Origin of the sequence: Pseudomonas sp. NPDC087626 (assembly GCF_044743405.1) — a bacterium.
GTDB lineage: Bacteria > Pseudomonadota > Gammaproteobacteria > Pseudomonadales > Pseudomonadaceae > Aquipseudomonas.
The window spans coordinates 55,253-110,165 of record NZ_JBIUWJ010000007.1; the positions used below are offsets into that span (position 1 = coordinate 55,253).

56 protein-coding genes and 1 pseudogene (2 of these 57 cut by a window edge) are annotated in these 54,913 nt (G+C 61.8%); 30 read left to right on the plus strand and 27 right to left on the minus strand.

All coding sequences use genetic code 11. The features are described from left to right. Positions 1-93: the 5' end (the start) of a YkgJ family cysteine cluster protein gene (locus ACIOVD_RS08055; RefSeq protein ID WP_095164853.1), read on the minus strand. The gene continues 261 nt to the left of window position 1, outside the view; 93 of the gene's 354 nt are visible here — the first part of the coding sequence; its start codon is at positions 91-93; the stop codon falls past the left edge of the window. A gap of 149 nt (positions 94-242) precedes the next feature. On the opposite strand from ACIOVD_RS08055, the gene ACIOVD_RS08060 reads away from it, so the two are divergent. Then, on the plus strand, positions 243-1,553 hold the full coding sequence (locus ACIOVD_RS08060) for an FAD-binding oxidoreductase (RefSeq protein WP_095164855.1): 1,311 nt from the start codon (positions 243-245) through the stop codon (positions 1,551-1,553). A gap of 13 nt (positions 1,554-1,566) precedes the next feature. Here ACIOVD_RS08060 and ACIOVD_RS08065 read toward each other — a convergent pair whose 3' ends face one another. Beyond that, positions 1,567-1,809 (minus strand): DUF1127 domain-containing protein, encoded by a 243-nt coding sequence (locus ACIOVD_RS08065; protein ID WP_095164856.1) that lies wholly within the window; start codon positions 1,807-1,809, stop codon positions 1,567-1,569. A gap of 175 nt (positions 1,810-1,984) precedes the next feature. On the opposite strand from ACIOVD_RS08065, the gene ACIOVD_RS08070 reads away from it, so the two are divergent. Continuing rightward, a complete protein-coding gene (locus tag ACIOVD_RS08070; RefSeq protein WP_159998572.1) occupies positions 1,985-3,406 on the plus strand; it encodes a PLP-dependent aminotransferase family protein in 1,422 nt (473 codons plus the stop codon). 140 nt (positions 3,407-3,546) lie between these two features. Next, a complete protein-coding gene (locus ACIOVD_RS08075; RefSeq protein ID WP_159998932.1) occupies positions 3,547-5,082 on the plus strand; it encodes a phospholipase D family protein in 1,536 nt (511 codons plus the stop codon). A 9-nt stretch (positions 5,083-5,091) separates the two neighbouring features. Here the strand turns inward: ACIOVD_RS08075 and ACIOVD_RS08080 are convergent, their stop codons facing one another. Further along, the gene (locus ACIOVD_RS08080) at positions 5,092-6,237 is read right to left on the minus strand and encodes an MFS transporter (protein ID WP_401127052.1); all 1,146 of its coding nucleotides are present in this window, start codon (positions 6,235-6,237) and stop codon (positions 5,092-5,094) included. Between the two features lie 173 nt (positions 6,238-6,410). After that, the gene (locus ACIOVD_RS08085) at positions 6,411-7,904 is read right to left on the minus strand and encodes an aldehyde dehydrogenase (RefSeq protein WP_095164864.1); all 1,494 of its coding nucleotides are present in this window, start codon (positions 7,902-7,904) and stop codon (positions 6,411-6,413) included. 225 nt (positions 7,905-8,129) lie between these two features. On the opposite strand from ACIOVD_RS08085, the gene ACIOVD_RS08090 reads away from it, so the two are divergent. Together ACIOVD_RS08090 and ACIOVD_RS08095 are read left to right on the plus strand one after the other, a co-directional pair. After that, positions 8,130-8,492 carry a cupin domain-containing protein gene (locus ACIOVD_RS08090; RefSeq protein WP_159998574.1) on the plus strand — a complete coding sequence of 121 codons (363 nt, stop codon included), beginning with the start codon at positions 8,130-8,132 and terminating at the stop codon, positions 8,490-8,492. 148 nt (positions 8,493-8,640) lie between these two features. After that, complete coding sequence (locus ACIOVD_RS08095; protein ID WP_095164869.1) at positions 8,641-8,859, plus strand: peptidase inhibitor; 219 nt, start codon at positions 8,641-8,643, stop codon at positions 8,857-8,859. Between the two features lie 80 nt (positions 8,860-8,939). Here the strand turns inward: ACIOVD_RS08095 and rpmG are convergent, their stop codons facing one another. Together rpmG and rpmB are read right to left on the minus strand one after the other, a co-directional pair. Next, complete coding sequence (rpmG, locus tag ACIOVD_RS08100) at positions 8,940-9,095, minus strand: 50S ribosomal protein L33 (RefSeq protein ID WP_007894709.1); 156 nt, start codon at positions 9,093-9,095, stop codon at positions 8,940-8,942. Positions 9,096-9,106: 11 nt separating this feature from the next. Then, entirely contained in the window at positions 9,107-9,340 is a 234-nt protein-coding gene (rpmB, locus tag ACIOVD_RS08105) for a 50S ribosomal protein L28 (protein ID WP_007894701.1), read from the minus strand. Positions 9,341-9,820: 480 nt separating this feature from the next. Here rpmB and ACIOVD_RS08110 point away from each other — a divergent pair, with 480 nt between their 5' ends. Next, positions 9,821-11,410, plus strand: coding sequence for an ABC transporter substrate-binding protein (locus ACIOVD_RS08110; protein WP_401127055.1), 1,590 nt, complete (start codon positions 9,821-9,823; stop codon positions 11,408-11,410). Positions 11,411-11,478: 68 nt separating this feature from the next. Here ACIOVD_RS08110 and radC read toward each other — a convergent pair whose 3' ends face one another. Beyond that, a complete protein-coding gene (radC, locus tag ACIOVD_RS08115) occupies positions 11,479-12,153 on the minus strand; it encodes a DNA repair protein RadC (protein ID WP_095164874.1) in 675 nt (224 codons plus the stop codon). Positions 12,154-12,288: 135 nt separating this feature from the next. On the opposite strand from radC, the gene coaBC reads away from it, so the two are divergent. From coaBC to argB, 4 genes and pseudogenes are all read left to right on the plus strand, one after another. Then, positions 12,289-13,497, plus strand: coding sequence for a bifunctional phosphopantothenoylcysteine decarboxylase/phosphopantothenate--cysteine ligase CoaBC (gene coaBC, locus ACIOVD_RS08120; protein ID WP_159998582.1), 1,209 nt, complete (start codon positions 12,289-12,291; stop codon positions 13,495-13,497). A gap of 5 nt (positions 13,498-13,502) precedes the next feature. Beyond that, positions 13,503-13,958 (plus strand): dUTP diphosphatase, encoded by a 456-nt coding sequence (gene dut / locus ACIOVD_RS08125; protein WP_401127058.1) that lies wholly within the window; start codon positions 13,503-13,505, stop codon positions 13,956-13,958. 255 nt (positions 13,959-14,213) lie between these two features. Beyond that, positions 14,214-15,620 (plus strand): annotated as a pseudogene (locus ACIOVD_RS08130) (phosphomannomutase/phosphoglucomutase); the annotation flags it as partial. A gap of 39 nt (positions 15,621-15,659) precedes the next feature. Then, positions 15,660-16,565, plus strand: a complete 906-nt coding sequence (gene argB, locus ACIOVD_RS08135; RefSeq protein ID WP_095164880.1) for an acetylglutamate kinase — start codon at positions 15,660-15,662, stop codon at positions 16,563-16,565. A 190-nt stretch (positions 16,566-16,755) separates the two neighbouring features. Here the strand turns inward: argB and pyrE are convergent, their stop codons facing one another. Then, entirely contained in the window at positions 16,756-17,400 is a 645-nt protein-coding gene (gene pyrE, locus ACIOVD_RS08140) for an orotate phosphoribosyltransferase (RefSeq protein ID WP_159998584.1), read from the minus strand. A gap of 82 nt (positions 17,401-17,482) precedes the next feature. Here pyrE and ACIOVD_RS08145 point away from each other — a divergent pair, with 82 nt between their 5' ends. Further along, entirely contained in the window at positions 17,483-18,262 is a 780-nt protein-coding gene (locus ACIOVD_RS08145; RefSeq protein ID WP_003176915.1) for an exodeoxyribonuclease III, read from the plus strand. A 155-nt stretch (positions 18,263-18,417) separates the two neighbouring features. On the opposite strand, the gene ACIOVD_RS08150 is transcribed toward ACIOVD_RS08145, so the two are convergent. Both ACIOVD_RS08150 and rph read right to left on the minus strand, forming a co-directional pair. Beyond that, positions 18,418-18,786 (minus strand): DUF4870 domain-containing protein, encoded by a 369-nt coding sequence (locus ACIOVD_RS08150; protein WP_095164884.1) that lies wholly within the window; start codon positions 18,784-18,786, stop codon positions 18,418-18,420. Positions 18,787-18,815: 29 nt separating this feature from the next. Next, positions 18,816-19,538 carry a ribonuclease PH gene (gene rph, locus ACIOVD_RS08155; protein WP_095164885.1) on the minus strand — a complete coding sequence of 241 codons (723 nt, stop codon included), beginning with the start codon at positions 19,536-19,538 and terminating at the stop codon, positions 18,816-18,818. Positions 19,539-19,806: 268 nt separating this feature from the next. Between rph and ACIOVD_RS08160 the strand changes: the two genes are divergently transcribed. From ACIOVD_RS08160 to ACIOVD_RS08185, 6 genes are all read left to right on the plus strand, one after another. Further along, entirely contained in the window at positions 19,807-20,670 is an 864-nt protein-coding gene (locus ACIOVD_RS08160) for a YicC/YloC family endoribonuclease (RefSeq protein ID WP_095164887.1), read from the plus strand. Positions 20,671-20,682: 12 nt separating this feature from the next. Next, entirely contained in the window at positions 20,683-21,303 is a 621-nt protein-coding gene (gmk, locus tag ACIOVD_RS08165; protein WP_401127061.1) for a guanylate kinase, read from the plus strand. A gap of 167 nt (positions 21,304-21,470) precedes the next feature. Then, entirely contained in the window at positions 21,471-21,734 is a 264-nt protein-coding gene (gene rpoZ, locus ACIOVD_RS08170) for a DNA-directed RNA polymerase subunit omega (RefSeq protein WP_401127063.1), read from the plus strand. 57 nt (positions 21,735-21,791) lie between these two features. Further along, positions 21,792-23,897: a bifunctional GTP diphosphokinase/guanosine-3',5'-bis pyrophosphate 3'-pyrophosphohydrolase gene (gene spoT, locus ACIOVD_RS08175; protein ID WP_095164892.1), complete on the plus strand. Its 2,106-nt coding sequence runs from the start codon at positions 21,792-21,794 to the stop codon at positions 23,895-23,897. Between the two features lie 37 nt (positions 23,898-23,934). Further along, positions 23,935-24,315 carry a RidA family protein gene (locus ACIOVD_RS08180; RefSeq protein WP_003229509.1) on the plus strand — a complete coding sequence of 127 codons (381 nt, stop codon included), beginning with the start codon at positions 23,935-23,937 and terminating at the stop codon, positions 24,313-24,315. Between the two features lie 55 nt (positions 24,316-24,370). Next, the gene (locus ACIOVD_RS08185; RefSeq protein WP_095164894.1) at positions 24,371-25,111 is read left to right on the plus strand and encodes a hypothetical protein; all 741 of its coding nucleotides are present in this window, start codon (positions 24,371-24,373) and stop codon (positions 25,109-25,111) included. 128 nt (positions 25,112-25,239) lie between these two features. On the opposite strand, the gene ACIOVD_RS08190 is transcribed toward ACIOVD_RS08185, so the two are convergent. Continuing rightward, the gene (locus tag ACIOVD_RS08190; RefSeq protein WP_401127066.1) at positions 25,240-26,097 is read right to left on the minus strand and encodes an SDR family oxidoreductase; all 858 of its coding nucleotides are present in this window, start codon (positions 26,095-26,097) and stop codon (positions 25,240-25,242) included. Between the two features lie 188 nt (positions 26,098-26,285). Here ACIOVD_RS08190 and exbB point away from each other — a divergent pair, with 188 nt between their 5' ends. The 6 genes from exbB to ACIOVD_RS08220 all read left to right on the plus strand — a co-directional run bounded on the left by exbB (position 26,286) and on the right by ACIOVD_RS08220 (position 33,125). Then, complete coding sequence (gene exbB / locus ACIOVD_RS08195; RefSeq protein WP_159998589.1) at positions 26,286-27,293, plus strand: tonB-system energizer ExbB; 1,008 nt, start codon at positions 26,286-26,288, stop codon at positions 27,291-27,293. 6 nt (positions 27,294-27,299) lie between these two features. Continuing rightward, a complete protein-coding gene (exbD, locus tag ACIOVD_RS08200; RefSeq protein ID WP_095164900.1) occupies positions 27,300-27,728 on the plus strand; it encodes a TonB system transport protein ExbD in 429 nt (142 codons plus the stop codon). Continuing rightward, positions 27,725-28,477, plus strand: coding sequence for an energy transducer TonB (locus ACIOVD_RS08205; RefSeq protein ID WP_401127069.1), 753 nt, complete (start codon positions 27,725-27,727; stop codon positions 28,475-28,477). Before exbD ends, ACIOVD_RS08205 begins: the two co-directional genes overlap by 4 nt. Before the next feature lie 161 nt (positions 28,478-28,638). Beyond that, entirely contained in the window at positions 28,639-29,562 is a 924-nt protein-coding gene (locus ACIOVD_RS08210; RefSeq protein ID WP_095164903.1) for a hydrogen peroxide-inducible genes activator, read from the plus strand. 9 nt (positions 29,563-29,571) lie between these two features. After that, positions 29,572-31,647 carry an ATP-dependent DNA helicase RecG gene (recG, locus tag ACIOVD_RS08215; protein WP_095164905.1) on the plus strand — a complete coding sequence of 692 codons (2,076 nt, stop codon included), beginning with the start codon at positions 29,572-29,574 and terminating at the stop codon, positions 31,645-31,647. 77 nt (positions 31,648-31,724) lie between these two features. Continuing rightward, on the plus strand, positions 31,725-33,125 hold the full coding sequence (locus ACIOVD_RS08220) for an HDOD domain-containing protein (protein WP_401127071.1): 1,401 nt from the start codon (positions 31,725-31,727) through the stop codon (positions 33,123-33,125). A gap of 30 nt (positions 33,126-33,155) precedes the next feature. On the opposite strand, the gene ACIOVD_RS08225 is transcribed toward ACIOVD_RS08220, so the two are convergent. The 4 genes from ACIOVD_RS08225 to ACIOVD_RS08240 all read right to left on the minus strand — a co-directional run bounded on the left by ACIOVD_RS08225 (position 33,156) and on the right by ACIOVD_RS08240 (position 35,612). Further along, a complete protein-coding gene (locus ACIOVD_RS08225) occupies positions 33,156-33,539 on the minus strand; it encodes an SCP2 sterol-binding domain-containing protein (protein ID WP_095164909.1) in 384 nt (127 codons plus the stop codon). Between the two features lie 272 nt (positions 33,540-33,811). Continuing rightward, positions 33,812-34,087 carry an HU family DNA-binding protein gene (locus tag ACIOVD_RS08230; RefSeq protein WP_003213368.1) on the minus strand — a complete coding sequence of 92 codons (276 nt, stop codon included), beginning with the start codon at positions 34,085-34,087 and terminating at the stop codon, positions 33,812-33,814. A gap of 189 nt (positions 34,088-34,276) precedes the next feature. Next, positions 34,277-35,425: an NAD(P)/FAD-dependent oxidoreductase gene (locus tag ACIOVD_RS08235; RefSeq protein WP_095164911.1), complete on the minus strand. Its 1,149-nt coding sequence runs from the start codon at positions 35,423-35,425 to the stop codon at positions 34,277-34,279. 19 nt (positions 35,426-35,444) lie between these two features. Further along, positions 35,445-35,612 carry a rubredoxin gene (locus ACIOVD_RS08240; RefSeq protein WP_007954349.1) on the minus strand — a complete coding sequence of 56 codons (168 nt, stop codon included), beginning with the start codon at positions 35,610-35,612 and terminating at the stop codon, positions 35,445-35,447. A gap of 201 nt (positions 35,613-35,813) precedes the next feature. On the opposite strand from ACIOVD_RS08240, the gene ACIOVD_RS08245 reads away from it, so the two are divergent. Then, positions 35,814-36,377 carry a chorismate lyase gene (locus ACIOVD_RS08245; RefSeq protein ID WP_095164913.1) on the plus strand — a complete coding sequence of 188 codons (564 nt, stop codon included), beginning with the start codon at positions 35,814-35,816 and terminating at the stop codon, positions 36,375-36,377. Then, entirely contained in the window at positions 36,377-37,267 is an 891-nt protein-coding gene (gene ubiA / locus ACIOVD_RS08250; protein ID WP_401127074.1) for a 4-hydroxybenzoate octaprenyltransferase, read from the plus strand. Before ACIOVD_RS08245 ends, ubiA begins: the two co-directional genes overlap by 1 nt. 70 nt (positions 37,268-37,337) lie before the next feature. Here the strand turns inward: ubiA and ACIOVD_RS08255 are convergent, their stop codons facing one another. Then, on the minus strand, positions 37,338-37,724 hold the full coding sequence (locus tag ACIOVD_RS08255; RefSeq protein WP_401127076.1) for a hypothetical protein: 387 nt from the start codon (positions 37,722-37,724) through the stop codon (positions 37,338-37,340). 152 nt (positions 37,725-37,876) lie between these two features. Here ACIOVD_RS08255 and phoB point away from each other — a divergent pair, with 152 nt between their 5' ends. From phoB to ACIOVD_RS08270, 3 genes are all read left to right on the plus strand, one after another. After that, positions 37,877-38,566 carry a phosphate regulon transcriptional regulator PhoB gene (gene phoB / locus ACIOVD_RS08260; protein ID WP_095164918.1) on the plus strand — a complete coding sequence of 230 codons (690 nt, stop codon included), beginning with the start codon at positions 37,877-37,879 and terminating at the stop codon, positions 38,564-38,566. An 81-nt stretch (positions 38,567-38,647) separates the two neighbouring features. Then, positions 38,648-39,934, plus strand: coding sequence for a phosphate regulon sensor histidine kinase PhoR (gene phoR, locus ACIOVD_RS08265; protein ID WP_256585382.1), 1,287 nt, complete (start codon positions 38,648-38,650; stop codon positions 39,932-39,934). Positions 39,935-40,058: 124 nt separating this feature from the next. Then, entirely contained in the window at positions 40,059-41,399 is a 1,341-nt protein-coding gene (locus ACIOVD_RS08270) for a hemolysin family protein (RefSeq protein WP_095164922.1), read from the plus strand. Between the two features lie 52 nt (positions 41,400-41,451). Here ACIOVD_RS08270 and ACIOVD_RS08275 read toward each other — a convergent pair whose 3' ends face one another. The 8 genes from ACIOVD_RS08275 to ACIOVD_RS08310 all read right to left on the minus strand — a co-directional run bounded on the left by ACIOVD_RS08275 (position 41,452) and on the right by ACIOVD_RS08310 (position 51,975). After that, the gene (locus ACIOVD_RS08275) at positions 41,452-42,345 is read right to left on the minus strand and encodes a peptidoglycan DD-metalloendopeptidase family protein (protein WP_159998597.1); all 894 of its coding nucleotides are present in this window, start codon (positions 42,343-42,345) and stop codon (positions 41,452-41,454) included. Positions 42,346-42,429: 84 nt separating this feature from the next. Continuing rightward, positions 42,430-43,350: a response regulator gene (locus tag ACIOVD_RS08280; RefSeq protein ID WP_095164926.1), complete on the minus strand. Its 921-nt coding sequence runs from the start codon at positions 43,348-43,350 to the stop codon at positions 42,430-42,432. Between the two features lie 73 nt (positions 43,351-43,423). After that, positions 43,424-44,185, minus strand: coding sequence for a phosphate signaling complex protein PhoU (gene phoU, locus ACIOVD_RS08285; RefSeq protein ID WP_008064514.1), 762 nt, complete (start codon positions 44,183-44,185; stop codon positions 43,424-43,426). Positions 44,186-44,296: 111 nt separating this feature from the next. Further along, a complete protein-coding gene (gene pstB / locus ACIOVD_RS08290) occupies positions 44,297-45,130 on the minus strand; it encodes a phosphate ABC transporter ATP-binding protein PstB (protein ID WP_033042681.1) in 834 nt (277 codons plus the stop codon). A gap of 184 nt (positions 45,131-45,314) precedes the next feature. Continuing rightward, on the minus strand, positions 45,315-46,985 hold the full coding sequence (gene pstA / locus ACIOVD_RS08295) for a phosphate ABC transporter permease PstA (protein ID WP_095164929.1): 1,671 nt from the start codon (positions 46,983-46,985) through the stop codon (positions 45,315-45,317). Positions 46,986-47,000: 15 nt separating this feature from the next. Then, entirely contained in the window at positions 47,001-49,034 is a 2,034-nt protein-coding gene (locus ACIOVD_RS08300; protein ID WP_401127159.1) for an ABC transporter permease subunit, read from the minus strand. A gap of 427 nt (positions 49,035-49,461) precedes the next feature. After that, a complete protein-coding gene (locus tag ACIOVD_RS08305) occupies positions 49,462-50,463 on the minus strand; it encodes a phosphate ABC transporter substrate-binding protein PstS (RefSeq protein ID WP_095164933.1) in 1,002 nt (333 codons plus the stop codon). 213 nt (positions 50,464-50,676) lie between these two features. Next, positions 50,677-51,975: an MFS transporter gene (locus ACIOVD_RS08310; RefSeq protein ID WP_095164934.1), complete on the minus strand. Its 1,299-nt coding sequence runs from the start codon at positions 51,973-51,975 to the stop codon at positions 50,677-50,679. Positions 51,976-52,336: 361 nt separating this feature from the next. Here ACIOVD_RS08310 and ACIOVD_RS08315 point away from each other — a divergent pair, with 361 nt between their 5' ends. Further along, entirely contained in the window at positions 52,337-52,741 is a 405-nt protein-coding gene (locus tag ACIOVD_RS08315; RefSeq protein ID WP_095164936.1) for an acyl-CoA thioesterase, read from the plus strand. 31 nt (positions 52,742-52,772) lie between these two features. After that, positions 52,773-53,672, plus strand: a complete 900-nt coding sequence (locus ACIOVD_RS08320; protein WP_401127081.1) for a D-hexose-6-phosphate mutarotase — start codon at positions 52,773-52,775, stop codon at positions 53,670-53,672. A 29-nt stretch (positions 53,673-53,701) separates the two neighbouring features. Here ACIOVD_RS08320 and ACIOVD_RS08325 read toward each other — a convergent pair whose 3' ends face one another. From ACIOVD_RS08325 to ACIOVD_RS08335, 3 genes are all read right to left on the minus strand, one after another. Beyond that, positions 53,702-54,238: a DUF3299 domain-containing protein gene (locus ACIOVD_RS08325; protein WP_095165198.1), complete on the minus strand. Its 537-nt coding sequence runs from the start codon at positions 54,236-54,238 to the stop codon at positions 53,702-53,704. An 87-nt stretch (positions 54,239-54,325) separates the two neighbouring features. Next, complete coding sequence (locus ACIOVD_RS08330; RefSeq protein ID WP_095164940.1) at positions 54,326-54,571, minus strand: GlsB/YeaQ/YmgE family stress response membrane protein; 246 nt, start codon at positions 54,569-54,571, stop codon at positions 54,326-54,328. A gap of 104 nt (positions 54,572-54,675) precedes the next feature. Next, positions 54,676-54,913, minus strand: the end of a protein-coding gene (locus ACIOVD_RS08335) for a 5-(carboxyamino)imidazole ribonucleotide synthase (protein WP_095164942.1). Its footprint extends 848 nt past the window's final position; the window shows 238 of its 1,086 coding nt (coding positions 849-1,086); the start codon falls outside the window, past its right edge; its stop codon occupies positions 54,676-54,678.

Here is a 54,913-nt window from a genome sequence, read left to right on the forward strand (position 1 = left end):
GACCGGACCACAGCAGTCATGACAGCCAGGCACGCACTCGAACGAGGGAATCTGCTGGCGCAGGGTACGAACGGTCTCGCGGTTGCAGCTCATCGAAACAAATACCCCTAAGGTGAACAAGGTTGGATTTTGCCCTAAAAGCCCTGCGCCAGACAGCAACAACCGACCAGTGTTGCCCAGGCAGAAAGGTCCGGCTTATGCTCCGTAAAATTTACTCAACACCCGATAATCAGGATCAACCCATGACTGCCCGTGTTCAGCCGCCTGTCCCGAGCACCCATATCGCCTCCTATTACGCCGCCAGCAGCCTGCCGCAGCCGGATCATCCGGTACTTGCCGGTGAGCAACTGGCCGACGTGTGCGTGGTGGGCGGTGGTTTTTCCGGCCTGAACACAGCCATTGAACTGGCCCAGCGCGGTCTTCGCGTGGTGCTGCTGGAAGCACACAAAATCGGCTGGGGCGCCAGCGGACGTAATGGCGGGCAGTTGATTCGTGGTGTCGGCCATGGCCTGGACCAATTCAGCAATGTGCTGGGGGCCGAAGGCGTACGCCAGATGAAACTGATGGGCCTGGAGGCAGTGGACATCGTTCGCCAGCGGGTCGAGCAGTTCCAGATCCCCTGCGACCTGACCTGGGGCTACTGCGACCTCGCCAACAAACCCCGCGACCTGGAAGGTTTCGCCGCGGACGCGGACGAACTGCGCAGCCTCGGTTATCGCCACACCACCCGCCTGCTGCAAGCGCACGAGATGCACAGCGTGGTGGGCTCAGACCGCTACGTGGGCGGACTGATCGACATGGGCTCGGGGCACCTGCACCCGCTGAACCTGGCCCTGGGTGAAGCCGCTGCCGCCCAGCAACTGGGGGTCCGTCTGTTCGAGCAATCGGCAGTGACCCGCATCGACTACGGGCCCGAGGTCAAGGTCCACACCGCGCAAGGTTCGGTCCGCGCCAAGACCCTGGTGCTGGGCTGCAACGCCTACCTCAATCACCTCAACCCGCACCTGAGCGGCAAAGTGCTGCCCGCCGGCAGCTACATCATCGCCACCGAACCCTTGAGTGAAGAGCAGGCCCACGCCCTGCTGCCGCAGAACATGGCCGTGTGCGACCAACGCGTGGCGCTGGACTACTACCGGCTTTCGGCAGACCGACGCCTGCTGTTCGGCGGCGCCTGCCACTATTCGGGCCGCGATCCGGCGGACATCGGCGCCTACATGCGACCGAAGATGCTGGAGGTTTTCCCGCAATTGAGCGCGGTGAAGATCGACTATCAGTGGGGCGGCATGATCGGCATCGGCGCCAACCGCCTGCCCCAGATTGGCCGGCTCAAGGACCAGCCGAATGTGTATTACGCCCAGGCGTACTCCGGACACGGGGTGAATGCCACTCACCTGGCCGGCAAACTACTGGGTGAAGCCATCAGCGGCCAGCACAGCGGCGGTTTCGACCTGTTCGCCAAAGTACCGCACGTGACCTTCCCGGGCGGCCGCTACTTGCGCTCGCCATTGCTGGCCCTGGGGATGTTGTGGCACCGACTCAAAGAGCTGGCCTGATCCGAAGAGCCGCTCAAAGCTGCCAGAACGGCTTCAGCCCCTCTTCCCTCGCCTGCTCACGACTCAAGCCGACATCGCGCAGTTGTTCCGGGGTGAGTTCGAGCAGGGTCTTGCGCGTGTGCAGACGGTGCCACAGCAAACCCCAGCGCCCCAGGCAGGACGGGGCATTGCGGATCGCCGTCGGCATGCCCTGGTCGTGCCCTGCCACCAGTTCCTGACTGTGTAACGTCAGCCGCACATCGCTCAAGCCGTTCATTTTTAGTGCTCCTGTTTACTTGGGTAGCCAGAGATTCCATGATGCGCGGGCAGGCAAAACCATTACAGATTCAATGGACCTGTATTACCTCCATACAGATTTGCTGAATTAACCGCTGAATGATGGTTTTTTGCCTGATCTGTACTGGTCCCTCCTCTCACACCGAGGCTGAAACATGACGCTGTACGTCAACCTCGCCGAATTGCTCGGCACGCGCATCGAACAGGGCTTCTACCGGCCCGGTGACCGTCTGCCTTCCGTGCGGGCCTTGAGTGTCGAGCATGGGGTCAGCCTGAGCACGGTGCAGCAGGCCTATCGGGTGCTGGAGGACAGCGGGCTGGCGCGGCCCAAGCCCAAGTCCGGCTACTTTGTCCCTGTGGGGCGGGAACTGCCCGAACTGCCGGCGGTAGGCCGCCCGGCCCAGCGCCCGGTCGACATCTCCCAGTGGGACCAGGTGCTGGAGCTGATCCGCGCCGTGCCACGCAAGGACGTGGTGCAACTGGGCCGCGGCATGCCGGATATCACCACACCGACCATGCAGCCCCTGCTGCGCAGCCTGGCGCGGATCAGTCGGCGCCAGGACATGCCGGGGCTGTACTACGACAATATCTACGGGGTGCTGGAACTGCGCGAGCAGATCGCCCGCCTGCTGCTCGACTCAGGCAGCCAACTGAGCGCCAGCGACCTGGTGATCACCACGGGCTGCCACGAAGCGTTGTCCACCAGCATTCGCGCCATCTGCGAACCAGGCGACATCGTCGCGGTGGACTCGCCGAGCTTTCACGGTGCCATGCAGACTCTCAAGGGGCTGGGCATGAAGGCCCTGGAGATTCCCACCGACCCCCTCACCGGAATCAGTCTCGACGCCCTTGAACTGGCCCTCGAGCAGTGGCCGATCAAAGCCATACAGTTGACCCCCAACTGCAACAACCCGCTCGGCTACATCATGCCGGAGTCGCGCAAACGTGCGCTGTTGACCCTGGCGCAACGGTTTGACGTGGCGATTATCGAAGACGATGTGTATGGCGAACTGGCCTACACCTACCCTCGACCGCGCACCATCAAGTCCTTCGATGAAGACGGTCGCGTGCTGCTCTGCAGTTCGTTCTCCAAGACCCTGGCACCTGGGCTGCGGATCGGCTGGGTCGCTCCCGGACGGTACCTGGAGCGGGTGCTGCACATGAAATACATCAGCACCGGCTCGACCGCGCCACAACCGCAAATTGCCATCGCCGAGTTTCTCAAGGGCGGGCATTTCGAGCCGCATCTACGGCGGATGCGTAACCAATACCAGCGCAATCGCGACCTGATGCTCGATTGGGTCAGCCGCTACTTTCCCCTCGGCACCCGCGCCAGCCGCCCCCAGGGCAGCTTCATGCTGTGGGTCGAACTGCCGGAAGGGTTTGATACGCTCAAGCTCAATCGGGTGCTGCTCGACCAGGGCGTACAGATCGCCGTGGGCAGCATTTTCTCCGCCTCAGGCAAGTACCGTAATTGCCTGCGCATGAACTACGCAGCCAAACCCACGGCTCAGGTCGAGGAAGCGGTGCGTAAGGTGGGTGCAGCGGCGATCGCCCTGCTGGCCGAGGCCAGCTAGTTCATCTGGGAACTCGATGCCCGAGAGCTTCCCAGGCGCCATCGGCACGCCGCGACGACTTCACCAGCCGTGCCATACTCCCTACCTGCCCATCTGCAGGAACATTCGACTTGCGCCGAAAAAAAGCCCTGCTCTGCCTGATGCTCGCCGCGTTGCTGAGCAGTTGCGCCTCGCTCAACGTGCCCCGTGAGCCTAGCCAGGCATTGCCTGCTGCCGAGTCCTCTTTCGGGCGCTCGATCCAGGCCCAGGCCGCCCCCCATGAAGGGCGATCCGGATTTCGCCTGCTATCGGACAGCAGCGAAGCCTTCGCCGCCCGTGCCGAGTTGATCCGCAATGCGCAGCGCAGCCTCGACCTGCAGTACTACATCGTCCACGACGGTATCAGCACCCGACTGCTGGTCAGCGAACTGCTCAAGGCCGCTGACCGAGGCGTGCGCGTGCGCATCCTGCTCGACGACCTCACCAGCGATGGCCAGGTCCAGACCATTGCCACACTGGCCGCTCACCCACAGATTCAGATTCGCCTGTTCAATCCGCTGGAACTGGGCCGCAGCACCGGCGTCACTCGCACCATGGGCCGCCTGCTCAATCTCTCGCTGCAGCACCGGCGCATGCACAACAAGCTGTGGCTGGCGGACAACAGCGCCGCGATTGTCGGCGGGCGCAACCTGGGCGACGAGTACTTCGATGCGCAGCCCAAGCTGAATTTCACCGACATCGACCTGCTAGGTGTCGGCCCTGTCGCTGAGCAGCTCGGCCACAGCTTCGATCAGTACTGGAACAGCGCCCTGAGCAAGCCGATCGATGAGTTTGTCTCCAGCCAGCCCACGGCCAAGGACCTGGCCGAGACCCGTGCGCAGCTGCAAGCGTCCCTGGACGAAAGCCATCGGCAAAACCAGGCCCTGTACCAGCAGTTGAAGGCCTACCAGACCGATCCGCGCCTGGACCTCTGGCGCAGCGAGCTGATCTGGGCCTGGAACCAGGCGTTGTGGGACGCTCCGAGCAAAGTGCTGGCCAAGGGTGAGCCGGATCCGCAACTGCTACTGACCACCCAACTGGCCCCCGAACTGCAAGGGGTGAGCAAAGAGCTGATCATGATCTCAGCCTACTTTGTGCCCGGCCCACCCGGACTGGTGTATCTCACCGGGCGGGCCGATGCCGGAGTGTCCGTCAGCTTCCTGACCAACTCGCTGGAGGCCACCGATGTGCCCGCCGTCCACGGCGGCTACGCCCCTTACCGCAAGGCGCTGCTGGAGCACGGCGTGCAACTGTTTGAACTACGCCGGCAACCGGGCGAAGGCGGCGGTAGCGGGCCAAGCCTGTTTCGCAGTTCCAGCTACCGCGGCTCCGAATCCAGCCTGCACAGCAAGGCGATCATCTTCGATCGCCAAAAGGCGTTCATCGGCTCATTCAACTTCGACCCGCGCTCGGTGCTGTGGAACACCGAAGTCGGGGTGCTGGTCGACAGCCCGGCGCTTGCCGAGCGTGTTCGCGAACTCGCCCTGGAAGGCATGGCGCCTCCTCTCAGCTATGCGGTGCGGTTACAAGAGGGCCAGCTGGTCTGGGTCACTGAAGACGATGGCAAGCTGCACACCCTGACTCGCGAGCCGGGAAACTGGTGGCGCCGCTTCAATGCCTGGTTCAGCGACACCCTGGGCCTGGAGCGGATACTGTAAACCCGGATCTCAGATCGGCGCCGCCGCCTCGCCAAACGCCCCTTGGCGCAGCAACAGCAACACCAGGCCAAAGGCCCCGGCCGCCATCAGTAATGGCAAGGCGTGTCCGCTGACCCACTGACTGCCGGCACCCGCTGCAAGCGGGCCAATCAAGCAACCAATACCCCAGAGTTGGGCGATGTGGGCGTTGGCCCGCACCAGCGCATCATCGCGATAACGCTCGCCCACCAGAATCAGCGACAAGGTGAACAAGCCGCCGGCACTGGCACCGAACAGCACCCACAGCGGCCAGATCAGCAAGGTGTCGAGCAACAGCGGAATCGCCAGGCTCGACAGCATCAGTATCACCGCGCAGCCGGCAAACAAGGTTCGCCGCGACAGATAGTCCGCAAGGGCGCCAATGGGCAATTGCAGCAACGCATCGCCGACTACCACGGTGCTGACCATGGCCAGGGCAATTTCTGCGGTGAACCCCTGTTGCAGGCAATACACCGGCAGCAGGGTCAGGATCATCGCCTCGAACGCAGCAAACAACGACACCGCCCAAGCGATCGCCGGCAGGCCACGGCAGAAACCCAGCAAGTCACTGAAGGTCACACTCAGGGCTTCGCTGCTCGGTGCCCCGCTACGCCCCATCAAGACCAGCGGCGAAGTCACCAGCATCGCGACCCCGACCCAGAAACCGATATCGTTGTCGGTACCCAGCACCCCCAGCAACAACGGTCCAGCCAATTGACTCAAGGCATAGCTGCAGCCATACAGCGCCACCAGCCGGCCGCGCCATTGCTCAACCACCAACTGGTTGATCCAGCTCTCGCCGAGAATGAACACGATGGTCAGGATGACCCCGATCATCAGCCGCAGTACCAGCCACACCGGGTAGCTGGGCAACAACGCCAGCAGGCCAATGGAGAGGGCTCCGGCCCACAAGCACAGGCGCATCAGGTTAGCCGTACCCAGGCGAGCCGCCAGGTGGCTGGAGATCTTCGCCCCCAGCAGGACGCCAATTGCCGGCATGGCCGCCATCACCCCGATTGCAAACGCGCCATAACCCCAGCTTTCCAGGCGAAACGACACCAACGGCATGCTCACGCCCAGGGCGAGGCCGACACTCAGGACCGAGGCCAGAACGGCGAAATAAGTCGCCCAACGCATGTTCCACGCTCCTGTGGATATTCTTATGTGTGGCACAAAGCAATGTGGGAGCGAACCCGCTCGCGATGGCGGCGCAACATTCAACACGACGTCGACTGTCATACCGCTATCGCGAGCAAGCTCGCTCCCACAAGGGATCTACGTCGTTCAGGGAGCCAGGCTCCCTGAAAGGCTTACAGCTTGATCCAGGTCGCCTTCAGCTCGGTGTACTTGTCGAACGCGTGCAGCGACTTGTCACGGCCGTTGCCCGATTGCTTGAAGCCGCCGAACGGTGCGGTCATGTCGCCGCCATCGTACTGGTTGACCCACACGCTACCGGCGCGCAGTGCCTTGGCGGTCAGGTGAGCCTTGGAAATGTCCTTGGTCCATACCGCTGCGGCCAGGCCATACGGCGTGTCGTTGGCGATCTGGATAGCCTCCTCGGCGGTATCAAAGGTGATGACCGACAGTACCGGGCCGAAGATTTCTTCCTGGGCAATCTTCATGGCATTGCTCACGCCGTCGAAAATCGTCGGCTCCACGTAGGTGCCACCGGTTTCCTCGAGGATGCGCTTGCCGCCCGCCACCAGCTTGGCGCCGTCGGTATGCCCAGACTCGATGTACGACAGCACGGTGTTCATTTGCTGGGTATCGACCAACGCACCCACGGTGGTGGACGGGTCCAGCGGGTTGCCTGGCTTCCAGGTTTTCAGGGCCTCGATCACCAGTGGCAGGAACTTGTCCTTGATCGAACGCTCGACCAGCAGGCGTGAACCGGCGGTGCAGACTTCGCCCTGGTTGAAGGCAATTGCGCCGGCAGCGGATTCGGCGGCGGCCTGCAGGTCCGGCGCATCGGCAAACACGATGTTCGGGCTCTTGCCGCCGGCTTCCAGCCAGACGCGCTTCATGTTCGACTCGCCGGAGTAGATCATCAGTTGCTTGGCGATCTTGGTCGAACCGGTGAACACCAGGGTATCGACATCCATGTGCAGGGCCAGGGCCTTGCCCACGGTGTGGCCGTAGCCTGGCAGTACGTTGAGCACGCCTTTGGGGATACCGGCCTCGACGGCCAGGGCCGCGATGCGGATGGCGGTCAGCGGGGATTTTTCGGACGGCTTGAGGATCACCGAGTTACCGGTGGACAGCGCAGGACCGAGTTTCCAGCACGCCATCATCAGCGGGAAGTTCCACGGCACGATAGCGCCCACCACGCCCACAGGCTCACGGGTCACCAGGCCCAGTTGATCATGAGGGGTCGCGGCCACTTCATCGTAGATCTTGTCGATCGCTTCACCGCTCCAGCTCAGCGCCTGGGCGGCACCAGGAACGTCGATGTCCAGGGAGTCGCTGATCGGCTTACCCATGTCCAGGGTTTCCAGCAGGGCCAGTTCCTGGGCATTTTGCTTGAGCAGGCCGGCGAAGCGGATCATCACGGCCTTGCGCTTGGCCGGGGCCAGGCGAGACCAGACACCGGAATTGAACGTGGCGCGGGCGTTGTCCACGGCGCGCTGGGCGTCGGCGGCATCACAGCTGGCAATCTTGCCCAGCAGACGGCCATCGACCGGGCTGATGCACTCGAAGGTCTCGCCGGAGACCGCATCGGTGTATTCGCCATTGATATAGGCGCGGCCTTCGATTTTCAGGTCGCGGGCGCGTTGTTCCCAGTCGGCACGAGTCAGGGTGGTCATACGAGTGTCCTCCTCTTATTGAATACGACACCCGCGTTCTTCGCGGGCGCTGTCAGGAATTCTGCCCGGCCAGCCTTGCAATCGGCCCTAGGCACCCGCCACCCTAAACCAGCCACACCTCAAGTTTCAATATATTTGACACAAGGCCGGCAAACGACCTTGCGATGTTCATTTTAATAAACATAGACTCGGGGCTTTCCAAGCAAACACGGGGGGATTACCAGAATGAGCATCCAGGACATCGTCGATTTCAGCCAGGCCGGCACCGCCGCCGAACGCTACCGCCCGGACGCGGCCAAAATTCTCAAGGGCGACCCTGAGCAGACCGTCTACAACCACTACAACAGCCCGTGCGGCCAGCTCAATGCCGGGGTCTGGGAAGGCGCAGTCGGTCAGTGGACGGTGAATTTCACCGAACACGAATACTGCGAAATCGTCCAAGGGGTTTCGGTGTTGCGCGACACCGACGGCAATGCCAAGACCCTGCGCACCGGTGACCGATTTGTCATCCCGGCCGGGTTCCGTGGCACCTGGGAAGTCCTGGAAACGTGCCGAAAGATCTACGTGGCATTTGAACAAAAGCCATAAATAAATACCGCATAGCGGGTCATGGCCGGGAGGAGGATCGAGCTGTCCCCAGGGACCCATGAAAAGGCTTGCATCTCGCGATACCGGCCTTTCCAACAGGAGCGCACAGGACGTGCCTCAATCCAGACCTACAGCGCAAGGAGGCAACATGCCCGATACTCCAGACTCATGCGACGTCACCATCGCTGAGTACACCATCGGCCAGACCTACACCCCTCAGTTGCTCGAGGAAGTGCGAGCACTGGCCAATGGCGCACCGGTGCGGGTCACCGGCCCTCGCCATGCATCAGACCGCAAGCGAGTCCCGCGACGGATCAGCCTGCTGACCAATGCCGACAATGTCATCGTCAGCATTCAGTGCGGTTGAGCAACTGAAGCTTTTCCCAGGCCCACAAAAAAGGCCCGTATCTTGCGATACGGGCCTTTTTCTCAAGAGGGAAAAATCAATTACTTGATTTTGCCTTCCTTGTAGATCACGTGCTTGCGAACAACCGGATCAAATTTCTTGATCTCGATTTTGTCCGGAGTAGTGCGCTTGTTCTTGTCGGTAGTGTAGAAGTGACCAGTACCGGCGCTCGAAATCAAACGAATCAATTCACGCATGATTAGCTCCCTTAGATCTTGCCAGCTTTGCGGATTTCGGCCAGCACGACAGTGATGCCACGCTTGTCGATGATACGCATGCCTTTGGCAGATACGCGCAGACGCACGAAACGTTTCTCTTCTTCAACCCAGAAGCGATGATGCTGCAGGTTCGGCAGGAAACGACGACGGGTTTTGTTGTTTGCGTGGGAAATGTTATTCCCAGTCACCGGACCCTTACCGGTAACTTGACATACTCTCGACATGCCTCAGCCCTCTAAAACCACATGCCCAACCCGGCATGGGTTGGCCGCTTAATCTCTCAGTCATTTGGCGCCAGGCGCCGCGTTTCTTTAGAGGTCTTACCGGCTACACCTACAGTGAAGGAACCGGGCCCCTAGAAAAGAGCGCTGCTTTATACCAGAAAGACCCCATAGCAACAACTATTGGTGTGAAGAGAGTTTTCAAAAACCCCGGAATTACGGCGCCAGACGCCTTGGATAAAGGCTATCGATGGTAGCGACCGCTCGTCGCAGAGCATCACCCTGCTCCCCCATATGGAGGGTACCGGCACGCCACCTTACGCTAATTCGCTGCGCCCGAAGCGCAATAAACGGCAAAAATACGTACCGTCGAGCAGGACACAAAACAAAAAGGGGATAGTCATTTGCCGGGCAGGCCACTAGGGTAAGCCTTTTCCAGACTGCACTCGCAGATGGGCCTTCGATCTGCAAAGGAATCCACACATGCGCCTCGCTGCCCTACCGCTGTTGCTTGCCCCACTCTTGCTGAGCCCTTTGGCCCAGGCTGCCGCCCTGAGCGTCTGCACCGAGGCCAGCCCGGAAGGGTTCGATGTCGTTCAATACAACTCGCTGACCACCACCAACGCCTCGGCCGACGTGTTGATGAATAGCCTGGTAGACTTTGATACCGCCAGTGGCAAGGTCGTGCCGAGCCTGGCCGATAGCTGGGAAGTCTCGGCCGACGGCCTGACCTACGTCTTCAAGCTGCACCCGGAGGTGAAGTTCCATCGCACCGAGTACTTCACCCCGACGCGTACCTTGACCGCCGAAGACGTGAAGTTCAGCTTTGACCGCATGCTGGACCCCGCGCAGCCATGGCACAAAATCGCCCAGAGTGGCTTCCCGCACGCCCAATCCATGCAGTTGCCTGCGCTGATCAAGAAAATCGACGCACTCGACCCGCTGACCATTCGTTTCACCCTTGACCACCCCGACTCGACCTTCCTCGCCACGCTGAGCATGGGTTTCGCCTCAATCTACTCGGCTGAATACGCCGATCAGTTGCTCAAGGCTGGCACACCCGAGAAACTCAATAACCAGCCGATTGGCACCGGGCCGTTCATTTTCGGGCGCTTCCAGAAAGACGCATCGATCCGCTACAAGGCCAACCGCGACTACTTCGCTGGCAAGCCCGCGATCGACACCCTGGTGTTCGCCATCACCCCGGACGCCAACGTGCGCCTGCAGAAGCTGCGGCGCAACGAGTGCCAGATCGCCCTGTCGCCCAAGCCGCTGGACGTCCAGGCTGCCGCCAAGGAGCCGAACCTCAAGATCGAGAGCACGCCGGCCTTCATGACCGCCTTCGTCGCCATCAATAGCCAGCATCCGCCGCTGGATAAACCGGAGGTGCGCCAGGCGATCAATCTGGCCTTCGACAAGGCCAGCTACCTCAAGGCCGTGTTCGAGGACACCGCCCAAGCCGCCAACGGCCCTTACCCGCCCAACACCTGGAGCTATGCCAAGGACCTGCCGGGCTACCCGAAGGACCTCACCAAGGCCCGCGCGCTGATGGCCAAGGCAGGGCTCAAGGACGGCTTCAAGACCACGATCTGGACCCGCCCTTCCGGCAGCCTGCTCAACCCCAACCCGAGCCTGGGCGCTCAATTGTTGCAGGCTGACCTGGCGGAAATCGGGATTCAGGCAGAAATACGCGTGATCGAATGGGGCGAACTGATTCGTCGGGCCAAAGCCGGCGAGCACGACCTGCTGTTCATGGGCTGGGCCGGTGACAACGGCGATCCAGACAACTTCCTGACCCCGCAATTCTCCTGCGCGGGCGTGAAGTCCGGGACCAACTTCGCACGATACTGCGATCAAGGCCTGGACAAGCTGATCAACGCCGGCAAGACCACCACCGAGCAGGGCGTGCGCACCAAGCTCTACGAACAGGCCCAGGGGCAGATCCAGCAGCAGGCGCTGTGGCTACCCCTGGCCCACCCGACCGCCTATGCCCTGACCCGCAAGGATGTCCAGGGTTACTCGGTCAGCCCGTTCGGGCGCCAGGACTATTCCAGGGTCAGCGGCAAGCCATAAGCTGCAAGCTGCAAGCTCAAAGCAGTGCGCGGACTGCTCCAGGCTTGCAGCTCGAAGCTTGCAGCCGCTCATATCCACCCATACTCGGCCATCGACAACGGATCACCATCACCCACGATGAAATGGTCGAGCACCCGCACATCAACCAACTCCATCGTCTCCTGCAAACGCTTGGTCAGCACCCGGTCGGCCGGGCTCGGCTCGGCGTTTCCCGAGGGGTGGTTATGGCACAGGATCAACGCCGCCGCGTTGTGTGCCAGGGCGCGCTTGACCACCTGGCGCGGATGCACGCTAGTGGTGTCGATCGAGCCGCGAAAGAGGATTTCGAATGCCAGGACCCGATGCCGGGAATCGAGGAACAGACAGGCAAACACCTCATGGGGCTCATGCCGCAGCATGGCCTTGAGGTAGTTGCGCACCTCGATCGGACTCTTGAGTACGGATGCCTGGCGCAGGTGCTCGGCCAAATGCCGACGCGCCATCTCCAGCACCGCCTGCAACTGGGCGAATTTCGCCGGCCCCAGCCCCAACTGGCCGACAAACGTTTGCTGGTCCGCCTCCAGCAAGTTACGCAAGCCGCCAAACTGCTGCAGCAAGTGCCTGGCCAGGTCCACCGCGCTTTTCCCGGCGACCCCGGTGCGCAGAAAGATCGCCAGCAATTCGGCGTCGGACAGACTCGCCGGACCCTGCTCCAGAAGTTTCTCCCGCGGCCGCTCTGTCGTCGGCCAATCTCGAATGCTCATAGCACCTCCCTGTCGATGGGCGCCGCTGTTCCCTAGCGGTCGCTGTGATATCGTAGCCCATCTTTTTTGCGGGCGATTGTTCCCTGGGGAGGGGGTTTCGCCACGTATGTCACCAACGAATTGAAAGGCAGACCTATGCAGCGGCTGTATCGGAAACGCATCGTTCTGGGCGTCGGCGGCGGCATTGCTGCCTACAAGAGCGCCGAACTGGTTCGCCGCCTGATCGACCAGGGCGCCGAAGTGCGCGTGGTCATGACCCGCGGCGGCAGCGAGTTCATCACCCCGCTGACCATGCAGGCCCTCTCCGGGCACCCGGTGCACCTGGACCTGTTGGACCCTGCGGCCGAAGCCGCGATGGGCCACATCGAGCTCGCCAAGTGGGCTGACCTGGTGCTGATCGCCCCCGCCACGGCGGACCTGATTGCCCGTCTGGCCCAAGGCATCGCCAACGACCTGCTGACCACCCTGGTGTTGGCCACCGACGCCACCGTGGCTCTGGCGCCGGCCATGAACCAGGCGATGTGGCGCGACCCGGCCACCCAGGCCAATACCCAGTTGCTTGAAAGCCGCGGTTTCAAGGTCTTCGGCCCGGCCTCGGGCAGCCAGGCCTGCGGCGACGTCGGCATGGGCCGCATGATGGAGGCCGATGATCTGGCCCAGTGCGCCGCCGATTGCTTCCAGCGCCAGGCGCTGACCGGTCGGCACGTGCTGATCACTGCCGGTCCGACCCAGGAAAACATTGACCCGGTGCGCTACATCACCAATCACAGCTCCGGAAAAATGGGCTTTGCCCTGGCCGAAGCTGCGGTGGAAGCCGGCGCCCGTGTGACCCTGATTACCGGCCCCGTGCACCTGCCGACTCCGGACCGGGTGACGCGCATCGACGTGGTCAGCGCCCGCGACATGCTGGCCGCCTGCGAGGCCGCGATCCCTTGCGACCTGTTCATCGCATCTGCTGCGGTTGCGGACTACCGGCCGGAAGTCGTCGCCCCGCAAAAACTCAAGAAAGACCCTACGACTGGCGACGGCTTCGTCCTGCAAATGGTGCGCAACCCTGACATTCTGGCCACCATTGCCACCCGACCTGATCGTCCGTTCAGCGTCGGATTCGCCGCCGAAACCGAACACCTGCTCGATTACGCCGCACGCAAGCTCAAGGACAAGAACCTCGACCTGATCGTCGCCAACGACGTGGCCAACCCCAGCATTGGCTTCAACAGCGAGGAAAACGCCTGCAGCGTGATCGACCGTGAGTTGCACGCCACCCTTTTTGCCCAGACCAGCAAGGGCAAGATTGCCCGCCAGCTGATCACTTTTATCGCCGAACGTCTGAACCAGGTTTAATTCGTATGCACGCTTTGCAAGCCAAGATCCTCGACCCACGCATCGGCAGCGAATTTCCGCTGCCCCAGTACGCCACTCCCGGTTCCGCCGGCCTTGACCTGCGGGCGATGCTGGAACAGGACACCGTCATCAAGCCGGGAGAAACCCTGCTGATCCCTACTGGCCTGTCGGTATACATCGGCGATCCGGGCCTGGCTGCATTGATCCTGCCGCGCTCGGGCCTGGGCCACAAACATGGCATCGTGCTGGGTAATCTGGTCGGCCTGATCGATTCCGACTACCAGGGGCCACTGATGGTGTCCTGCTGGAACCGTGGCCAGACCGACTTCAACATCGTGGTGGGTGAGCGGCTGGCCCAGTTGGTGCTGGTACCGGTGGTGCAGGCGCACTTCGATCTGGTTGAAGATTTCGTTGAAACCGAACGCGGCACCGGTGGTTTCGGCCATTCCGGCAGCCACTGATAACACCAGTGCCAGGACCGGGCGCTCTGCCCGGCCCTGGTACTACGCTTTGCATTTCAGGATGAACCTTGCACAGACGCCAACTGCAGGATCTGGCGAGCGAATTCAAGACAACAGTCGACTGCACAAGTGCCAGCCCCATGGCATGGCACTTGTGCACCACGAACTCTGTACCGAAAACGCCGTCAAAGCCTTCAGTTTGAACCCGTCGACGAACCTCTCGTCGGCCCGTCCAGCAACCTTTGAGTTGGAGCAACCCCAGTGATGAGCAACACAACCCGCGTCGCCCCTGCATTTCCCGACAGCATTTTTCGCGCCTACGATATCCGTGGCGTGGTCCCGCAGACCCTGACCGCTGAAACGGCCTACTGGATCGGTCGCGCCATCGGCGCCCAGACCCTGGCCCAGGATGAGCCGAACATCAGCGTCGGTCGTGACGGCCGCCTGTCCGGCCCGGAACTGGTCGAGCAACTGATCCAGGGCCTGGCCGATGCCGGCTGCCATGTCAGCGACGTCGGCCTGGTGCCAACCCCGGCGCTGTACTACGCCGCCAACGTCCTCGCGGGCAAGTCCGGGGTGATGCTCACCGGCAGCCATAACCCGTCGGACTACAACGGCTTCAAAATCGTGATCGCTGGCGACACCCTGGCCAACGAACAGATTCAGGCCCTGCACCAGCGCCTGAAAAGCAACAACCTGACCAGCGGCCAAGGCAGCATCACCAAGGTCGAGATTCTCGATCGCTACAGCGCCCAGATTGTCCAGGACATCAAGCTCGCACGTCGCCTGAAAGTGGTGGTTGACTGCGGTAACGGCGCTGCCGGCGTGATTGCCCCACAGCTGATCGAGGCCCTGAATTGCGAAGTGATCCCGCTGTTCTGCGAAGTCGACGGCAACTTCCCCAACCATCACCCGGACCCGGGCAAACCGGAAAACCTGGTGGACCTGATCGCCAAGGTCAAGCAAACCAATGCCGACCTGGGCCTGGCCTTCGACGGTGATGGTGACCGTGTCGGCGTAGTGACCAATACCGGCGACATCGTGTTCCCGGACCGCCTGCTGATGCTGTTTGCCAAGGACGTGGTAGCACGCAACCCGGACGCCGAGATCATCTTCGACGTCAAATGCACCCGTCGCCTGACCCCGCTGATCAAGGAGTACGGCGGTCGACCACTGATGTGGAAAACCGGTCACTCGCTGATCAAGAAAAAAATGAAGCAGACCGGCGCCCTGCTCGCTGGCGAAATGAGCGGGCACATCTTCTTCAAGGAGCGCTGGTTCGGTTTCGACGACGGCATCTACAGCGCCGCTCGCCTGCTGGAGATCCTCAGCCAGGAGAAATCCACGGCCCAGGAACTGTTCGAGACCTTCCCGAACGATATTTCTACGCCGGAAATCAATATCCATGTGACCGAAGAGAGCAAATTCAGCATCATTGATGCACTGCACGACGCCCAGTGGGGCGACGGCGCCGACCTGACCACCATCGACGGTGTACGGGTCGACTACGCCAAGGGCTGGGGCCTGGTTCGCGCCTCCAACACCACACCGGTGCTGGTGCTGCGCTTCGAGGCCGACGACGAGGCCGAATTGCAGCGCATCAAGGATGTGTTCCACGCTCAACTGAAACGTGTCGCACCTGACCTCCAACTCCCGTTTTGATTATTTGAAGCGCCTTTTACACAAGTGCCGGAGCCCTGAATGACCCTCGAACGCGAAGCCGCCGCCAACACCGCCAAGGTCCTGTCCGAAGCGCTGCCTTACATTCGCCGCTATGTCGGCAAGACGCTGGTGATCAAATACGGCGGCAACGCGATGGAAAGCGAGGAGCTGAAAACCGGCTTCGCCCGCGACATCGTGATGATGAAAGCCGTGGGCATCAACCCGGTGGTGGTGCACGGTGGCGGCCCGCAAATCGGTGACCTGCTCAAGCGCCTGTCGATCGAGAGTCATTTCATCGACGGCATGCGCGTGACAGACGCCCAGACCATGGACGTGGTGGAGATGGTCCTCGGCGGCCAGGTCAACAAGGACATCGTCAACCTGATCAACCGCCATGGCGGCAGCGCCATCGGCCTGACCGGCAAGGACGCCGAGCTGATTCGCGCGAAGAAGCTCACCGTTACACGCCAGACGCCGGAGATGACCCAACCGGAAATCATCGACATCGGGCAAGTGGGCGAAGTGGTCGGGATCAATACCGATCTGCTCAACCTGCTGGTCAAGGGTGACTTCATCCCGGTGATCGCGCCAATCGGCGTGGGGGCCAACGGTGAGTCGTACAACATCAACGCCGACCTGGTGGCCGGTAAAGTGGCCGAAGCGCTGAAAGCTGAGAAGCTGATGCTGCTGACCAACATCGCCGGCCTGATGGACAAATCAGGCACTGTGCTGACTGGCCTGACGACCCAACAGGTCGACGAACTGATCGCCGACGGCACCATCTACGGTGGCATGCTACCGAAGATCCGTTGCGCGCTGGAGGCCGTACAGGGCGGCGTGGGCAGTTCGCTGATCATCGATGGCCGGGTACCCAATGCGATCCTGCTGGAAATCTTCACCGATACCGGCGTGGGCACCCTGATCAGCAATCGCAAGCGTCCTTAAGCGCTGGCACCTGCAAAAAGACCCCGCTCAGCCTGGCTGAGCGGGGTCTTTTTTTGCCTGCGGTCCTTGTAGGAGCGAGTGCCCGCTTGCGGCTTGCTCGCGAAAAACGTCAACGATAACGCGGGGCGCCTGACGAACAGCGGCGCTCTGACGTCCATCGCGAGCAAGCTCGCTCCTACAGGGCGGCGTATCAGACGCCGAACTGCGCGCGGTAGGCTTCTACGGCTGGTAGATGCTGCTTGAGCTGAGGATCATCGGCCAGGAACTCCAGAACCTGGTTCAACGAAACGATGCTGATCACCGGAATCGCGAAGTCACGCTCCACTTCCTGGATCGCCGACAGTTCGCCATTACCACGCTCCTGACGGTTGAGGGCGATCAACACGCCAGCGGCCTTGGCACCGTCCTGGGAAGCGATGATCTGCATCACTTCACGGATCGCGGTGCCCGCGGTAATCACGTCGTCGATGATCAGCACTTCGCCGGTCAGCGGCGCGCCAACCAAGCTGCCGCCCTCGCCGTGGGCCTTGGCTTCCTTGCGGTTGAAGCACCATGGCAGGTCACGGTCGTGGTGTTCAGCCAGGGCCACTGCGGTGGTGGCCGCCAACGGGATGCCCTTGTACGCCGGACCAAACAGCACGTCGAAGGCAATACCGCTCTCGACAATGGCCGCCGCATAGAAGCGACCCAGCTGCGCCAAGGCGCTGCCGGAGTTGAACAGGCCGGCATTAAAGAAGTAAGGGCTGGTGCGCCCGGACTTCAGGGTGAACTCACCGAAGCGCAAAACGCCGCGATCGATGGCAAAACGAATGAAATCGCGCTGATACGCTTGCATGCAAAAAACCCCAAATACCACGGATTTAGCTAATTAGCTTGACGCCGTGTATCATACACGCACGCGATTTTTGGGGCCATTTATGCGGATCATCAGTGTGAACGTCAATGGTATTCAGGCGGCAGTCGAGCGCGGTTTGCTCAGTTGGCTGCAAGCCCAGAATGCCGACGTCATCTGCCTGCAGGACACCCGCGCCTCCGCCTTTGAACTGGACGATCCAGCCTTCCAACTGGATGGCTACTTCCTTTATGCCTGCGATGCCGAAGTCCCCGCCCAAGGTGGCGTGGCTTTGTATTCGCGGCTGCAACCGAAGGCTGTCATCAGCGGTCTCGGTTTCGAGACGGCCGACCGCTACGGGCGCTACCTGCAAGCCGATTTCGACAAGGTCAGCATCGCGACCTTGCTGCTTCCTTCGGGGCAGAACGGCGATGAAGACTTGAACCAGAAGTTCAAGCTAATGGACGATTTCGCCCGTTATCTGGATAAACAGCGGCGCAAGCGGCGCGAGTACATTTATTGTGGCTCGCTGTACGTGGCGCAACAGAAGCTGGATATCAAGAACTGGCGCGACAGCCAGCAATCCCCGGGCTTCCTGGCACCTGAGCGTGCCTGGATGGACGAGATTGTCGGCAACATGGGTTATGTCGACGCCCTGCGCGAAGTCAGCCGTGAAGGCGACCAGTACAGCTGGTGGCCAGACAACGAACAGGCTGAGATGCTCAACCTGGGCTGGCGCTTCGACTACCAGCTGTTGACCCCAGGCCTGCGCCGCTTTGTTCGCAGTGCACGCCTGCCACGTCAACCGCGGTTCTCGCAGCACGCACCGCTGATCGTGGACTACGACTGGACGCTGACCATCTAGGCGTCGTTTCGCAAGACACAAAAAAGCCGACAGCGATGTCGGCTTTTTTGTGGGAGCGGGATTGCCCGCGATGAGGCCATGACCTTCAGCCCATGTGCTGCCTGCCAGATCGCTATCGCGGGCAAGCCCGCTCCCACCGGCAATGCACCTGGTTATTATTTGATCAGTCGCCAGGTGAACGGGTAGCGATACACCTGCCCCTCATTGGCCTTGACTCCGGCAATGATGGTCAGCACCAACGCGCCAATGGCCAATAGGCCAAACAAGAAGAAGCCGATCACCACCACCATCAACAGCAGGCAGATTGCCGAGGCAATGGCCACGCTGATCTGGAAATTCAGCGCCTCCTTGCCCTGGTCGTCGATGAACGGGTCCATCTCACGCTTCATCTGCCACAGAATCAGCGGGCCGATCAGCGAGCCGAAGGGCACCCAGATCCCCAGCAAGGCCGAGAGATGACAGAACATCGCCCACTGGCGAACCTCACGGCTCGGCACGGGCAGCGGCAGTTGCTCATCACTCATGACACTCTCCTTGCTGGCGACCGGAACAATCAGTCAGCCAGCGCAGCCTGTTGCAGGTCGAAAATCTCGGCCATGCCTTTTTTCGCCAGTTCCAGCATCGCGGTCAGCTCTTCAGGCTGGAACGGCGCGCCTTCGGCGGTGCCCTGCACTTCGATGAAACCACCGGTGCTGGTCATCACCACGTTCAGGTCGGTCTCGGCTGCCGAATCTTCCAGGTAGTCCAGGTCCAGCACTGGCTCGCCCTGGTACATGCCCACCGACACGGCTGCGATCATTTGCTTGAGCGGGTCGCCGCCTTTCAGGCCGCCACGCTTCTTGATCACTTTCAAGGCATCGACCAAGGCCACCATGGCGCCGGTGATCGAGGCAGTACGAGTACCGCCGTCGGCCTGGATCACGTCGCAATCGACGTACAGGGTCACATCGCCAAGTTTCGACATATCCAGCGCAGCGCGCAGCGAACGGCCGATCAGGCGCTGGATTTCCAGGGTGCGGCCGCCTTGCTTGCCACGGCTCGCTTCACGCTGGTTACGTTCACCGGTGGCGCGCGGCAGCATGCCGTACTCGGCGGTCAACCAGCCCTGGCCCTGGCCCTTGAGGAAGCGCGGTACGCCGTTCTCGACGCTGACGGTGCAGATCACCTTGGTATCACCGAACTCGACCAGTACAGATCCCTCGGCATGTTTGGTGTAGTTGCGGGTGATGCGGATCGAGCGAAGCTGATCGGCAGCGCGACCACTTGGACGTTTCATAGGGGATACCTGTACGAAGGACGGAAATCTGCCGAGCATTATAGGGCGGCCGGGCACGCCTGGGCACTTCTAAAAAAAACCGGCGACGAGCGAGGGCTCTGCAGCGCACGCTGCGACGAGCTGCAGCGCTTTGTCGCACGCCTCGTTTGGGAGCTCCCGCTGCACTGCGCTACAATCGCGCGCCTTTGTTGCCTGTGGGCTTTAATTCATTCAAGCAGGTCCGCCGAACCCCGGGGTTCGCTAGCGACCTGCATCGCGAGGTACCGCCATGGTGCACAGCATGACCGCCTTTGCCCGCGTCGAAAAAGCCGGCAGCCAGGGCACCCTGAGCTGGGAGTTGCGCTCGGTCAACAGCCGCTATCTGGAACCGCACCTGCGCCTGCCAGAGTCCTTCCGTGACCTCGAAGGCAACGTGCGCGAGGCACTGCGCCAGGGCCTGTCGCGAGGCAAGCTCGAATGCACCCTGCGCTTTACCGAAGAAACCGCCGGCAAGGCGCTGCAGGTTGACCGCGAGCGCGCCGCGCAACTGATCGCCGCCGCCGAAACCATTGCCAGCCTGATCAGCAATCCCGCGGCACTCAACCCGCTGGAAGTGCTGGCCTGGCCGGGAGTCCTGGTGGCCGATGCCAGCGACCCGCAAGCGCTGAATGCCGAGGCGCTGGCGCTGTTCAACCAGGGCCTCAAGGAGCTCAAGGCTGGCCGCGAGCGCGAAGGCGCGGAGTTGGCGCGACTGATCAGCGAGCGCCTGAGCGCCATTGAAGAAGACGTCGTGACCCTGCGCGAACTGGTCCCGCAGATGCTCGCCACCCAGCGCCAGAAAGTCCTCGACCGCTTTGCCGACATGCAGGCCGAACTCGACCCGCAGCGCCTGGAGCAGGAAATGGTCATGCTCGCGCAAAAAAGCGACGTCGCCGAGGAACTGGACCGCCTGAGCACCCACATCATTGAAGTTCGCCGCGTCCTCAAGTCCGGCGGCGCCGCCGGCCGGCGCCTGGACTTCCTGATGCAGGAGCTCAACCGTGAAGCCAACACCCTGGGCTCCAAAGCTTTCGACCCGCGCAGCACCCAGGCTGCGGTCAACCTCAAAGTGTTGATCGAGCAAATGCGCGAACAAGTGCAGAACATTGAGTAAGGCAACCCCGACATGACCCACAGCACCGGCACCCTGTACATCATTTCCGCCCCCTCGGGCGCAGGCAAGAGCAGCCTGGTCAAGGCCCTGACGGACGCCGACCAGCGGATCCGCGTCTCGGTCTCCCACACCACCCGCGCCATGCGCCCCGGTGAAGAGAACGGGGTGAACTATCACTTCGTCGAGCGCAGCGAGTTCGTGAAGATGATCGAGCACGGCGACTTCCTCGAGCGCGCCGAGGTGTTCGGCAACCTCTACGGCACCTCGCAAAGCCACCTGCAGCAGATCCTGGACGAAGGCCATGACCTGATCCTGGAAATCGACTGGCAAGGCGCCGAGCAAGTGCGCAAATTGATGCCGCAGGCCCGCTCGATCTTCATCCTGCCGCCGTCCCTGCAGGCATTGCACCAGCGCCTGACCAATCGCGGCCAGGACAGCGACGAGATCATTGACGGCCGGATGCGCGAAGCCGTCAGCGAAATGAGCCACTACGTCGACTATGACTACCTGATCATCAACGACGATTTCGCCCACGCCTTGCACGATTTGCAGGCGATCTTTCGCGCCAATCAGCTGCATCAGAAGCGCCAGCAGCAGCTTCACGGCAAACTTCTGGCCGAATTGCTCGGTTAAACAGCACTTCCCAAAACCGCTGCAAGGGCTTTACATTGGCACTTGCAGCGCGTTGAAGAGCTTGGTTAAAAAATCAGCGCTTCCCTAATCGCTGGTGATTTTTTAAACTGTTGAGTCCGCTCGCCCAACCGGGCAGCGCGCATATTGCATTCGCTCCGAGGAATACCATGGCCCGCGTAACCGTTGAAGACTGCCTTGAACACGTGGAAATCCGCTTTGAGCTGGTCATGCTCTCTACCAAGCGTGCCCGTCAACTGGCCACCGGCGGCAAAGAGCCACTGGTCCAGTGGGAAAACGACAAGCCTACCGTTGTCGCCCTGCGTGAAATCGCCGAAGGCCTGATGAGCTACGAGTTCATCGCCAATGCTGAAATCGTCGAAGACGAACCGCTGTTCGCAGCGTTCGAGGACGAGTCCAACGAGGCCGTCTAAGCCTATGCCTGGTCGACGTAGCACGGCGCGGGATCACAGCCATCGGCAGGAGTCATCATGCCGAGCATAGACGCCCTCGCCGATCGCTTATCGACCTACCTCGGCAATGACCAGGTCAACCTGGTCCGCCGAGCGTATTTCTACGCCGAACAAGCCCACGACGGCCAACGCCGCCGCAGTGGCGAGGCGTATGTCACGCATCCTCTTGCCGTGGCGAATATTCTTGCCGACATGCACATGGACCATCAGAGCCTGATGGCGGCAATGCTGCATGACGTGATCGAAGACACCGGTATTGCCAAGGAAGCGCTGCAAGCGCAGTTCGGCGAAACCGTGGCCGAATTGGTCGATGGGGTCAGCAAACTGACCCAGATGAATTTCGAGACCAAGGCTGAGGCCCAAGCGGAAAACTTCCAGAAGATGGCCATGGCCATGGCGCGCGACATTCGCGTGATCCTGGTCAAGCTGGCCGACCGCCTGCACAACATGCGTACGCTGGAAGTGCTGTCCGGTGAAAAACGCCGGCGCATCGCCAAGGAAACCCTGGAAATCTATGCCCCCATTGCCAACCGGCTGGGCATGCACGCCATCCGCATAGAGTTCGAAGACCTCGGCTTCAAGGCCATGCACCCAATGCGTTCCGCGCGGATCAACCAGGCCGTTAAACGCGCCCGGGGCAACCGCAAGGAAATCGTCAACAAGATCGAAGAGTCCTTGAGCCACTGCCTGGCCATCGATGAAATCCAGGGCGAAGTCAGCGGCCGGCAGAAACACCTCTACGGCATCTACAAAAAAATGCGCGGCAAACGTCGGGCCTTCAACGAGATCATGGACGTCTACGCGTTCCGGATCATCGTCGACAAGGTCGATACCTGCTACCGCGTGCTAGGCGCTGTACATAATTTGTACAAACCACTGCCGGGGCGCTTCAAGGATTACATCGCAATCCCCAAGGCCAACGGCTACCAGTCGCTGCACACCACGCTGTTCGGCATGCACGGCGTACCGATCGAGATCCAGATCCGTACCCGTGAAATGGAAGAGATGGCCAACAATGGCATCGCCGCGCACTGGCTGTACAAGTCCAGCGGTGACGAGCAGCCCAAAGGCACCCATGCCCGCGCCCGCCAGTGGGTCAAGGGCGTGCTGGAAATGCAGCAACGCGCCGGCAACTCGCTGGAATTCATTGAAAGCGTGAAGATCGACCTGTTCCCGGACGAGGTCTACGTATTCACGCCCAAAGGCCGGATCATGGAGCTGCCCAAAGGCTCCACGGCGGTCGACTTCGCCTACGCGGTGCACACCGACGTCGGCAACAGCTGCATCGCCTGCCGGATCAACCGCCGCCTGGCACCGCTGTCCGAGCCCCTGCAAAGCGGCTCCACGGTCGAGATCGTCAGCGCCCCGGGCGCTCGACCGAATCCGGCGTGGCTCAACTTTGTAGTCACCGGCAAGGCACGCACCCACATCCGCCATGCCCTGAAACTGCAACGCCGTTCCGAATCCATCAGCCTCGGCGAACGCCTGCTGAACAAGGTGCTCAACGGCTTTGACAGCTCGCTGGAAAAAATCCCGGCCGAGCGGGTCAAGGCCATGCTCGCCGAGTACCGCCTCGAACTGATCGAAGACCTGCTCGAAGACATCGGCCTGGGCAATCGCATGGCCTATGTCGTGGCCCGCCGCCTGCTGGGCGAAGGCGAACAACTGCCCAGCCCGGAAGGTCCGCTGGCGATCCGCGGCACCGAAGGCCTGGTGCTCAGCTACGCCAAGTGCTGCACGCCGATTCCGGGCGATCCGATCGTCGGCCACCTGTCCGCGGGCAAAGGCATGGTCGTGCACCTGGACAACTGCCGCAACATCAGCGAAATCCGCCACAACCCGGAAAAATGCATCCAGTTGTCGTGGGCCAAGGATGTCACCGGCGAATTCAACGTCGAGCTGCGCGTCGAACTGGAACACCAGCGCGGCCTGATCGCCCTGTTGGCCAGCAGCGTCAATGCCGCCGACGGCAACATCGAGAAAATCAGCATGGACGAACGCGATGGTCGCATCAGCGTGGTTCAACTGGTGGTCAGCGTACACGACCGCGTGCACCTGGCCCGCGTGATCAAGAAACTGCGCGCCCTGACCGGGGTGATCCGCATCACCCGCATGCGTGCATAGCTCGCTAACGTAGCCAAGCCATTACAAGGAGTCATCAATGACCAAGACAGTTATCACCAGCGACAAGGCCCCAGCCGCTATCGGCACTTATTCCCAGGCGATCAAGGCCGGCAACACCGTCTACATGTCCGGCCAGATCCCGCTCGACCCAAAAACCATGGAACTGGTTGAAGGCTTCGAAGCCCAGACCGTCCAGGTGTTCGAGAACCTCAAGGCAGTAGCAGAAGCTGCCGGCGGTTCCTTTAAGGACATCGTCAAGCTGAACATCTTCCTCACCGACCTGAGCCACTTCGCCAAGGTCAACGAGATCATGGGCAAGTACTTCGACCAGCCTTACCCTGCCCGCGCCGCCATCGGCGTGGCTGCCCTGCCAAAGGGCTCCCAGGTTGAAATGGACGCCATTCTGGTAATCGAGTAACACGCGCGGCGTTACCTGACAGGTAACGCCGACCCCGCTCCCAAAGGATTTCCTCATGCGCAAAGCGCTAGCTCTCTCGTTGCTTGCGGTGCTGCTCGGCGGCTGTGCCAGTGACCCTGCCGACCGCGACATCAGCGGCACCTGGATCAACCAGGCGGCTATCGATGCCGCAGCCAAGGGCGTTCCGCTGCGTGAAGCCCTGCAAGCCAATGGCCCGAACCTGGAATGGGACGTCAACACCAAGGCCAGCCAGGCGCGCTACACCAATGGCTTTGAAAACATCGAAGGCAAGATCCTCGGCGAACAATCCGGCACCTGGAAGATCGAGGTGTACGGCAGCTCCGGCAGCGAATTGAAACGCGATGGTAAACAACTGCAACAAGCGGCCAACGACAATGAGCCGGAGCAGACGTTTGACCTGCCCAAGGAAGCCGTTCCCGTAGGCGCCCCGCTGGGTGCCAGCTTTGAGCGCGCACTTTATTCGGCCTACCTGGGCGGTGGCTGGAAGATCGTCAACGGTCCTGGAGAAGGCAATACTGTGCAGTTCCAGGCCGACGGTTCAGTGCAGGGTTTGCCGGGTGCCGATCGCTACGCCTTGTGCCTGGCCGGTGATTGCGCGTCGATGAGCGGTGGCAATGACACCATCTGGCTGCAACTCAACGAGCAGGGCAACCCATGGATCTTTACCCGCAAGGGCGATGACATGGAGATTTTCCAGGCGGTCAACGGCGCACAGGCCGATGAAAAACCGTCGTTCTCCCCTGGCACTCGCCAGTGGACCCTGGAAAAGCAGTAAGCCGCCAGGAAACGGTGGGAGCGAGCCTGCTCGCGATGAACTCAGGGCTAACGCATGGACTCAGGCAGCGCGCGTAATCGATGACGTGCATCGCGCGCAGCCGCAATCCCGCCCGACTCGCTCCCGCCTCAGGCCTTGCCCGCCAGAATCGCCGCATAGCCCTCGCGATAAGTCGGATACCGGGGCTTCCAGCCCAACGCCTTCGCCCGCGCATTACTGCAACGCTTGCTGCCGGTACGCCGCACGCTGGCGTCTTCGGCCCACTCCGTCACTCCCAGGTATTCGCGCAGCCACATCACCACCTCGGCCAGCGGGGCGGGTGCATCGTCGACGCCAATGTAGCAATCGTCCAGCGCCACACCCTGATGGTTGGCATCGAGCAGGAACGCCAGCAACCCAGCCGCATCGTCGGCGTGAATCCGGTTGCCATACAACGGCGGGTCCACGGCCACACGATAGCCACGACGCACCTGAGTCAACAGCCACTCGCGGCCCGGACCGTAAATTCCGGTCAAGCGCACCACGCTGGCCGGGATGCCGCTGCCCAGTGCTATCTGCTCGGCCTCCAGCATCACCCGCCCGGAATACGCCGAAGCCTTGTCCGGAGCGGTTTCATCGACCCAACCACCGTCCTGCTGCTCGTAGACACTGCTGCTGGAGACAAACAGCAAACGCTCGGGCACCTGGCCGTAGTCGTCCAGCCAGCCCAGCACATGCTGCAGGCCCTGCACATAGGCCGCGCGATAGCCCGCCTCATCGTGATCGGTGGCTGCCGCGCAATACACCAGGTAGTCCACAGCCCCGACGGGCCAGGTCTCTGGGCAATCTTCGTTGAACAGATCACCGGCGACCCCGATCACCCCAGCCGGCAGGTTGGCAATGGTGCGACGCAACCCATAGACATGCCAGCCTTTTGCCATCATTTGCTCAGCCAGACGGCCGCCGACATCACCACAACCGGCGATCAATACACTAGGCGCGGACATCAATTCACTCCCCTGATAAAGGCACAGACTAGCCTCGACAATGGACGAGCGGCTAGTAATAGAAGAAAAAAAGAGACGCTATTACTTCTGTTAACAAGAATTAATTGCAATAATGCCCGCCACTTTGTTCTCGGCCCCACGAGGCCTGGAAGGACATTAACCCTCTTTTTCTCTCAGGTCCGGCCAGCATGACACGCAATCCACTCTCCGCTTCGCCAACCACACCCGTCCGCCCGTTGCGCGCCTTGAGCGCCGTAGCCGCACTGGTGTTCAGTCTCCTGCTGGCCCCCACCGCAGCGTTCGCCGATGAGCCAACCTCCGCCACCGCGCCAGCCGCAGCAGTAGCACCTGCACCGGCCGCCGACGCCGCCCATGGCAACGCCGACCACGCAGCGCCAACCGTGACGCCGGTCGCTACCGACCCGGCACTGGCTAGCGACGCACCTACCGCTGACGAGCCTGAAGTCCTGGAAGCCGACAACACCTTGGGCATGGCCCATGACCTGTCGCCGTGGGGCATGTACCAGAACGCCGACATTATCGTGAAGATCGTGATGATCGGCCTGGCCATCGCCTCGGTCATCACCTGGACCATCTGGATCGCCAAGGGCTTCGAGCTGATGGCTGCCAAGCGTCGCCTGCGCAGTGAAATCACTCACCTGAAAAAGGCCACCACCCTCAAGGAAGCCAGCGCTACCGCCACCAAGGCCGGGACCCTGGCCAACCTGCTGGTCCATGACGCCCTGGAAGAGATGCGCCTATCGGCCAACAGCCGTGAAAAGGAAGGCATCAAGGAACGTGTCAGCTTCCGCCTGGAGCGCCTGGTCGCGGCCTGCGGTCGCAACATGAGCAATGGCACTGGTGTGCTGGCCACCATCGGCTCCACCGCTCCCTTCGTCGGCCTGTTCGGCACCGTGTGGGGCATCATGAACAGCTTCATTGGCATCGCCAAGACCCAGACCACCAACCTCGCCGTGGTCGCCCCCGGCATCGCCGAAGCCCTGCTGGCAACCGCGCTGGGCCTGGTGGCGGCGATTCCTGCCGTGGTCATCTACAACGTCTTCGCCCGCTCCATCGCCGGCTACAAGGCTCAGGTCTCCGACGCCTCCGCTGAAGTCCTGCTGCTGGTCAGCCGCGACCTCGATCACCTGCCAAGCGAGCGCTCCTCGCAGCCGCATATGGTCAAAGTAGGGTAATCAGCCATGGGCTTGCATTTGAAGGAAGGCGCGAGCGACGACCTCGCCGAGAACCACGAAATCAACGTTACGCCGTTCATCGACGTAATGCTGGTGCTGTTGATCATCTTCATGGTGGCGGCCCCGCTGGCCACCGTGGACATCAAGGTTGACCTGCCCGCCTCCAGCGCCAAGCCGGCGCCGCGACCGGAGAAACCGGTGTTCCTCAGCGTCAAGGCCGACCAACGGCTGTACCTGGGCGAAGACGAAGTCAAGACCGAGACCCTCGGCGCGACCCTTGATGCTCGCACCCAGGGCAAGAAGGACACCACCATCTTCTTCCAGGCCGACAAAGGCGTGGACTATGGCGACCTGATGCACGTAATGGATGCCCTGCGGGCAGCCGGTTACCTGAAGGTCGGCCTGGTCGGACTTGAGACGGCAGCCAAAAAATGATCACGACGCGCCAAAAGCTGACGCGTTACAGCGCTAGCCTGGCGGTGGTGCTCGGCGTCCACGCGGTCGCGGTAATCCTCGCGCTCAACTGGAAGTCCTCGCCCCCCGTCACGCTGCCGCCCATGGCGATGCTGGTCGAGTTGGCGCCTGTTCCGGCGCCACCGCAACCGGCACCGCCCAAGGTCGTAACGCCACCCCAACCGCCGACACCGGCAGAAGAACTGCCGCTGCCGAAACTGGCCGAGGCGCCAAAACCGACGATCTCGGTGCCCAAGCCAAAACCCAAGCCCAAGCCCAAGCCTCAGCCGCCTAAACCGGTAGAGAAAAAGCCTGAGCCGGTGAAGGAAAAACCTTCGGAAACGCCACCGTCCGAGGCCCAGCCAAGCAACGTACCCCCCGCCAAATCGGCACAGCCCAGCCCCGGTCCAACGGCAGCACAAAATGCCGCCAAGGCCAGTTGGCAAGGCACACTGCTGGCGCACCTGCAGAAGTACAAGAAGTACCCGCCGGGCGCCCAGGCACGCGGCAAGGAAGGCCTGAACCGCTTGCGGTTCGTGGTCGATGCCGAAGGCAAGGTGTTGTCCTATGAGCTGGTAGGACGCTCCGGCAACACCGATCTGGACCGGGCCACCCTGGAAATGATCCGCCGCGCCCAGCCCCTGCCCAAGCCACCGGCCGATATGCTCAACAACGGCTCGATCGAAATCGTCGCACCGTTTGTGTACTCGCTGGAGAAGAAGCGCCGTTAAGCAACACAATGCCCTACAAGGAAGGCACCGAAAGGTGCCTTCTGCATATCCGGCAACGGCAAAGATGCATTGCCCAGTGTCACTCCACACACTCAGTCTGATAACGTGCGTCTATCGATTGCAGCCGGTATGCTTGGCCCGCAACTTCACGGACGCCCGCTATGACCCTCACAGAATTACGCTACATCGTTACCCTCGCCCAAGAACAGCATTTCGGCCACGCGGCTGAACGCTGCCACGTCAGTCAGCCGACCCTGTCGGTGGGCGTGAAAAAGCTTGAAGACGAACTCGGTGTGCTGATTTTCGAGCGCAGCAAAAGCGCGGTGCGCCTGACTCCGGTCGGCGAAGGCATCGTCGCCCAGGCCCAGAAGGTCCTGGAGCAGGCCCAAGGCATCCGTGAACTGGCCCAGGCCGGCAAGAACCAGCTGACCGCGCCGCTCAAGGTCGGCGCGATCTACACCGTCGGCCCGTACCTGTTCCCGCACCTGATTCCACAACTGCACCGGGTCGCCCCGCAGATGCCGTTGTACATCGAAGAGAACTTCACCCACGTGCTGCGCGACAAACTGCGCAACGGCGAGCTGGACGCGATCATCATCGCCCTGCCGTTCAACGAAGCCGACGTGTTGACCCTGCAACTCTACGACGAGCCGTTCTACGTCCTGATGCCGGCCCAGCACCCCTGGACCCAGAAAGACACCATCGACGCCAGCCTGCTCAACGACAAGAGCCTGTTGCTGCTCGGTGAAGGTCACTGCTTCCGCGACCAGGTCCTCGAAGCCTGCCCGACCCTGGCCAAGGGCAACGACGGTGCCAAGCACACCACGGTCGAATCCAGCTCGCTGGAAACCATCCGCCACATGGTGGCCTCGGGCTTGGGCATCTCGATCCTGCCGCTGTCGGCCGTCGACAGTCACCACTACGCCCCCGGCGTGATCGAAGTGCGCCCGCTGACCCCACCGGTGCCGTTCCGCACCGTGGCCATCGCCTGGCGCGCCAGCTTCCCGCGGCCCAAAGCAATTGAAATCCTCGCCGACTCGATCCGTCTCTGCTCGGTGGCCAAGCCGGCCACGGCTGCGGGTTAAGCGTTCGCCATGACGGAGCTGTCGCAAGTGTCGGTCACGGCACTCAAGGGTGTCGGCGAAGCCATGGCCGAAAAACTCGCCAAGGTCGGTCTGGAGAACCTCCAGGACGTACTGTTTCACCTGCCGCTGCGCTATCAAGACCGCACTCGCGTGGTGCCCATCGGTCATTTGCGGCCCGGGCAGGATGCTGTGATCGAAGGCACCGTCAGCGGCGCCGACGTGGTCATGGGCCGGCGCCGCAGCCTGGTAGTACGCCTGCAGGACGGCACCGGCGGCTTGAGCCTGCGTTTCTACCATTTCAGCAACGCGCAAAAGGAAGGCCTGAAACGCGGCACCCGCGTGCGCTGCTACGGCGAAGCACGGCCCGGCGCATCAGGCCTGGAGATCTACCACCCGGAGTACCGCGCCATCACCGGCGACGAACCGCCGCCGGTAGATGAAACCCTGACCCCGGTCTACCCGCTCACCGAAGGCCTGACCCAACAGCGTTTGCGCCAACTGTGCCAGCAAACCCTGACCCTGCTCGGTCCCAGCAGCCTGCCGGACTGGTTGCCCAGCGAACTGGCGCGTGACTACCAACTGGCGCCGCTGGACGACGCAATCCGCTACCTGCATCACCCACCCGCCGATGCCGATGTCGACGAACTCGCCCTGGGCCACCACTGGGCGCAACATCGCCTGGCATTCGAAGAGTTGCTGACCCATCAGTTGTCGCAACAACGCCTGCGCGAAAGCATGCGTTCGCTACGCGCGCCGGCCATGCCCAAAGCCAGCCGATTGCCGGCCCAATACCTGGCCAACCTGGGCTTCCCGCCGACCGGCGCGCAGCAACGGGTGGGCAATGAAATCGCCTACGACATGAGCCAGCACGAGCCCATGCTGCGGCTGATCCAGGGCGATGTCGGCGCCGGCAAGACCGTAGTCGCCGCCCTCGCCGCCCTGCAAGCGCTGGAAGCTGGCTACCAGGTGGCATTGATGGCGCCCACCGAGATTCTCGCCGAACAACACTTCATCACCTTCAAGCGCTGGCTCGAGCCCCTGGGCCTGGAAGTCGCCTGGCTGGCCGGCAAGCTCAAGGGCAAGAACCGTGTCGCCGCCCTCGAACAGATCGCCAGCGGCACGCCAATGGTGGTCGGCACCCACGCACTGTTTCAGGATGAAGTGCAGTTCAAGAACCTGGCGCTGGTGATCATCGACGAACAACACCGCTTCGGCGTCCAGCAACGCCTCGCGCTGCGCCAGAAAGGCGTGGGCGGGCGGATGTGTCCACACCAGTTGATCATGACCGCCACGCCGATTCCACGCACCCTGGCCATGAGCGCCTACGCCGACCTCGACACCTCGATCCTCGATGAACTGCCGCCCGGGCGCACCCCGGTCAATACCGTGCTGGTCACCGACACGCGCCGCGTCGAAGTCATCGAGCGCGTGCGCGGGGCTTGTGCCGAAGGGCGCCAGGCGTATTGGGTGTGCACCCTGATCGAGGAGTCGGAAGAACTCACCTGCCAGGCCGCCGAGACCACCTTTGCCGACCTCACCGCCGCCCTCGGCGAATTGAAGGTGGGGCTGATCCACGGCCGCATGAAGCCTGCGGAAAAGGCCGCGGTGATGGCCGAGTTCAAGGCCGGGGCCCTGCAACTGCTGGTGGCCACCACGGTGATCGAAGTCGGGGTCGACGTGCCCAATGCCAGCTTGATGATCATCGAAAACCCGGAGCGCCTGGGCCTGGCGCAATTGCACCAACTGCGTGGCCGGGTGGGCCGAGGCAGCGCCGCCAGCCACTGCGTGCTGCTCTACCACCCACCACTGTCGCAGATCGGCCGGCAACGCCTGGGCATCATGCGCGAAACCAACGACGGATTTGTGATCGCCGAAAAGGACCTTGAGCTGCGCGGCCCCGGCGAAATGCTTGGCACTCGCCAGACCGGCCTGCTGCAATTCAAGGTCGCCGACCTGATGCGCGACGCCGACCTGTTACCCGCGGTGCGCGACGCGGCCCAGGCGCTGCTGGAACGTTGGCCGCACCATGTCAGCCCGTTGCTGGATCGCTGGCTACGCCATGGTCAACAATACGGCCAGGTGTAACGTGTCGCCTGGCTTGGCCAGCAAGGGCACCCGCAAGCTGGTTATACTCTCGAAATTGTAGGGATCGGATCCAGACCATGACTGAAGTTGCTCTCGCTGGCGAAACCCCGCACACGCCGTCGGTTATCCGGCTATTGCTCCGCAAGCTAGGCATCGGCTACACCGAAGTGCTTGAACATCCAGGCCTGAATGCCGAGCGCAAGGTCCAGGCAGTGCTGCTCGACGACGCCATCGGTGCGCTCATGGTGCTGTTCCCGCAGAGCCAGTTGCTGGACCTCAATCGCCTGGCCGAACTCACCGGTCGCCGCCTCACCGCAGTGCCGCAGGACCGCCTGGAGCGCATGCTTGGCAAGCACAACCTGAGCCTGCTGCCCGGCCTGCCGGCCCTCACCAGCTCTCCGTGCCTGTACGAACAAAGCCTGCTCGACCAGCCACTGCTGCTGATCAATTCCGGCGAGCCAGGCATGCTCCTGGAAATCCGCGGCGAAGACTTCAAGAGCATGCTCACCCAGGCCAGCGCCGCAAATTTTGGCGAGCCGCTGAGCCGCATCCGACCGAACCTCGACCGACCAGGAGATGACCGCGAGGAAATCACCCAGGCCGTCCAGGCCTTCACCGCGCGCCGCATCCAGCAACGCCTGGAAGCGACCATCGAGATTCCACCCCTGGCCGGTTCCGCACAGAAAATCATCAAACTGCGGGTCGACCCCAATGCCACCATCGACGACATCACCGGCGTCGTCGAAACCGATCCGGCACTCGCCGCCCAGGTCGTGAGCTGGGCGGCATCGCCGTACTACGCGTCACCGGGCAAGATCCGCTCGGTGGAAGACGCAATTGTCCGCGTACTGGGCTTTGACCTGGTGATCAACCTGGCGCTGGGCCTGGCCCTGGGGAAAACCCTGAGCCTGCCCAAGGATCACCCACAACAGGCCACGCCGTACTGGCAGCAGTCGATCTACACCGCCGCCGTCATCGAAGGCCTGACCCGGGCCATGCCGCGGGCCCAACGCCCGGAAGCCGGCCTGACCTACCTGGCGGGCCTGCTGCACAACTTTGGCTACCTGCTGTTGGCCCATGTCTTCCCGCCACACTTCTCGCTGATCTGCCGTCACCTGGAGGTCAACCCGCACCTGTGCCACACCTATATCGAGCAGCATTTGCTGGGGATCAGCCGGGAACAGATCGGCGCCTGGCTGATGCGCCACTGGGACATGCCCGACGAACTGGCCACCGCCCTGCGCTTCCAGCACGACCCAAGCTACGACGGCGAATTCGCCGAGTATGCCAACCTGGTGTGTCTGGCCGTACGCCTGCTGCGCAGCCGAGGCGTCGGTTCCGGCCCGGACACCAACATCCCCGACGCCCTGCTCGAGCGCCTGGGCCTGACCCGCGACAAAGCCGAGGAAGCGGTCAGCAAGGTGCTGGATGCCGAAGTGCTGTTGCGCGAACTGGCGTCGCAGTTCTCCCACACCTAGGCACTACGCTGCCCGGCGCCAGCGTCGGCCTCACGCCTTAGGCTTGGCCTTGCGCGGTTTCAGATACTTGGTCAGCCCCTGGAACCACATCACCAGCGCTGGGTTGCCCTTGATCTGGATCGACTTGTCCTGGATCCCGGTCATGAATGCCAGTTGCTTGTTCTTCGCCTGCATCGTGGCGAAACCGTAGGCTGCGTCCTTGAAAGCGATGGCGAAGGCCGGCTCGGCATACAGCCCGGACTTGCTGGTGATGCGCTGGTCTTTGACCACGAAATGCCGTGCCACCTTGCCGTCCTGCGTCTGCAACTGGAACACCAGGTCCTTGTCGGCCAACTGCTGCTGAAAAGCCGGGTTGGTCCGGCTGGCCTTGCGCATCAGCAAGCCCAGCATCCACAGGAGAAAACGAAATTTCATGCTCAAGCCCCAGAAGAAAAAAGTGAACGCCGGGGCAGTTTAACGAGTTCAAACTGGAACGCCACTGTTACCTATCGTTGTCGGGAGATGAGCTGCTTTTTACGTAAGATGACTACCAAGTCACCGTCAACGATTCAAACCAAAGACCTCCGCTGGCCAGTTTTTGCCCGCAGCCAGCCCAAGTCAGCGGCCACAAAAAATGGGCACCCAACCTGATTGGCGTGCCCATTTTTCGATCCAGCTCACCCGTTATACGGGAGGGTGGTCGGGGGTTACGGATTAACGCTGTCTTTCAACGATTTGCCTGGCTTGAACGCGACGGTGTTGCTGGCCTTGATTTTCACTGGCTCACCGGTCTGCGGGTTTTTGCCGGTGCGGGCACCACGGTGGCGCTGCAGGAAAGTGCCGAACCCTACCAGGGTGACGCTGTCCTTGCGGTGCAGTGCGCCGGTGATCTCTTCAAGAACGGCGTTGAGAACGCGGTTGGCCTGCTCTTTGGTGAGATCAGCTTTTTCGGCGATTGCGGCGGCGAGTTCTGGTTTACGCATGAGTGAAGCCTCTTTGACGGTTTTTTGTTGTTATGTCCGTGCTGTTCTTCCGGAACAGCGCCCAAGGCGCCGCAGGCTCTACTCTGCGGCAGACGGGTGTGAGGATGGCACGCGGATACGGGCTACGCCAGTCTCGACGCGACCTTTGTAGGGGTTAAAGCGGGGTGATTCCGACAGAACGACCTGTATTTATGCCAGAAGCGCCGGAAGCTCCTTGTTTAGAGCCAATTTGTCCATCACCGCCGCCCCCGTAAGGGCGTAACCCAGGAGCTTGCCGCTGCTGTCGCGGCACAGCGCCTTGATGTCGGCGCCCTGCCCCTCCACCGTCCAGACGCCCTCAGAGCCCCGTGGCGGCGGGGAAACCACCAGCGGGCACACCGGGGTTTTCACGGTGATCGGCATCGCTCCGTAGCTCACCGCGGTCGGGTTGCCGGCCAGGGTTTGTGCCAGCGCCCGCGCACAACTCATGAGCGGCATCACGTACAGCAGATTCAGCCCATCGACCTCGGCACAGTCACCCAGGGCATAGATATTGGCGTGGGAGGTTTTCAGGTGCCGGTCCACCATCACCCCACGATTGGTCTGCAAACCGGCGGCCGCCGCCAGATCAATTCGCGGGCGCAGGCCAATGGCCGAGACCACCACGTCACAAGGCAGCACCTGGCCGTCGGACAAATGCCCTTCCAGGCCGTCAGCGGTGCGCTGCAAACGGTTGAGCACCGGCCCCAGGTGGAATTTCGCCCCCAGGCTTTCCAGCCCGGCTTGCACCGCAGCCGCGGCGGCTGGGTGCAGCAACGTCGGCATGACCTGCTCGCACGGCGCTACGAGTTGCACCTCATAACCACCGAGGATCAGGTCATTGGCAAACTCACAGCCGATCAGCCCGGCCCCCAGCAACAGCACCCGGCGCTTGCCGGCGGCGGCTGCGCGAAAACGGGCATAGTCTTCCAGGTCATTGATCGGGAAGATCGCCTCTGGCGCGTCCCCCTGCACCGGCACACGCACGGTTTCTGCGCCCCAGGCCAGGATCAGGTCGCGATAGGCTACCGCCTCTTCACCAATCCACAGGCGCTTGTGGCCCGGGTCGATGCCGCTGATGCGCGTATGGGTGCGCACCTCGGCCTTGAGCTGCTCGGCCATGGCGCCAGGCTCGGCCATGCTCAGGCCGTCGGCGTCCTTGTTCTTGCCAAAGCCGGTGGAGAGCATCGGCTTGGAGTAGGAACGCCCGTCATCTGCGGTAATCAGCAACAGCGGAGTTTCGCCATCGAGTTTGCGAAACTCCCGGGCCAGGTTGTAGCCAGCCAGCCCAGTGCCGACGATCACGACAGGTGCGTTCATTCCTTACTCCTCGAATCGGTTAGTTGATTTCAATCATTTCGAAATCCATCTTGCCCACGCCGCAGTCCGGGCACAGCCAGTCTTCTGGCACGTCCTGCCACAGGGTACCCGGTGCGATGCCGTCATCCGGCCAGCCGTCGGCTTCGTTGTAGATCAGCCCACAGACTACGCATTGCCACTTCTTCATTGCTTGTTTCCTCGGATTCACAGGCTTTATCTGGCGCGGACAGTCGCCCGCCAAGGGTCCGCCGTCCGGCTCAGGGCGTTTTGTACTGATCGCACTCGACAGATGCAAGCGTGTTCGACGCCACAGGCCGGTCCGATCACTCAATATCGCCGACCAACATGTTAAGCTCGCCGCCTCATTTGCTGCCAATAATGACTCACTGTGCCGCACTCAAACGCCCTCGCCCCGACTCCGCTCTGGCTACCGCAAAGCCAGCTGACACCCCTTCCCGATGCGCAAACCCTCGACTGGCTGTTCGATCAAGGCTCGCTCACCCGACGCCTGACGCGCTTGTCGAATGACGGTTTCAGCGTCACGCCGCTGTACGAAGGTTGGCAGCCGTTGCGCGCCGATGAGTGCGCCGTCCTCGACTTGCCAGCGGACAGTGAAGGTTGGGTGCGCGAGGTGTATTTGCGTGGCCACGGCCAGGCCTGGGTATTTGCCCGCAGCGTGGCGGCGCGCAGTGCGTTGCGCGATGGCGGCTTGAACATGGATGAACTGGGCAGCCGCTCCCTGGGGGAGTTGCTGTTCTGCGACCAGGCGTTCCAGCGCCGCGCCATCGAGGTCTGCCACTACCCCGTTGATTGGCTGCCCCCTGAGGTTCAGGCCCCGGCCTTGTGGGGCCGCCGTTCGCGTTTCGACCGCGGTGGCTTGAGCGTGCTGGTCGCAGAAATCTTCTTGCCGGCCCTGTGGCGGGCGGTTGGCGCGCCTGCGGAGAATGGCTGATGTACCAGAACCTGCTCAAATCGCTGAATCGCTTGAACCCGCGCGCCTGGGACTTCGTCCAGTTGACGCGCATGGACAAACCCATTGGCATCTACCTGCTGTTGTGGCCGACCCTGTGGGCACTGTGGATTGCAGGTGAAGGCTCGCCGTCCCTGGCCAACATCGTGATTTTTATCCTCGGCGTGATACTGACCCGCGCCGGCGGCTGCGTGATCAACGACTGGGCCGACCGCAAGGTCGACGGCCATGTAAAGCGTACCGCCCAACGCCCACTGGCTGCCGGCAGAATCAGCTCCCGGGAGGCGCTGGTGTTCTTTGCGCTGCTGATGGGCCTGAGCTTCCTGCTGGTGCTGTGCACCAACGCGGCGACGATCTGGTTGTCATTCGGTGGCCTGGCACTGGCGGCCAGCTACCCCTTCATGAAGCGCTACACCTATTACCCGCAAGTGGTGCTGGGCGCCGCGTTCTCGTGGGGCATGCCGATGGCGTTCACCGCCGAGACCGGCGAGCTGCCGGCCATCGCCTGGCTGCTGTGGATCGCCAACTTGCTGTGGACGGTTGGCTACGACACCTACTACGCCATGACCGACCGCGATGATGATCTGAGGATCGGCGTGAAATCCACGGCGATCCTGTTTGGCGATGCCGACCGGGCAATCATTCTCACGCTGCAGGGGCTGGCACTGGGCTGCCTGTGGCTGGCCGGCTCGAAGTTCGCCCTGGGCGGCTGGTTCCACCTCGGCTTGCTGGCGGCTGCCGGCTGTTTCGCCTGGGAGTTCTGGTACACCCGCGACCGGGACCGACTGAAGTGCTTCCGGGCGTTCCTGCACAATCACTGGGCAGGATTGGCGATTTTTGTCGGGATCGTGCTGGATTACGCGTTGCGCTGACGGGGCGGTGGAGATTTTGTAGCAGCTGGCGCAGCCGGACGCAGCCTTCGCCAGCGGCTACAACAACGGGTTATTTCTGCGACTCATGAACCACGTGCCAGACGTCTTTCATCTTGTCGCCCTTCATTTCGCCGGGCTTTTCGTCCTTGACGAAGGTGTACAGCGGCTTGCCGTCATACGCCCATTGCATCTTGCCGTCGTCACGCTTGATCGCTGTCCATTTGCCGTCGGCCTTGGCATCCGCCGGCGCCGTCAGCGGTGGCCAGTTTTTTGCGCAATCGTCGTTACACATCGACTTTCCACCACTGTCCTTGTCGAACGTGTACAACGTCATGCCCTGGGGATCGACCATCATGCCGCCTTTCATCATTGCCGGCTCGGCAGCCATGGCGATTGCCGGCAAGGCCAGGGCAGCAGCGAGTACCAAGGCCTTGAAGGAGTGAGCATAGTCAGTCATGGAAACCTTCTTTTGTGGTAGTCAGGATTCGGACTTAGAGCTTAGCCCAGGATCACGCGCCTCGCAGAGACACTGGAATGCTGTAACACGACTGCAATAATTCCGTTATCTAATGCGGCGCAAGACAGTTAAATGACAAGAGGATTAAACCCATGGTTGGCAGGAGCATTCTGATCGTCGACGACGAAGCGCCCATTCGCGAAATGATCGCCGTTGCGTTGGAAATGGCCGGCTATGACTGCCTGGAGGCGGAGAACGCCCAACAGGCGCACGCCATTATCGTCGACCGCAAACCGGACCTGATCCTGCTCGACTGGATGCTGCCTGGCACCTCGGGGATCGAACTGGCCCGCCGCCTCAAGCGTGACGAGCTGACCGGTGATATCCCGATCATCATGCTCACCGCCAAGGGCGAAGAAGACAACAAGATCCAGGGCCTGGAAGTGGGCGCGGATGACTACATCACCAAGCCGTTTTCCCCCCGCGAGCTGGTCGCTCGCCTCAAGGCTGTGCTGCGCCGCACCGGCCCTACCGAAGGTGAAGCCCCGATTGAAGTGGGCGGCCTGCTGCTGGACCCGATCAGCCACCGGGTAACCATCGACGGTAAACCGGCCGAGATGGGCCCTACCGAATACCGCCTACTGCAGTTTTTCATGACCCACCAGGAACGCGCCTACACCCGTGGCCAGTTGCTGGACCAGGTCTGGGGCGGCAATGTGTATGTCGAGGAGCGCACCGTGGACGTGCACATCCGTCGCCTGCGCAAAGCCCTGGGTGATGCTTACGAAAGTCTGGTACAAACCGTGCGCGGCACCGGCTATCGTTTTTCGACCAAGGCCTGATTACACCCCGACCCGCTCCAAACGCTGACAAGGACGCATGTTCAAGTGAATCAAAACTGGCATGGCACCCTGATCCGCCACATGCTGCTGCTGGTCACCGGCTGCCTGGTGATCGGCCTGATCACCGGCTATTACGGCTGGAGCCTGGCCGTGGGCCTGGGTCTTTACCTGGGCTGGACCCTCAAGCAATTGCTGCGCCTGCACGAGTGGCTGCGCCTGCACAAACCCGATGAAGCACCGCCCGATGGCTACGGCCTGTGGGGCGAAGTATTCGACAGCATCTACCACCTGCAACGCCGCGATCAACGGGTGCGCGGGCGCCTGCAAGCGGTGATCGACCGGGTCCAGGAGTCCACAGCGGCACTCAAGGACGCGGTGGTGATGCTCGACAGCGATGGCAACCTGGAATGGTGGAACCGCGCCGCCGAAACCCTGCTGGGACTCAAGACGCCCCAGGACAGCGGCCAACCGGTGACCAACCTGGTGCGCCACCCGCGCTTCAAGGAGTACTTCGAGCAAGACAGCTACGCCGAGCCGCTGGAAATCCCCTCGCCGACCAACGATCGGATGCGCATCCAGCTGTACATCACCCGTTATGGCAACAATGAGCACCTGATGCTGGTGCGCGACGTGACGCGCATCCATCAGCTGGAACAGATGCGCAAGGATTTCATCGCCAACGTCTCCCATGAACTGCGCACGCCACTGACGGTAATCAGCGGCTACCTGGAAACCCTGCTGGACAACGTCGAAGACGTGAACCCGCGCTGGACCCGCGCGCTGCAGCAGATGCAGCAGCAAGGCGGTCGCATGCAGACCTTGCTCAATGACTTGCTGCTACTGGCCAAGCTCGAGGCCACCGACTACCCCTCGGACAACCAGCCAGTGGCAATCGACAGCCTGCTGCAGTCGATCAAGGGCGACGCCCTGGCGCTGTCCGGGCAACGCAACCAGCAAATCACCCTGGAAGCCGACCCCTCGATTCAGCTCAAGGGCAGCGAGGCCGAGTTGCGCAGCGCGTTCTCCAACCTGGTGTTCAATGCGGTGAAATACACCCCGGCCGAAGGCCATATCCGCATCCGCTGGTGGGGCGATGAGCAAGGCGCGCACCTGAGCGTGCAGGACTCGGGGATCGGCATCGACAATAAGCACCTGCCACGCCTGACCGAACGCTTCTACCGCGTCGACTCGAGCCGCAACTCCAACACCGGCGGCACCGGCCTGGGCCTGGCGATCGTCAAGCACGTACTGCTGCGCCACCGCGCCCGGATGGAAATCAGCAGCGTGCCAGGCCATGGCAGCACCTTCACCTGCCATTTTGTGCCGGTGCAGGTGAGCAAATCACGCACCAGCAGCCTGACCGACTAGCCCCCCGCGCTACTTCCCCCTAGGCAATTGCCCTGTCAGCCGCTACATTGGCTGACTTGGGCCTGCCTTTCAGGCTCGTCTGCACCCCCTTTATTCGAATATACGGAACCCGCAAAACTCCATCATGGACCCTTCCCCTGGCTTGTCCCTCGCTACACTCTTCGCCGATTTCGGCATGATTCTTTTTGCACTGATCCTGGTTTTGCTCAACGGCTTCTTCGTTGCGGCGGAATTTGCCATGGTCAAACTGCGCTCGACCCGGGTCGAGGCGATTGCCGACAAGAACGGCTGGCGCGGCCACATCCTGCGCACCGTGCACAGTCAGCTCGACGCCTACCTGTCGGCCTGCCAACTGGGTATCACCCTCGCCTCCCTCGGCCTGGGCTGGGTGGGTGAACCGGCGTTTGCGCACATTCTCGAGCCGCTGCTGGGCGCCGTGGGCGTCGAATCGCCGGAAGTGATCAAGGGCGTGTCGTTCTTTACCGCTTTCTTCATCATTTCCTACCTGCACATCGTGGTCGGTGAGCTGGCTCCGAAATCCTGGGCGATCCGCAAGCCCGAGCTGCTGTCGCTGTGGACAGCCGTGCCGCTGTACCTGTTCTACTGGGCCATGTACCCGGCCATCTACCTGCTCAACGCCAGTGCCAATGCGATCCTGCGCATTGCCGGCCAGGGTGAGCCCGGCCCGCATCACGAGCACCACTACAGCCGTGAAGAACTGAAACTGATCCTGCACTCCAGCCGTGGCCAGGACCCGAGCGACCAAGGCATGCGCGTGCTGGCCTCGGCCGTGGAAATGGGCGAGCTGGAAGTGGTCGACTGGGCCAACTCCCGGGAAGACCTGGTGACGCTGGAGTTCAACGCGCCACTCAAGGAAATCCTGGCGATGTTCCGCCGCCACAAGTTCAGCCGGTACCCGGTGTACGACAGCGAGCGCCAGGAGTTCGTCGGCCTGCTGCACATCAAGGACCTGTTGCTGGAACTGGCCGCGCTGGACCACATTCCCGAGTCGTTCAACCTGGCCGAGCTGACCCGCCCGCTGGAGCGCGTGTCGCGGCACATGCCGCTGTCGCAGTTGCTGGAGCAGTTCCGCAAAGGCGGCTCGCACTTCGCCGTGGTGGAGGAAGCCGACGGCAACATCATCGGCTACCTGACCATGGAAGACGTGCTGGAAGTGCTGGTCGGCGACATCCAGGACGAACACCGCAAGGCCGAGCGCGGCATCCTGGCCTACCAGCCGGGCAAGCTGCTGGTCCGCGGTGACACCCCGCTGTTCAAGGTCGAGCGCCTGCTGGGCGTGGATCTGGACCACGTCGAAGCCGAAACCCTGGCCGGGCTGGTCTACGACAGCCTCAAGCGGGTACCGGAAGAGGAAGAAGTGCTGGAAGTCGAAGGTTTGCGGATCATCATCAAAAAGATGAAAGGCCCGAAAATCGTCCTGGCCAAGGTATTGATGCTCGATTGAACCCGGGAAAGATCGCAGCCTGCAGGCTGCGATCTTTTACCTGAAGGCCCACCTATCTCCCCAACGCGAAGTTCGGCAGGCTGCCCACCGGCTGGCTGAACTGATACGGGATCGACACCAGCCCCAACCCGGTATTGCGCTGCACCACGAAGTGCAGGTGCGGACCGCTGCTGTTGCCCGTATTGCCGGACAGCGCCAGGGCGCTGCCCACCGCCACCCGCTGCCCTTCACGGACCCGTACCGAACCCTGCTTGAGGTGCAGGTACACGCCCATGGTCCCGTCGTTGTGCAGCACCCGCACAAAGTTGCCCGCCGGATCCGTGCCGCGACCGCTCTGGCGGTTCTCGGTTTTCACCACCACCCCGGCCCGTGCCGCGATGATCGGCGTGCCTTCAGGCATGGCGATGTCCATGGCGTAGCGATTCTTCGGTCCGTAATGGCTGTACTGGCCGTTGGCACCCTGACTCAGGCGAAACGGACCACCGCGCCAGGGCAGTGGGTAACGATAGCTCAGCGTGGCGCCTGAGGGGTCGCCCAAGGCGTATTTGAGCCTGGGGGTATAGATCAGCGGCTTGCCGGCGCGGGACGCCTTGAGCAGCGCCAGACGGGTGTTGCTACGCGCTGGCAGGACCCGTCGGATGGCCTGGGCGGGCACGCCACTGAGGTTTTTCACCTGGTGAAAACTCAACTCGACCTCGACCGGCGCATACAGGTCGTTGCGCACATACACGCTGTGGCTGCCCGCCTGCTTCTTGATCTGCAGGTGCACCTGGCGGTCGAGGCGCTCATCCATCCGGTCGCGGAATACAAACACCTGGGACCCACGGGACGGCCGATCGCTATAGGACACCACGCCATTGGCGTGCTGGGTCTTGTAGATGGTCGTGGCCACGGCCAGGCTCGAGGCCATGAGCAGGCCACAGCAAATCAGCAATCGCGCGAGCATGGGCAGCATTCTGTCGGGGCAGGCTTGAGGTGAGCCTAGCAGTCAGAATGGCCCCAGGCTGGCGCCAGCTGTTTCAAAAGCTGATTACGCACCCGGTACAAAGTGCTTCTGCGCCGTGCCCCGGGCGATCAGCCGGGAAATGTAATCGAGCTTCTGGGCATCCTGGTCGACGAAGCGGAAGGTCAGTTGCAGCCACTCGCTGTCGGGTTTCGGCTCGTGGGCGACGATGGCATGCAGGTAGCCGTTGAGGCGGGCGATTTCGGCGTTATCACCCTGCTCCAGGTCGAGCACGGCGCTGTCGAGCACTTGCGGTAGCGTCTCGCTGCGTTTGACCACCAGCAGTGCTTCCTTGATGCTCAGGGCCTTGATCACGCAGGCCTGGATGCCGCTGGGCAGACGCAACTGGCCCTGGCCACGGCCACCGGCGGGCGACGGCATCGGGGCCTTGATCGGCGGGCTGCTGAGCAAACCCTTGGCGGGCTCCGCCGGGCGGTTTTGCAGATACGCGTTGGGCGCTGGCGCCGCAGCCACTGGCGCCTTGCCGGCGGTCAGGGCATTCAGCGAGTCATTGGCGAATGCCGGTGCCAGCTTGGCCGGGGCCTGATTCAGCAAGGCATCGAGCTTGCCGATTTTATTCAGGGCCTGTTTGACCTTGCTCAGCAATTGCTCGTTGGTGAAGGGCTTGCTCACATAACCCGAAACACCGGCCTGGATCGCCTGGACGACGTTTTCCTTGTCGCCACGGCTGGTGACCATGATGAACGGCATGGTCTTGAGGGCGTCCTGCTCGCGGCACCAGGTCAGCAACTCCAGGCCGGACATTTCCGGCATCTCCCAGTCGCACAGCACCAGGTCGAAGGTTTCGCGGGTCAGCAGGCCTTGCGCCTTGCGGCCGTTGACCGCGTCTTCGATGCGCATGCCCGGGAAGTAGTTGCGCAGGCACTTCTTCATCAGATCACGAATGAACGCAGCATCGTCCACGACCAACACACTGACCTTACTCATCGACCACCCCTCGTTATTGTCCCGACCAACAAAAACGCCCGGCCAATGGCCGGGCGTTTTTACTTGGGCAATCTTACTTATCGTCAGATTTACCCGGAACATTAGCGGTTTCGCCACTGGTGCCTTCAACTTCTTCCTTCATGCGCTTGAGGCCCAGGTGACGCACGTCCGTGCCGCGCACCAGGTAGATCACCAGCTCGGAGATGTTGCGGGCGTGATCGCCAATACGCTCCAGCGAACGCAGGACCCAGATGATGCTCAGCACGCGCGAGATCGAGCGCGGGTCTTCCATCATGTAGGTGGCCAGTTCGCGCAGCGCAGTCTTGTACTCACGGTCGATGATCTTGTCGTACTGGGCCACGGACAGCGCCAGGTCGGCATCGAAGCGGGCGAAGGCATCCAGCGCGTCGCGGACCATGTTGCGCACCTGGTCACCAATGTGGCGCACCTCGACGTAGCCACGCGGAGCCTCGCCTTCTTCGCACAACTGGATGGCTCTGCGGGCAATCTTAGTGGCTTCGTCGCCGATGCGCTCGAGGTCGATCACCGACTTGGAGATGCTGATGATCAAACGCAGGTCGGACGCCGCCGGCTGACGACGGGCCAGGATGCGCAGGCATTCTTCGTCGATGTTGCGTTCCATCTGGTTGATCTGGTCGTCGATCTCGCGCACTTGCTGGGCCAGGCCGGAGTCGGCCTCGATCAGCGCCGTGACCGCGTCGTTGACCTGCTTTTCGACCAGCCCGCCCATGGCCAGGAGGTGGCTGCGCACTTCCTCCAGCTCAGCGTTGAACTGCGCGGAAATGTGATGCGTGAGGCCTTCTTTGGAAATCATGCGTTCGCTCCGAAAAAGCGTTTAACCAAGAGCTGCAAGCTACAAGCTGCAAGCTGTTATGTGGTGATCCATGCCGCTTCGCTTCTAACTTGCCGCTTGAAGCTGCTTCAACTAGCCGTACCGTCCGGTGATGTAGTCTTCGGTCTGCTTTTTCGCCGGATTGGTGAACAGGGTGTCGGTGTCGCCGAATTCCACCAGCTTGCCCATGTACATGAACGCGGTGTAGTCGGAAACCCGGGCGGCCTGTTGCATGTTGTGGGTCACGATGACGATGGTGAACTTGGATTTCAACTCGTAGATCAGCTCTTCAACCTTCAGCGTCGAGATCGGGTCGAGTGCCGAGCAGGGTTCGTCGAGCAGCAGCACTTCCGGCTCCACGGCGATGGTCCGCGCAATCACCAGACGCTGCTGTTGACCACCGGACAGGCCCAGTGCCGACTCGTGCAGGCGGTCCTTGACCTCATCCCACAGCGCCGCGCCTTTCAACGCCCACTCAACCGCCTCGTCGAGCACGCGTTTTTTGTTGATGCCCTGGATCCGCAGACCGTAGACCACGTTTTCATAGATGGTCTTGGGGAACGGGTTGGGCTTCTGGAACACCATGCCGACCCGGCGACGCAGCTCGGCCACGTCTTCACCCTTGCGGTAGATGTTGTTGCCGTACAGGTTGATCGCGCCTTCGACACGGCAACCGTCGACCAGATCGTTCATCCGGTTGAAGGTACGCAGCAGGGTCGACTTGCCACAGCCGGACGGGCCGATGAAGGCGGTCACGCGCTGCTTGGGAATGTTCATGCTGACGTCGAACAGAGCTTGTTTGTCGCCGTAGAACAGGCTCAGGCCCGGCACTTCGATGGCTACGGTTTCCTGCTCGAGGTTCAGGCTCTGTTTGTCGCGACCCAGGGCCGACATGTTGATGCCGTGGGTATGTGCTTCGTGCTGCATGGGAGGCTCCCTGTGCTAACAAATTCGGTTTTATGAGCCACTGGCCTAGCCAATGAAATACTCAAAATCTGTGGCTTGCGTCGATCCTTGTGGGAGCTGGCTTGCCAGCGAAGCAGACGACTCGGTCTGGCAGCAACACCGCAGTGCTGCCATCGCTGGCAAGCCAGCTCCCACAGGACTTGTATTAGCTATCCAGTGCTTTGTATTTTTCGCGCAGGTGGTTACGGATCCACACTGCCGACAGGTTGAGCGTGGCGATCACCATGACCAGCAGCAGCGCCGTGGCGTACACCAGTGGGCGTGCGGCCTCGACGTTCGGGCTCTGGAAGCCGACGTCATAAATATGGAAGCCCAGGTGCATGATCTTCTGGTCCAGGTGCAGGTACGGGTAGTTACCGTCCAGCGGCAACGACGGCGCCAGTTTCACCACGCCCACCAGCATCAACGGTGCTACCTCGCCGGCCGCTCGGGCCACCGCGAGAATCATGCCGGTCATCATCGCCGGACTGGCCATCGGCAGCACGATCTTCCACAGGGTTTCCGCCTTGGTCGCACCGAGGGCCAACGAGCCCTCACGCACGGTGCGGGGAATCCGCGCCAGGCCTTCTTCGGTGGCCACGATCACCACCGGCACTGCCAGCAGCGCCAGGGTCAGCGAGGCCCAGAGCAGTCCTGGCGTACCGAAGGTCGGCGCCGGCAAGGCTTCCGGGAAGAACAGGCGGTCAACCGAGCCACCCAGGACGTAGACGAAGAAGCCCAGGCCGAACACCCCGTAGACAATCGCCGGCACACCCGCCAGGTTGTTCACCGCGATGCGGATCAACCGGGTCATGGTGCCCTGGCGTGCATATTCACGCAGGTAAACCGCCGCCAGTACACCAAACGGGGTGACGATCATCGCCATGATCAGGGTCATCATCACGGTGCCGAAGATCGCCGGGAAGATCCCGCCTTCGGTGTTGGCTTCACGTGGGTCGTCGCTGAGGAATTCCCAGACCTTGCTGAAGTAGAAGCCGACCTTGGTCAAGGTGCTCATCGCGTTCGGCTGGAAGGCGTGAACCACCTTGCCCAGTTCTATTTCGACTTCCTTGCCGTTGCCATCGCGGGCCGTCAGGCTGTCGCGATTGACCTGCGCATGCAGATCACCCAGGCGCTTTTCAATGTCCTGGTAGCGGGCATTGAGCTCGGCGCGATCCGACTCCATGTCGGCCTGGGCCGCGGCGTCCAGCTTGCCGTCCAGTTCCAGCTTGCGACCGTGCAGGCGGATACGCTCCAGGCCGGCGTTGATCGCACCAATGTCGGATTTTTCCAGGGTCTTGAGTTCAGCCGCCAGTTTGCTGACTCGCTCGATCCGCGCTTGCAGCTCAGGCCAGGCGGCCTCGCCTTCCGCGATGACCTTGCCGTCTTGCTTGACGTTGACCAGGTAGCCGTAGAAGTTGCCCCATTCACGACGCTCGATTGCCATCAGTTCCGGTGGCGTGGTCTGGTTGGTCAGCCACTCGCCGACGATCCAGGTGAAGTCGTTGCCGTTGAGATCACGGTTGCCGACCTTGATCAGCTCGCGGGTCATGAACTCAGGGCCCTGGTCCGGGACCGGCAGGCCCGCGCTTTTCAGGCGCTCACGTGGCACTTGTTCCTTCTGCACCACTTCGCCGATGACCACATGGTTGGCCTGGCCCGGCACATCGTACTGGGCATGCACCAGGTCGGCGGGCCAGAAGTGGCCCAGGCCGCGCACGGCAATCACTGCCAGCAAACCAATGGTCATGATGACGGCGATGGCCACCGCGCCACCGCTGATCCAGACGCCGGGGGCGCCGCTCTTGAACCATCCTTTCAGGGAGTTCTGTTTCACAGACTTCTACCTTTCTTAAAGCGACGAGTATTTCTTGCGCAGACGCTGACGAATCAGTTCCGCGAGGGTATTCATGACGAAGGTGAACAGCAGCAGCACCAAGGCCGAGAGGAACAGCACGCGGTAGTGGCTACCGCCGACTTCCGACTCCGGCATTTCCACCGCGACGTTGGCCGCCAGGGTCCGCAGGCCTTCGAACAGGTTCATCTCCATCACCGGGGTGTTACCGGTGGCCATCAGCACGATCATGGTTTCGCCGACTGCGCGCCCCATGCCGATCATCAGGGCCGAGAAAATGCCCGGGCTGGCGGTCAGGATCACCACCCGCGTCATGGTCTGCCATGGCGTGGCACCCAGGGCCAGCGAGCCCAGGGTCAGGCCGCGCGGCACACTGAACACGGCGTCTTCGGCGATCGAGTAGATGTTCGGGATCACCGCAAAACCCATGGCCAGGCCGACTACCAGGGCGTTGCGCTGGTCGTAGGTAATGCCCAGGTCGTGGGAGATCCACATGCGCATGTCGCCACCGAAGAACCAGGTCTCCAGGTACGGGCTCATGTACAGCGAGAGCCAGCCGACGAAGATGATCACCGGGATCAGGATCGCGCTTTCCCAGCCGTCCGGCACTTTCAGGCGGATCGACTCAGGCAGGCGGCTGAAGGTGAAACCCGCCACCAGGATACCGACTGGCATCAACAGCAGCAGGCTGAAGATGCCCGGCAAGTGCCCTTCCACATAGGGAGCGAGGAACAGGCCGGCGAAGAAGCCGAGGATCACCGTCGGCATCGCCTCCATCAGCTCGATCACCGGCTTGACCTTGCGGCGCATGCCAGGCGCCATGAAGTAGGCGGTATAGATCGCCGCTGCAATGGCCAGTGGCGCGGCCAGCAGCATGGCGTAGAACGCCGCTTTCAAGGTACCGAAGGTCAGCGGCGACAAGCTCAGCTTGGGCTCGAAGTCGGTGTTGGCCGCGGTCGATTGCCAGACGTATTTAGGCTCGTCGTAGTTTTCGTACCAGACCTTGCTCCACAGTGCACTCCAGGAAACTTCCGGGTGCGGGTTGTCGAGCAGCAAGGGTTGCAGCTTGCCGCCCTGCTCCACGATCACCCGGTTGGCACGCGGCGACAGGCCGAAGATGCCCTGGCCGTCGACCACCTGGTCCACCAGCATGGTGCGGTGGGCGGTGCTGTGGAACACGCCGAGCTTGCCGGACGCGTCCAGGGCAACAAAGCCTTTGCGACGCTCTTCGGCGGTGATTTCAACGATAGGCGCGGTGCCCATCTGGAAGGTCCGGATCTGCTTCAGGCGTTGCTCGCCATCCGGATCACGGGCCATGAACCATTGGGCCAGGCCGCCCTTGGAGTCACCGATGATCAGCGAGATACCGCCCACCAGCTGGGTGCTGGCGGTGACTTGGGTTTCGCCATCTTCCAGTAGCTTGTAGCGACCGTTGAGGTTTTTTTCCCGCAGGCTGAACACATCGGCCTGGGCCCGGCCGTTAAGCACGTACAGCCACTGCTGGCGCGGGTCGATGAAGATGTTCTTCACCGGCTCGGTCATTTGCGGCAAATCGATGCGCTGCTGATCACTGGTGACTTCACCGGTCATCATGTTTTCTTCTTTAGTCAGCGCCAGGACGTGCAACTGCGCACCGCTGGAACCGGCGACCACCAGGGTCGTGTCGGTCGCGTTGAGGCTGACGTGCTCCAGCGCGGCGCCCTGCTCGTTCAGCGCAATCGGCGCCTCACCGTAGGGGTACTCGATGGCCGGCGAGATGGTCTTCTTGCCATCCGGGTAGCTGACTTTATAGGTGTGACGGAACACCAGGGCCTGGCCGTTGGACAGGCCAACGATCACCAGCGGGCTGCCGGGCTGGTCTTCACCGATCGAGGCAACGCTGGTACCGGCCGGGATCGGCAGGTCGACGCGACGCAGTTCGGCGCCACTGTCGAGGTCAAAGAACAGCGCCTGGCCCTTGTCGGAAACCCGCATGGCGACCTGGTTCTGCTCTTCGAGGGAAATCATCAGCGGCTTGCCGGCGTCTTGCATCCAGGCAGGCGTGATCGAGTCTTTGGCGGTCAACTCGGCACCCTGGAACAGCGGGGCGACGACATAGGCCAGGAAGAAGAAAATCAGGGTGATCGCGCCGAGCACGGCGAGGCCGCCGATCAGCACGTACCAGCGGGTCAGGCGATCCTTGAGCGCACGAATGCGCCGCTTGCGTTGCAGCTCAGGCGTATTGAAATCAATGCGCTTGGGAGGGGAAGTCGTAGTCATTGGGGAATTGGCCAGATCATTCATGCGCACACCCTAGCGATCCTGTATGACAGAAAGATGACAATGCAGTGACGCAACAAATCCGCCGCCTGTGGAAACTGGCAGCGGATAGAAAATTGAGGGCCGGTAAACACCGGCATGTGTAGGAGCGAGGCTTGCCCGCTCCTACATTGATCCGGGGCTAGCCCGGATCAGGGTTTTACTTTTTTGCGACTTCAGCGCCACCTTCGTGCAGACCCAGGTCAGCCAGTGCCTTGGCGGCTACCTTGGCTGGCAGTGGGATGTAACCGTCCTTGACGACCACTTCCTGGCCCTGTTTCGACAGGATCAGTTTCACGAACTCGGCTTCCAGCGGGGCCAGAGGCTTGTTCGGGGCCTTGTTGACGTACACGTAGAGGAAACGCGACAGTGGGTACTTGCCGTTCAGGGCGTTTTCTTCGGTGTCTTCGATGAAGTCAGTGCTGCCTTTCTTGGCCAGGGCCACGGTCTTCACGCTAGCGGTCTTGTAGCCGATACCCGAGTAACCGATGCCGTTCAGCGAGGAGCTGATCGATTGCACCACCGAGGCCGAGCCCGGTTGTTCGTTGACGTTTGGCTTGAAGTCGCCTTTGCACAGGGCTTCTTCCTTGAAGTAGCCATAAGTGCCGGATACCGAGTTGCGACCGAACAGCTGTACCGGCTTGTTGGCCAGGTCGCCGGTCACACCCAGGTCACCCCAGGTTTTCACGTCGGCCTTGGCGCCGCACAGGCGAGTCGAGGAGAACACAGCATCGACCTGTTCCATGGTCAGGTGCTTGATCGGGTTGTCTTTGTGCACGAACACGGCCAGGGCATCCACGGCGACCGGGATGGCGGTCGGCTTGTAGCCGTACTTGGTTTCGAAGGCCTGCAGCTCGTTGTCCTTCATCTTGCGGCTCATCGGGCCCAGGTTAGCGGTGCCTTCAGTCAGCGCAGGTGGTGCGGTCGAGGAACCGGCAGCCTGAATCTGGATATTGACGTTCGGGTATTCTTTTTTGTAGTTCTCAGCCCACAGGGTCATGAGGTTAGCCAGGGTATCGGAGCCGACGCTGGACAGGTTGCCCGACACACCAGTGGTCTTGGTGTAGCTCGGGATAGCAGGGTCAACAGCGGCAACTGCGTTGGCAGTCGCAACGCCAGCAGCGACAAAAGTCATTGCCGCCATCAAACGCTTCAGTTTCATGCCTTACTCCTGGTAATAGGGTGTTTTAGGTCGGGGCCAAGTATCGGCAGGCCGTGTGAACACTCTATGACTTGAATATGACAATTAGATGAAAGGCCAGCATGGGCTGTTACGCGCTGATTCGTGGTGTATCCAATCGCCAGCAGACGCAGAGCCGGGCGGCGCTCCGTCTGCTTGCAATGATGTCAGTACTAATGATGCAAGAAGTCGGGCCTAGCGCCCCTTCTTCCACAGATACCCGCCCACGATGATCCCCACGCCGCAGATGATCGCCACGTAGTAGGCCGGCCCCATCGGGCTTTCCTTGAGCAACAGGGTGACGACCATCGGTGTCAGGCCACCGAAGATGGCGTAGGCCAGGTTGTAGGAGAACGACAGGCCGCTGAAGCGCACCACGGCCGGGAAGGCCTTGACCATGACGTAGGGCACCGCACCGATGGTGCCGACCAAAAGGCCAGTCAGGGAGTACATCGGGAACAGCCAGTCCGGGTGATTGAACAGGCTGTGATAGAAGGTCCACGAACTCAGCAGCAGCAAGCCGCTGCCGAACACAAACACCCGGCCTGCACCGAAGCGGTCAGCCAGGGCGCCGGACGCCACGCAGCCCAGGCTCAGGAACACGATCGCCAGGCTGTTGGCCTGCAATGCGGTGGTGGCCGAGAAGTGGTAGACGGTTTGCAGCACGGTCGGGGTCATCAGGATCACCACGATGATCCCGGCCGACAGCAGCCAGGTCAGCAGCATCGAGATGGCGATCGCCCCGCGATGGTCGCGCAGTACCGCACGCAGCGGCACTTCTTCGGCCAGAGCCTTGCGCAGCTGCAACTCGGCGAACACCGGGGTTTCGTGCAGCCAGCGACGCAGGTAAACCGAGAACAGGCCAAACACGCCACCCAGCAGGAACGGGATCCGCCAGGCGTAGTCGGCGACTTGCTCAGGGGTATAGATGCTGTTGATCGCCGTGGCTACCAGCGAGCCCAGGAGGATGCCGGCGGTCAGGCCTGACGTCAGCGTGCCGCAGGCATAGCCAATGTGCCGCCCAGGCACGTGCTCGGAAACGAACACCCATGCCCCCGGCACTTCCCCGCCAATGGCGGCGCCCTGGATCACCCGCATCAGCAGCAGCAGGATCGGTGCCCACATGCCGATCTGCGCGTAGGTCGGCAGCAGGCCCATGATCAACGTCGGCACCGCCATCATGAAGATGCTCAGGGTGAACATCTTCTTGCGACCCAGCAGGTCACCGAAGTGGGCCATGACGATGCCACCCAGTGGCCGTGCCAGGTACCCGGCGGCAAAGATCCCGAAGGTCTGCATCAGGCGTAGCCACTCGGGCATGTCCGCCGGGAAGAACAGCTTGCCGACCACCGTGGCGAAAAACACGAAGATGATGAAGTCGTAGAACTCCAGCGCACCGCCCAGGGCGGAAAGCGACAGGGTCTTGTAGTCGTTGCGGGTCAAGGGACGTGCGGGCTGCGCGGGTGACGCTATGCTCGATGGCGCTGTGGTCATGGCAAGGGCTTCTCTTATAGTCAGATCTGCAACCCCAACAACGCTGGCTGGGGCTTGGGCAGGTTCGGCACGATAGCAAATTGTTCGAAAAAGCACAGGGATGCGCGTAATTGACAGTCAAAATGAGAACCGGACGGTCGTCGCGCGGTCTACCGCTCGATATACTCGCAGCCTGCAACACGCTGCAAGGGTTGCTGTGCGAAGACGCTGCTGGTGCGACCAGTCGATTTCGCAGAGTTTCCCTTTAGCACGCCTTATGGAAAACGCGACGAACGTAGTATGTTCGGGCTGAATCGTTTTTCTCAAGACGGCTATTCACCTGAAGTACCAATGAGAGTCACGGGTTAGAGGCACCCCCGGCATGATAGAACTCGAACAAGACGATCCGATCCCGCAAGGCGACCTGGCCCTGCAAATCACCGCGCTTCCTCGCGAGACCAACGGCTTTGGCGATATTTTCGGCGGCTGGCTGGTGTCCCAGATGGACTTGGCAGGCACGGCGATGGCCAGCAAGATCGCCGGTGGGCGCGTTGCCACCGTGGCCATCGATCGCATGGCTTTCCTGGTACCGGTCGCCGTCGGCGCACAGCTCTCGTTCTATACCCAGGCCCAGGAAATCGGTCGTACGTCGATCAAGATGCTGGTCGAGGTCTGGAGCGACGATCCGCTGTCCAGCGAGTGGCGTAAGGTCACCGAAGCGGCGTTCGTGTTTGTTGCCATCGACGGCAGCGGTCGTACCCGCTCGGTACCCCCGCGAGCCTGTTGAATCCCCCCTGTTGCCGATCGAGAGCTGTCCCATGAACACGCCCAATGTTGAAGCGGTAAAACTGGATCAACTGAACTGCTGGCGGATTCGCCAGGGTCAGGCCGAATTGCTGGTAGCCCAGCAAGGCGCGCATATCCTCAGCTATCAACTGGCCGGGCAGCCGCCCCTGATCTGGCTCAACGACGAGGCGGTGTTCCAGACCGGCAAAAGCATCCGCGCCGGGGTGCCCGTGTGCTGGCCGTGGTTCGGCAACTTCGAACGCAACCCACCGAGCGTGCAGGCCATGCGCGTCAGCGATCAGCCTGCCAGCGCCCACGGTCTGGTGCGGGCGCTGGACTGGGAACTGGAAGGCATCGAAACCGAGGGCGACAGCCTGAACGTAGTGTTTGCCCTGCCCGTCCCGGAAAACGGCCTGCCCGGCTGGCCCCATCAGGTCGACCTGAAGCTGAACATTCGTCTGGATGAGCAACTGCAGATCGATCTGACCAGCCACAACTGGGGCACTGACAGCGTCACCATCAGCCAGGCGCTGCACAGCTACTTCGCGGTCAGCGACGTGCGCAACGTGCACGTCGAAGGCGTGGACGGGCTGCAGTACATCGAAACCCTGGACAACTGGAACACCGTCACTCAGCACGGCGATCTGCGGTTCAGTGGCGAAACCGACCGGATTTACCTCAATACCCCGGACAAACTGAGCATTGTCGACCCGGCCTGGGAGCGACGTATCGAATTGACCGCCCGCGGTTCACGCTCGGCAGTGATCTGGAATCCCTGGACCGAGCGCGCAGCAGCGTTCAGCGACATGGCCGACGATGGCTGGCAGCGCATGCTGTGCATCGAGACGGCCAATGTGCTGGGTGATGTGGTCACGTTGGCGCCCGGGGAGAGTCATACGCTGGGTGTGAGCATCGCGAGTTTGGCGGTTTAGCTCAAGAAGACCGCAGCCTGCGGCAGTTCCTACAGGTCGGATTCTTGTACCACCCGTACCTGGGCGGCATCGAGGGCGTAGGCGGCATCGGCCAGGTCGTTGTTGACCGTCTCGATCTTCAACGTGCCGCTGACCCACAAGGGCGTGTAGATGTCGTCCAGCTTCAAGCCCTTGGGGTAGCGCACCAGCACCAGTTGATTGGGCGGTGGTGGTGGCACATGAATGCAGGCGCCCGGGTACGGCACCAGGAAGAACAGCGTGCTGCGGCCCTTGCCGTCGGTTTCCAGCGGCACCGGGTAACCACCGATGCGCACCTGCTTGTGGTTCATCGCGGCCACGGTCTTGGTCGAATACATCACCGCCGGCAAGCCCTTGCTCTGCTTCAAGCCACCCTTGTCGGTAAAGGTGCCATTGGCTTCCGGAGAGTTGTGGTCGATTTCCGGCATGGCTTCCAGCGCCTTCTGATCCGACTTGGGCATCAGTTCGAGCCAGTCGGTTTCCGGCAGGTCGCCAGCATGGGCCAGGCCAGTGCCCAGCAATACAAGAGTCAGCAGAAGACGGCGCATGAAGGTGCTCGGCAAAGAAGGGAAGTCAGGTCGCCGGGCATTCTAGCCCGCTGCGCGTGAACTGCGCAGCGGGCTTGATCGCTTGAATCAGTTCTTTTTGACCAGACCGTAGATCACCAGCAGCACCACCGCGCCCACCAGGGCACCGAGGAAGCCCGCGCCTTGACCGGCCTGGTAGATGCCCAGTGCCTGGCCGCCGTAGGTCGCGGCCAGTGAGCCGGCGATACCGAGCAGGATGGTCATGATCCAGCCCATGCTGTCATCACCCGGTTTCAGGAAACGAGCCAGCAGGCCCACGATCAATCCGATGAAGATGGTTCCGATAATTCCCATGGCGCTTCCCTCTGAGTGAAATAGCTATGCCAAAGCCTAGACAGACTTTGGCATCCTGCCATCAGAGAACACTGGGCACCGAAGGTTCCCAGCGTGCCATGGGTTTATTGCTCGGCGATCAGCGCCTGGACCTTGAGGATCTGCTGCTCGAGCGTGACCTTGTCGGCGCAGCGCAGGTTGGCGTGGCCGACCTTGCGCCCGACCTTGAACGCCTTCCCGTAGTGGTGCAGATGGCAATCGTCGATGGCGATGACCTTATCCACCGGCGGAACCACGCCAATGAAGTTGAGCATGGCGCTTTCGCCGACTTTCGCCGTCGAGCCCAGCGGCAGGCCGGCAACG

Excerpts from the sequence above, each read along its gene's own strand:
- ACIOVD_RS08110 (WP_401127055.1), top strand. The coding sequence starts at position 9,821 with ATGCGCCTCGCTGCCCTACCGCTGTTGCTTGCCCCACTCTTGCTGAGC.
- ACIOVD_RS08185 (WP_095164894.1), top strand. The coding sequence starts at position 24,371 with ATGCGCAAAGCGCTAGCTCTCTCGTTGCTTGCGGTGCTGCTCGGCGGC.
- rpoZ (WP_401127063.1), top strand. The coding sequence starts at position 21,471 with ATGGCCCGCGTAACCGTTGAAGACTGCCTTGAACACGTGGAAATCCGC.
- rpmB (WP_007894701.1), bottom strand. The coding sequence starts at position 9,340 with ATGTCGAGAGTATGTCAAGTTACCGGTAAGGGTCCGGTGACTGGGAAT.
- ACIOVD_RS08315 (WP_095164936.1), top strand. The coding sequence starts at position 52,337 with ATGATAGAACTCGAACAAGACGATCCGATCCCGCAAGGCGACCTGGCC.
- ACIOVD_RS08325 (WP_095165198.1), bottom strand. The coding sequence starts at position 54,238 with ATGCGCCGTCTTCTGCTGACTCTTGTATTGCTGGGCACTGGCCTGGCC.
- ACIOVD_RS08240 (WP_007954349.1), bottom strand. The coding sequence starts at position 35,612 with ATGAAGAAGTGGCAATGCGTAGTCTGTGGGCTGATCTACAACGAAGCC.
- gmk (WP_401127061.1), top strand. The coding sequence starts at position 20,683 with ATGACCCACAGCACCGGCACCCTGTACATCATTTCCGCCCCCTCGGGC.
- rph (WP_095164885.1), bottom strand. The coding sequence starts at position 19,538 with ATGAAACGTCCAAGTGGTCGCGCTGCCGATCAGCTTCGCTCGATCCGC.
- coaBC (WP_159998582.1), top strand. The coding sequence starts at position 12,289 with ATGCAGCGGCTGTATCGGAAACGCATCGTTCTGGGCGTCGGCGGCGGC.
- ACIOVD_RS08280 (WP_095164926.1), bottom strand. The coding sequence starts at position 43,350 with ATGAGTAAGGTCAGTGTGTTGGTCGTGGACGATGCTGCGTTCATTCGT.
- phoU (WP_008064514.1), bottom strand. The coding sequence starts at position 44,185 with ATGATTTCCAAAGAAGGCCTCACGCATCACATTTCCGCGCAGTTCAAC.
- ACIOVD_RS08310 (WP_095164934.1), bottom strand. The coding sequence starts at position 51,975 with ATGACCACAGCGCCATCGAGCATAGCGTCACCCGCGCAGCCCGCACGT.
- ACIOVD_RS08080 (WP_401127052.1), bottom strand. The coding sequence starts at position 6,237 with ATGCGTTGGGCGACTTATTTCGCCGTTCTGGCCTCGGTCCTGAGTGTC.
- ACIOVD_RS08075 (WP_159998932.1), top strand. The coding sequence starts at position 3,547 with ATGCTCGCCGCGTTGCTGAGCAGTTGCGCCTCGCTCAACGTGCCCCGT.
- exbD (WP_095164900.1), top strand. The coding sequence starts at position 27,300 with ATGGGCTTGCATTTGAAGGAAGGCGCGAGCGACGACCTCGCCGAGAAC.
- pyrE (WP_159998584.1), bottom strand. The coding sequence starts at position 17,400 with ATGCAAGCGTATCAGCGCGATTTCATTCGTTTTGCCATCGATCGCGGC.
- ACIOVD_RS08070 (WP_159998572.1), top strand. The coding sequence starts at position 1,985 with ATGACGCTGTACGTCAACCTCGCCGAATTGCTCGGCACGCGCATCGAA.
- dut (WP_401127058.1), top strand. The coding sequence starts at position 13,503 with ATGCACGCTTTGCAAGCCAAGATCCTCGACCCACGCATCGGCAGCGAA.
- recG (WP_095164905.1), top strand. The coding sequence starts at position 29,572 with ATGACGGAGCTGTCGCAAGTGTCGGTCACGGCACTCAAGGGTGTCGGC.
- ACIOVD_RS08160 (WP_095164887.1), top strand. The coding sequence starts at position 19,807 with ATGGTGCACAGCATGACCGCCTTTGCCCGCGTCGAAAAAGCCGGCAGC.
- ACIOVD_RS08210 (WP_095164903.1), top strand. The coding sequence starts at position 28,639 with ATGACCCTCACAGAATTACGCTACATCGTTACCCTCGCCCAAGAACAG.
- argB (WP_095164880.1), top strand. The coding sequence starts at position 15,660 with ATGACCCTCGAACGCGAAGCCGCCGCCAACACCGCCAAGGTCCTGTCC.
- ACIOVD_RS08330 (WP_095164940.1), bottom strand. The coding sequence starts at position 54,571 with ATGGGAATTATCGGAACCATCTTCATCGGATTGATCGTGGGCCTGCTG.
- ACIOVD_RS08150 (WP_095164884.1), bottom strand. The coding sequence starts at position 18,786 with ATGAGTGATGAGCAACTGCCGCTGCCCGTGCCGAGCCGTGAGGTTCGC.
- phoR (WP_256585382.1), top strand. The coding sequence starts at position 38,648 with ATGCTGCTGCTGGTCACCGGCTGCCTGGTGATCGGCCTGATCACCGGC.
- ACIOVD_RS08255 (WP_401127076.1), bottom strand. The coding sequence starts at position 37,724 with ATGACTGACTATGCTCACTCCTTCAAGGCCTTGGTACTCGCTGCTGCC.
- ACIOVD_RS08235 (WP_095164911.1), bottom strand. The coding sequence starts at position 35,425 with ATGAACGCACCTGTCGTGATCGTCGGCACTGGGCTGGCTGGCTACAAC.
- ACIOVD_RS08220 (WP_401127071.1), top strand. The coding sequence starts at position 31,725 with ATGACTGAAGTTGCTCTCGCTGGCGAAACCCCGCACACGCCGTCGGTT.
- ACIOVD_RS08300 (WP_401127159.1), bottom strand. The coding sequence starts at position 49,034 with ATGCAAGACGCCGGCAAGCCGCTGATGATTTCCCTCGAAGAGCAGAAC.
- ACIOVD_RS08305 (WP_095164933.1), bottom strand. The coding sequence starts at position 50,463 with ATGAAACTGAAGCGTTTGATGGCGGCAATGACTTTTGTCGCTGCTGGC.
- ACIOVD_RS08320 (WP_401127081.1), top strand. The coding sequence starts at position 52,773 with ATGAACACGCCCAATGTTGAAGCGGTAAAACTGGATCAACTGAACTGC.
- radC (WP_095164874.1), bottom strand. The coding sequence starts at position 12,153 with ATGAGCATTCGAGATTGGCCGACGACAGAGCGGCCGCGGGAGAAACTT.
- ACIOVD_RS08180 (WP_003229509.1), top strand. The coding sequence starts at position 23,935 with ATGACCAAGACAGTTATCACCAGCGACAAGGCCCCAGCCGCTATCGGC.
- ACIOVD_RS08225 (WP_095164909.1), bottom strand. The coding sequence starts at position 33,539 with ATGAAATTTCGTTTTCTCCTGTGGATGCTGGGCTTGCTGATGCGCAAG.
- exbB (WP_159998589.1), top strand. The coding sequence starts at position 26,286 with ATGACACGCAATCCACTCTCCGCTTCGCCAACCACACCCGTCCGCCCG.
- ACIOVD_RS08145 (WP_003176915.1), top strand. The coding sequence starts at position 17,483 with ATGCGGATCATCAGTGTGAACGTCAATGGTATTCAGGCGGCAGTCGAG.
- ACIOVD_RS08230 (WP_003213368.1), bottom strand. The coding sequence starts at position 34,087 with ATGCGTAAACCAGAACTCGCCGCCGCAATCGCCGAAAAAGCTGATCTC.
- rpmG (WP_007894709.1), bottom strand. The coding sequence starts at position 9,095 with ATGCGTGAATTGATTCGTTTGATTTCGAGCGCCGGTACTGGTCACTTC.
- spoT (WP_095164892.1), top strand. The coding sequence starts at position 21,792 with ATGCCGAGCATAGACGCCCTCGCCGATCGCTTATCGACCTACCTCGGC.
- pstB (WP_033042681.1), bottom strand. The coding sequence starts at position 45,130 with ATGCAGCACGAAGCACATACCCACGGCATCAACATGTCGGCCCTGGGT.
- ACIOVD_RS08205 (WP_401127069.1), top strand. The coding sequence starts at position 27,725 with ATGATCACGACGCGCCAAAAGCTGACGCGTTACAGCGCTAGCCTGGCG.
- ubiA (WP_401127074.1), top strand. The coding sequence starts at position 36,377 with ATGTACCAGAACCTGCTCAAATCGCTGAATCGCTTGAACCCGCGCGCC.
- ACIOVD_RS08095 (WP_095164869.1), top strand. The coding sequence starts at position 8,641 with ATGCCCGATACTCCAGACTCATGCGACGTCACCATCGCTGAGTACACC.
- phoB (WP_095164918.1), top strand. The coding sequence starts at position 37,877 with ATGGTTGGCAGGAGCATTCTGATCGTCGACGACGAAGCGCCCATTCGC.
- ACIOVD_RS08085 (WP_095164864.1), bottom strand. The coding sequence starts at position 7,904 with ATGACCACCCTGACTCGTGCCGACTGGGAACAACGCGCCCGCGACCTG.
- ACIOVD_RS08190 (WP_401127066.1), bottom strand. The coding sequence starts at position 26,097 with ATGTCCGCGCCTAGTGTATTGATCGCCGGTTGTGGTGATGTCGGCGGC.
- ACIOVD_RS08270 (WP_095164922.1), top strand. The coding sequence starts at position 40,059 with ATGGACCCTTCCCCTGGCTTGTCCCTCGCTACACTCTTCGCCGATTTC.
- ACIOVD_RS08065 (WP_095164856.1), bottom strand. The coding sequence starts at position 1,809 with ATGAACGGCTTGAGCGATGTGCGGCTGACGTTACACAGTCAGGAACTG.
- ACIOVD_RS08275 (WP_159998597.1), bottom strand. The coding sequence starts at position 42,345 with ATGCTCGCGCGATTGCTGATTTGCTGTGGCCTGCTCATGGCCTCGAGC.
- ACIOVD_RS08060 (WP_095164855.1), top strand. The coding sequence starts at position 243 with ATGACTGCCCGTGTTCAGCCGCCTGTCCCGAGCACCCATATCGCCTCC.
- ACIOVD_RS08090 (WP_159998574.1), top strand. The coding sequence starts at position 8,130 with ATGAGCATCCAGGACATCGTCGATTTCAGCCAGGCCGGCACCGCCGCC.